The 57,671-nt window shown below is 61.5% G+C and carries 44 protein-coding genes (1 of these 44 running past the window's edge); 29 read left to right on the forward strand and 15 right to left on the reverse strand.

Annotation, left to right across the window (positions count from 1 at the left end):
- Positions 1 to 118: 118 nt before the first annotated feature.
- Complete coding sequence (tcuA, locus tag HU750_RS02440) at positions 119 to 1,573, forward strand: FAD-dependent tricarballylate dehydrogenase TcuA (RefSeq protein ID WP_186676322.1); 1,455 nt, start codon at positions 119 to 121, stop codon at positions 1,571 to 1,573.
- On the forward strand, positions 1,554 to 2,735 hold the full coding sequence (tcuB, locus tag HU750_RS02445; protein WP_099453888.1) for a tricarballylate utilization 4Fe-4S protein TcuB: 1,182 nt from the start codon (positions 1,554 to 1,556) through the stop codon (positions 2,733 to 2,735). The genes tcuA and tcuB overlap by 20 nt, the downstream gene beginning before the upstream one ends.
- A 60-nt stretch (positions 2,736 to 2,795) precedes the next feature.
- On the opposite strand, the gene HU750_RS02450 is transcribed toward tcuB, so the two are convergent.
- A complete protein-coding gene (locus HU750_RS02450) occupies positions 2,796 to 3,689 on the reverse strand; it encodes a LysR family transcriptional regulator (protein WP_085273766.1) in 894 nt (297 codons plus the stop codon).
- 147 nt (positions 3,690 to 3,836) lie between these two features.
- Here HU750_RS02450 and HU750_RS02455 point away from each other — a divergent pair, with 147 nt between their 5' ends.
- The 4 genes from HU750_RS02455 (at position 3,837) to HU750_RS02470 (ending at position 9,031) form a co-directional block, all read left to right on the forward strand.
- Positions 3,837 to 4,916 (forward strand): 4-oxalomesaconate tautomerase, encoded by a 1,080-nt coding sequence (locus tag HU750_RS02455; RefSeq protein WP_186676329.1) that lies wholly within the window; start codon positions 3,837 to 3,839, stop codon positions 4,914 to 4,916.
- A gap of 62 nt (positions 4,917 to 4,978) precedes the next feature.
- Positions 4,979 to 6,292: a dicarboxylate/amino acid:cation symporter gene (locus HU750_RS02460; RefSeq protein ID WP_186676332.1), complete on the forward strand. Its 1,314-nt coding sequence runs from the start codon at positions 4,979 to 4,981 to the stop codon at positions 6,290 to 6,292.
- A gap of 122 nt (positions 6,293 to 6,414) precedes the next feature.
- The gene (locus HU750_RS02465) at positions 6,415 to 7,719 is read left to right on the forward strand and encodes a CitMHS family transporter (RefSeq protein ID WP_027596501.1); all 1,305 of its coding nucleotides are present in this window, start codon (positions 6,415 to 6,417) and stop codon (positions 7,717 to 7,719) included.
- A 58-nt stretch (positions 7,720 to 7,777) separates the two neighbouring features.
- Positions 7,778 to 9,031 carry an OprD family porin gene (locus HU750_RS02470; RefSeq protein WP_099453891.1) on the forward strand — a complete coding sequence of 418 codons (1,254 nt, stop codon included), beginning with the start codon at positions 7,778 to 7,780 and terminating at the stop codon, positions 9,029 to 9,031.
- A gap of 124 nt (positions 9,032 to 9,155) precedes the next feature.
- On the opposite strand, the gene HU750_RS02475 is transcribed toward HU750_RS02470, so the two are convergent.
- The 4 genes from HU750_RS02475 to HU750_RS02490 all read right to left on the reverse strand — a co-directional run bounded on the left by HU750_RS02475 (position 9,156) and on the right by HU750_RS02490 (position 14,762).
- On the reverse strand, positions 9,156 to 11,354 hold the full coding sequence (locus HU750_RS02475; protein WP_186676334.1) for a xanthine dehydrogenase family protein molybdopterin-binding subunit: 2,199 nt from the start codon (positions 11,352 to 11,354) through the stop codon (positions 9,156 to 9,158).
- Positions 11,351 to 12,352 carry an FAD binding domain-containing protein gene (locus tag HU750_RS02480; RefSeq protein WP_186676337.1) on the reverse strand — a complete coding sequence of 334 codons (1,002 nt, stop codon included), beginning with the start codon at positions 12,350 to 12,352 and terminating at the stop codon, positions 11,351 to 11,353. The genes HU750_RS02475 and HU750_RS02480 overlap by 4 nt, the downstream gene beginning before the upstream one ends.
- Positions 12,349 to 12,876, reverse strand: coding sequence for a (2Fe-2S)-binding protein (locus HU750_RS02485; protein ID WP_186676341.1), 528 nt, complete (start codon positions 12,874 to 12,876; stop codon positions 12,349 to 12,351). Before HU750_RS02485 ends, HU750_RS02480 begins: the two co-directional genes overlap by 4 nt.
- A gap of 98 nt (positions 12,877 to 12,974) precedes the next feature.
- Positions 12,975 to 14,762, reverse strand: a complete 1,788-nt coding sequence (locus tag HU750_RS02490) for a thiamine pyrophosphate-requiring protein (RefSeq protein WP_186676343.1) — start codon at positions 14,760 to 14,762, stop codon at positions 12,975 to 12,977.
- Positions 14,763 to 14,919: 157 nt separating this feature from the next.
- Between HU750_RS02490 and HU750_RS02495 the strand changes: the two genes are divergently transcribed.
- Positions 14,920 to 15,435, forward strand: a complete 516-nt coding sequence (locus HU750_RS02495; RefSeq protein WP_186676345.1) for a cupin — start codon at positions 14,920 to 14,922, stop codon at positions 15,433 to 15,435.
- A gap of 546 nt (positions 15,436 to 15,981) precedes the next feature.
- Here HU750_RS02495 and HU750_RS27295 read toward each other — a convergent pair.
- Positions 15,982 to 16,116 carry a hypothetical protein gene (locus HU750_RS27295; RefSeq protein ID WP_273029039.1) on the reverse strand — a complete coding sequence of 45 codons (135 nt, stop codon included), beginning with the start codon at positions 16,114 to 16,116 and terminating at the stop codon, positions 15,982 to 15,984.
- A 175-nt stretch (positions 16,117 to 16,291) separates the two neighbouring features.
- Here HU750_RS27295 and HU750_RS02500 point away from each other — a divergent pair, with 175 nt between their 5' ends.
- The 11 genes from HU750_RS02500 (at position 16,292) to HU750_RS02550 (ending at position 30,967) form a co-directional block, all read left to right on the forward strand.
- Positions 16,292 to 16,861 (forward strand): acyl carrier protein, encoded by a 570-nt coding sequence (locus tag HU750_RS02500; RefSeq protein WP_186676347.1) that lies wholly within the window; start codon positions 16,292 to 16,294, stop codon positions 16,859 to 16,861.
- Positions 16,862 to 16,872: 11 nt separating this feature from the next.
- Positions 16,873 to 18,147 (forward strand): beta-ketoacyl-[acyl-carrier-protein] synthase family protein, encoded by a 1,275-nt coding sequence (locus tag HU750_RS02505; RefSeq protein WP_186676349.1) that lies wholly within the window; start codon positions 16,873 to 16,875, stop codon positions 18,145 to 18,147.
- 157 nt (positions 18,148 to 18,304) lie between these two features.
- Positions 18,305 to 19,231 (forward strand): beta-ketoacyl-[acyl-carrier-protein] synthase family protein, encoded by a 927-nt coding sequence (locus HU750_RS02510; RefSeq protein WP_186676938.1) that lies wholly within the window; start codon positions 18,305 to 18,307, stop codon positions 19,229 to 19,231.
- Complete coding sequence (locus tag HU750_RS02515; RefSeq protein WP_186676351.1) at positions 19,228 to 20,526, forward strand: beta-ketoacyl-[acyl-carrier-protein] synthase family protein; 1,299 nt, start codon at positions 19,228 to 19,230, stop codon at positions 20,524 to 20,526. Before HU750_RS02510 ends, HU750_RS02515 begins: the two co-directional genes overlap by 4 nt.
- Positions 20,523 to 21,728 carry a beta-ketoacyl synthase N-terminal-like domain-containing protein gene (locus HU750_RS02520; RefSeq protein WP_186676353.1) on the forward strand — a complete coding sequence of 402 codons (1,206 nt, stop codon included), beginning with the start codon at positions 20,523 to 20,525 and terminating at the stop codon, positions 21,726 to 21,728. Before HU750_RS02515 ends, HU750_RS02520 begins: the two co-directional genes overlap by 4 nt.
- A gap of 44 nt (positions 21,729 to 21,772) precedes the next feature.
- Positions 21,773 to 24,643 carry an aminotransferase class III-fold pyridoxal phosphate-dependent enzyme gene (locus HU750_RS02525; RefSeq protein ID WP_186676357.1) on the forward strand — a complete coding sequence of 957 codons (2,871 nt, stop codon included), beginning with the start codon at positions 21,773 to 21,775 and terminating at the stop codon, positions 24,641 to 24,643.
- 9 nt (positions 24,644 to 24,652) lie between these two features.
- Entirely contained in the window at positions 24,653 to 25,390 is a 738-nt protein-coding gene (locus tag HU750_RS02530; RefSeq protein WP_186676359.1) for an SDR family NAD(P)-dependent oxidoreductase, read from the forward strand.
- Complete coding sequence (locus HU750_RS02535; RefSeq protein WP_186676361.1) at positions 25,387 to 26,151, forward strand: SDR family NAD(P)-dependent oxidoreductase; 765 nt, start codon at positions 25,387 to 25,389, stop codon at positions 26,149 to 26,151. Before HU750_RS02530 ends, HU750_RS02535 begins: the two co-directional genes overlap by 4 nt.
- Positions 26,152 to 26,153: 2 nt before the next feature.
- Positions 26,154 to 27,437, forward strand: a complete 1,284-nt coding sequence (locus tag HU750_RS02540) for a DUF1302 family protein (protein WP_186676363.1) — start codon at positions 26,154 to 26,156, stop codon at positions 27,435 to 27,437.
- Between the two features lie 50 nt (positions 27,438 to 27,487).
- Complete coding sequence (locus HU750_RS02545) at positions 27,488 to 28,324, forward strand: outer membrane lipoprotein-sorting protein (RefSeq protein WP_186676365.1); 837 nt, start codon at positions 27,488 to 27,490, stop codon at positions 28,322 to 28,324.
- A 33-nt stretch (positions 28,325 to 28,357) separates the two neighbouring features.
- Positions 28,358 to 30,967: an efflux RND transporter permease subunit gene (locus tag HU750_RS02550; protein WP_186676379.1), complete on the forward strand. Its 2,610-nt coding sequence runs from the start codon at positions 28,358 to 28,360 to the stop codon at positions 30,965 to 30,967.
- Between the two features lie 69 nt (positions 30,968 to 31,036).
- On the opposite strand, the gene HU750_RS02555 is transcribed toward HU750_RS02550, so the two are convergent.
- From HU750_RS02555 to HU750_RS02585, 7 genes are all read right to left on the reverse strand, one after another.
- Positions 31,037 to 31,420, reverse strand: a complete 384-nt coding sequence (locus HU750_RS02555; protein ID WP_186676940.1) for a MerR family transcriptional regulator — start codon at positions 31,418 to 31,420, stop codon at positions 31,037 to 31,039.
- A 166-nt stretch (positions 31,421 to 31,586) separates the two neighbouring features.
- Positions 31,587 to 32,165, reverse strand: coding sequence for an NAD(P)H-dependent oxidoreductase (locus tag HU750_RS02560; RefSeq protein ID WP_186676384.1), 579 nt, complete (start codon positions 32,163 to 32,165; stop codon positions 31,587 to 31,589).
- 555 nt (positions 32,166 to 32,720) lie between these two features.
- Positions 32,721 to 35,315: a leucine--tRNA ligase gene (gene leuS / locus HU750_RS02565; RefSeq protein ID WP_186676398.1), complete on the reverse strand. Its 2,595-nt coding sequence runs from the start codon at positions 35,313 to 35,315 to the stop codon at positions 32,721 to 32,723.
- Between the two features lie 130 nt (positions 35,316 to 35,445).
- Positions 35,446 to 36,492 (reverse strand): fatty acid desaturase family protein, encoded by a 1,047-nt coding sequence (locus HU750_RS02570; RefSeq protein ID WP_186676401.1) that lies wholly within the window; start codon positions 36,490 to 36,492, stop codon positions 35,446 to 35,448.
- Positions 36,493 to 36,538: 46 nt separating this feature from the next.
- Positions 36,539 to 37,744 (reverse strand): MFS transporter, encoded by a 1,206-nt coding sequence (locus HU750_RS02575; RefSeq protein ID WP_339550404.1) that lies wholly within the window; start codon positions 37,742 to 37,744, stop codon positions 36,539 to 36,541.
- A complete protein-coding gene (locus HU750_RS02580; protein ID WP_186676403.1) occupies positions 37,741 to 38,796 on the reverse strand; it encodes an ATP-grasp domain-containing protein in 1,056 nt (351 codons plus the stop codon). Before HU750_RS02580 ends, HU750_RS02575 begins: the two co-directional genes overlap by 4 nt.
- 907 nt (positions 38,797 to 39,703) lie before the next feature.
- Positions 39,704 to 40,618, reverse strand: a complete 915-nt coding sequence (locus HU750_RS02585; protein WP_225935653.1) for a LysR family transcriptional regulator — start codon at positions 40,616 to 40,618, stop codon at positions 39,704 to 39,706.
- Between the two features lie 204 nt (positions 40,619 to 40,822).
- Here HU750_RS02585 and HU750_RS02590 point away from each other — a divergent pair, with 204 nt between their 5' ends.
- The 3 genes from HU750_RS02590 (at position 40,823) to HU750_RS02600 (ending at position 45,120) form a co-directional block, all read left to right on the forward strand.
- Positions 40,823 to 41,848 carry a zinc-dependent alcohol dehydrogenase family protein gene (locus tag HU750_RS02590; protein WP_027594744.1) on the forward strand — a complete coding sequence of 342 codons (1,026 nt, stop codon included), beginning with the start codon at positions 40,823 to 40,825 and terminating at the stop codon, positions 41,846 to 41,848.
- A 516-nt stretch (positions 41,849 to 42,364) separates the two neighbouring features.
- Positions 42,365 to 43,747: a hypothetical protein gene (locus HU750_RS02595; protein WP_186676406.1), complete on the forward strand. Its 1,383-nt coding sequence runs from the start codon at positions 42,365 to 42,367 to the stop codon at positions 43,745 to 43,747.
- A complete protein-coding gene (locus HU750_RS02600) occupies positions 43,747 to 45,120 on the forward strand; it encodes a GntR family transcriptional regulator (protein WP_186676410.1) in 1,374 nt (457 codons plus the stop codon). The genes HU750_RS02595 and HU750_RS02600 overlap by 1 nt, the downstream gene beginning before the upstream one ends.
- 7 nt (positions 45,121 to 45,127) lie before the next feature.
- Here the strand turns inward: HU750_RS02600 and HU750_RS02605 are convergent, their stop codons facing one another.
- Together HU750_RS02605 and HU750_RS02610 are read right to left on the reverse strand one after the other, a co-directional pair.
- The gene (locus tag HU750_RS02605; protein WP_186676413.1) at positions 45,128 to 46,429 is read right to left on the reverse strand and encodes an MFS transporter; all 1,302 of its coding nucleotides are present in this window, start codon (positions 46,427 to 46,429) and stop codon (positions 45,128 to 45,130) included.
- A gap of 67 nt (positions 46,430 to 46,496) precedes the next feature.
- A complete protein-coding gene (locus HU750_RS02610; RefSeq protein WP_186676415.1) occupies positions 46,497 to 47,810 on the reverse strand; it encodes an L-fuconate dehydratase in 1,314 nt (437 codons plus the stop codon).
- 101 nt (positions 47,811 to 47,911) lie between these two features.
- On the opposite strand from HU750_RS02610, the gene HU750_RS02615 reads away from it, so the two are divergent.
- The 8 genes from HU750_RS02615 to HU750_RS02650 form a co-directional block, all read left to right on the forward strand.
- On the forward strand, positions 47,912 to 48,859 hold the full coding sequence (locus HU750_RS02615; protein WP_099429552.1) for a LysR family transcriptional regulator: 948 nt from the start codon (positions 47,912 to 47,914) through the stop codon (positions 48,857 to 48,859).
- A 34-nt stretch (positions 48,860 to 48,893) separates the two neighbouring features.
- A complete protein-coding gene (locus tag HU750_RS02620; RefSeq protein WP_027594750.1) occupies positions 48,894 to 49,859 on the forward strand; it encodes a LysR family transcriptional regulator in 966 nt (321 codons plus the stop codon).
- 164 nt (positions 49,860 to 50,023) lie between these two features.
- Positions 50,024 to 51,565 (forward strand): D-arabinonate dehydratase, encoded by a 1,542-nt coding sequence (locus HU750_RS02625; RefSeq protein ID WP_099429550.1) that lies wholly within the window; start codon positions 50,024 to 50,026, stop codon positions 51,563 to 51,565.
- Between the two features lie 35 nt (positions 51,566 to 51,600).
- Complete coding sequence (locus HU750_RS02630; RefSeq protein WP_186676417.1) at positions 51,601 to 53,181, forward strand: aldehyde dehydrogenase (NADP(+)); 1,581 nt, start codon at positions 51,601 to 51,603, stop codon at positions 53,179 to 53,181.
- Between the two features lie 16 nt (positions 53,182 to 53,197).
- The gene (locus tag HU750_RS02635) at positions 53,198 to 54,268 is read left to right on the forward strand and encodes an Ldh family oxidoreductase (protein ID WP_186676418.1); all 1,071 of its coding nucleotides are present in this window, start codon (positions 53,198 to 53,200) and stop codon (positions 54,266 to 54,268) included.
- 26 nt (positions 54,269 to 54,294) lie between these two features.
- Entirely contained in the window at positions 54,295 to 55,512 is a 1,218-nt protein-coding gene (locus HU750_RS02640) for a fumarylacetoacetate hydrolase family protein (protein ID WP_186676419.1), read from the forward strand.
- A 97-nt stretch (positions 55,513 to 55,609) separates the two neighbouring features.
- Positions 55,610 to 56,917 (forward strand): MFS transporter, encoded by a 1,308-nt coding sequence (locus tag HU750_RS02645; RefSeq protein ID WP_225935727.1) that lies wholly within the window; start codon positions 55,610 to 55,612, stop codon positions 56,915 to 56,917.
- Positions 56,918 to 57,010: 93 nt separating this feature from the next.
- Positions 57,011 to 57,671 carry the 5' end (the start) of a VRR-NUC domain-containing protein gene (locus tag HU750_RS02650; RefSeq protein WP_186676421.1) on the forward strand. Its footprint extends 989 nt past the window's final position, so 661 of the gene's 1,650 nt are visible here — the first part of the coding sequence; it begins with the start codon at positions 57,011 to 57,013; its stop codon lies off the right edge, out of view.

Consider the following 57,671-nt stretch of genomic DNA (forward strand, 5'->3'; position numbering starts at 1 on the left):
TTTAGTAAAACTGAATGCCTCCCCTCGGCGATCGCGTTTCGCACCCCCCGGGCACTGATTAAAGTCCGTGGCCACGAAGAGCCCCCGAACATTTGGCTCTTCGCGACCTGGAGGCGAAATGATCGATGTGTTAGTCATCGGAGGGGGCAATGCCGCCCTCTGTGCCGCGCTGATGGCGCGCGAGGCCGGAGCCAGCGTGCTGCTGCTCGAGGCTGCACCCCGCGCCTGGCGGGGTGGCAATTCGCAACATACGCGTAACTTGCGGTGCATGCATGATGCCCCGCAGGACGTGCTGGTGGAGGCGTACCCGGAAGAAGAGTTCTGGCAGGATCTGCTGAAGGTAACCGGTGGCCAGACTGACGAGAAGCTCGCGCGCCTGGTGATTCGCGCGTCCTCTAATTGCCGCGGGTGGATGCGCCGTCATGGCGTGCATTTTCAGCCGTCGTTGTCTGGTGCGCTGCACACCGCACGGACCAATGCCTTTTTCATGGGCGGCGGCAAGGCGCTGGTCAATGCCTACTACCGTAGCGCCGAAAACCTCGGGGTACAGATTCGCTACGACTCACCGGTGGCCGACATCGAACTGCAGGGCGGTCGCTTCGTTGCGGCCCATGTGCCAGCGCGTGAGTCCCACGGGCGACAGCTGCCTGCCGAGCGCATCGAAGCGCGCAGTTGCGTCCTCGCCGCCGGCGGCTTCGAGTCCAATCGCCAATGGTTGCGTGAGGCCTGGGGGCAGAACGAGCGAGGGGAGTGGCCTGCGGACAATTTCCTGATTCGCGGTACGCGTTTCAATGACGGCGTGCTGTTGCGCCGCATGATCGAAAAGGGCGCTGACAATATTGGCGACCCGACACAGGCGCACATGGTGGCGATCGATGCCCGTGCCCCCCTGTACGACGGGGGTATCTGCACCCGTATCGATTGCGTGTCGCTGGGCGTGGTGGTCAACCGCGACGGTGAACGCTTCTACGATGAGGGCGAGGATTTTTGGCCCAAGCGCTATGCCATCTGGGGGCGCTTGGTGGCACATCAGCCGGGGCAGGTTGGTTTTTCGATCATCGACCAGAAAGCGCTCGGTCGGTTCATGCCGCCGGTTTTCCCAGGCACTGCCGCCGACAGCCTGGAGGCGTTGGCCGGCTTGCTGGGTTTGCCCGTGCAGGCCTTCGTTGAAACCGTGCGTGCCTACAACCGTGCCTGCCAGGTGGGAACCTTCGATCACACGCGCCTTGACGACTGCCACACCGTGGGGCTCGAACCGGCTAAAAGCCACTGGGCGCGCCCGCTCGATACCCCGCCTTACTACGGGTACCCCCTGCGTCCTGGCGTGACCTTTACCTACTTGGGGCTGCGCACCGACGAAACCGCCGCGGTTCACTTCGATGGGCGCCCCAGCCCGAACCTTTTCGTCGCCGGCGAGATGATGGCGGGCAACGTGTTGGGCAAGGGTTACACCGCAGGTGTCGGCATGTCCATCGGCACCGCTTTCGGCCGCATCGCCGGGACCAGCGCCGCGGCAGCGGCAGGACACGTCTATCCAGAACAAGAGAATCGCCATGACCGCACAACTGCCTGAACCACGCCAACCGGATGCCGCCCAGCCGGGCCTTGCACTGATCCCGGTACTGAACCTGGAAGAGCAGGAAGTCGATCGGCAAATGCGGATCTGTAACGCCTGCCGATACTGCGAAGGTTTCTGCGCTGTGTTCCCGGCGATGACCCGCAGGCTGGAGTTCGGCAAGGCCGATATCCATTACCTGGCCAACCTTTGCCACAACTGCGGCGCCTGCCTGCACGCCTGCCAGTATGCTCAGCCCCACGAATTTGCCGTGAACGTGCCACAGGCGATGGCCAGAGTGCGCGGGCAGACATACGCCGAGTACGCCTGGCCGGCCCTCTTTGGTCGACTGTATCGGCACAACGGCACCTTTGTCGCCGGTGCCTTGGTAATCGCGTTGTCACTCTTCTTGCTGCTGACGTTGTACGTCAACGGCACGTTGCTGCCGGGGCGGTTGGCGGGGAACTTCTATGCTGTCTTCCCGCACAACACCTTGGCCTTGATGTTCGGCGGTGTCTTTGCCGCGGCAGCGGTGGCGCTGACGGTGGCGATACGGCGTTTCTGGCGCTCGGTCTCGCCTGCCGAGGCCCTGGCGCAACCGGCCAAGGGGGCAGTGTTCGAGGCCTCGAGCGCGGCGTTGACCCTGAAGTACCTGGACGGTGGGCATGGCCAAGGCTGCACTGATGTCGATGATCGATACACGCTCTGGCGCCGTCGTTTCCATCATTTCACCTTCTACGGCTTCCTGTTGTGCTTCGCTGCCACTGTGGTCGCTACCGGGTATCACTACCTATTGGGCCAGCAGGCGCCGTATCCATTGCTGAGTGCACCGGTGCTGCTGGGAACCTTGGGTGGTGTTGGCCTGATCATCGGGCCGGCCGGGCTTCTGATGCTCAACCTTCGCAGGGCACCGGAGCAGGGCGATGTTGCCCAGCGCCCCATGGACCGGGCTTTCATCCTGCTTCTGCTGCTGGTCAGCGCTACTGGCCTTGCCTTGCTGGGCCTGCGTGACACTGCAGCAATGGCAATTGCGCTGGCGATTCACTTGGGTGCGGTGATGGCGCTATTCATCACGCTGCCATACGGCAAGTTCGCCCATGGCCTGTTCCGCAGCGCCGCACTGCTCAAATTTGCAATCGAAAAGCGCCGGCCCAACCCACTGGGTTTGGGGGAGGAATGAGCCATGAACGCAGCCCGTAATTACCCTGCGTCGCGTCAGGCCGCAAGACGCGCATTGCTTTCAACGGTTCGGCCATTTGTCCAACAAGATCGACACAAACTTTTCCGCGGCGGGCGACAGAGACGCCCCTCGGCGATAGACCAATCCCAGTGTGCGGGTTACCTGCGGTTCGATCAGCGGCACGCTGACCAGCGTCGGGTGGTCGGCGCTTGGCATGGCCAGGCTAGGCATGGCCGACACGCCCAGCCCGGCCTCGACCATGCCCAGCGAGGTGGACAGGTGCTGAACCTCATAGAACCACTTCGGCCGCAGGTTGAGCCCGGACAGCGCATGGTCCAGCAGCATCCGGTTGCCGCTCAGGCGGCCTACGCCGATCAGCCGGTAGTCGGCCAGCTCTGTCCAGGTGACGGAGTCACGGTTCGCCAACGGGTGGTCTCTTCTGCAGGCCAGGACGAAATGCTCCTGCACCAGGGAGACGAACTCGATGTCTGGGTGCTGGCCGCTCATCATGTTGATGCCGAAGTCCGCTTCACCCCGCAGCACGGCTTCGAGCCCGTCATTGGCGCTGAGGTCCAGCAGGCGAATACGGATCTTCGGGTACTGCTCGTTGTAGTCGCGGATGACCGACGGCAGAAAATAGAACGCTGCCGTCGGGATACAGGCAAGGGTGACCTGGCCGCTCTGTCGTTCGGCGAGTTCGCGAATGCTCAGGATCGAATCTTCGAAGTCATCCAGCAAGCGCCTGGCCTTGGGCAAAAAGTCCCGCCCGACGCTGGTGAGGCTAACGCGCCGGGTGGTGCGTTCCAGCAATGAGGTGCCTAGTCCTTCCTCGAGCTTCTTTATCCGCCGGCTGAGTGCCGGTTGGGACAGGTGCAAGGCTTCTGCAGCTTCATGGAAACTGCCCAGTTCGGCGATTTTAACGAAAGATCGAATGTCTTGAAGCTCATATTCCATCTGAGTTGACTCCCCAACCTTGGCCGTAAATTGATGTGTGAATCGCAATAATGCCTACGATATTTGCATTGGAATGATTTATACAGAGCTGTCAGTCTTGTGCCCACAACATCAATGATGTCCATTGATCAACAAGAGTGCAAAATCATGCAACGAATTCCCTGCGTGCTCATGCGCGGTGGCACCTCTAAGGGGCCCTTTTTCCATGCATGGGATCTTCCTGCCAATGTGGTCGAACGCGACGAACTGCTGATCAACCTGATGGGTTCCGGGCATGAACTGGAAATCGACGGTATCGGCGGTGGTAGCCCTCAAACCAGCAAGGTCGCGATCGTCAGCCCTTCGCTGCATGCCGACGCCGACGTCGATTACCTCTTCGTCCAGGTCATGGTTGCCCAGCGCCGGGTCGATACTGCGCCCAACTGCGGCAACATGCTGTGCGCCGTTGGCCCGTTCGCTATTGAGCAAGGGCTGGTCAAGCCCCAGGATGGCAAGACCCTGGTACGCATCCGTAACTTGAACACCAACACCTTCGTCAACTCGCTGGTGGAAACACCTGGCGGGATCGTGCGTTATGAAGGCCGTACGGCGATCGACGGGGTACCCGGCACTGCCGCCCCGGTGCACCTGACCTTCCTCGATGCGGTAGGCAGCAAGACTGGTAAGCTGTTCCCGACTGGCCAGGCCCAGGATGTGATCGACGGTGTGCCAGTCACGTGCATCGACATGGCCATGCCGATGATGATCGTCGATGCCAGCCAGTTGGGTGTCACGGGCTCCGAGACCCCGGCGCAGTTGGATGCGGACACGCGCCTGCTACAGCGTCTGGAGGCGTTGCGCCTGAAAGCAGGCAAGGCGATGGGGCTGGGCGATGTCAGCGGCATGGTGATTCCAAAGCCAGTGTTGGTTTCTCCGGCGCGCTATGACGGCACGCTGCAGGTCCGCTACTTCATGCCCCATAACTGCCACCGCGCCCTGGCCATTACCGGTGCCATTGGCCTGGCGACTGCCTGCGTCAGCCCTGGCACGGTGATCTTGGACATGCTTGGGGATCAAGCCCAGCAATTGAAAGAGGTTCGTCTGGAGCACCCGAGCGGCGGTATCGACGTGGCGCTTTCACGCAGCGGTGCCGATGGCAAGACACTTCAGGCCTCCGTGGTGAGAACCGCACGCCGACTCTTTTCAGGCTTCGTCTACGCCCCGACCTTGCGCAGGATGGCAGGGTAGGAAGGGGCGGATCACGTTGGCAACCATCGCATCCGCACAATTTCAACAATGGGTGATGCCTCATGAAACTCGCGAAGTCACTGTATTTCCAGATCCTCTGCGCTGTCCTGCTGGGCGTGGTGGTTGGTCACTTCTGGGCGCAACAGGCCGTTGCGCTGAAGCCATTGGGTGATGCGTTCATCAAGCTGATCAAGATGATGATCGCCCCCGTGGTGTTCTGCACCATCGTCACCGGCATCGCCGGCATGACCGACAAGCGCTCCCTTGGGCGGTTGATGAGCAAGACCTTGCTGCTGTTCCTGGTACTGACGGTGGTCAGCCTGATCATTGGCCTGGGGGCGGTGTACCTGTTCCGTCCGGGTGTTGGCATGAACATCGATCCGGCTACGCTCAGCACTGTAGGCCTCAGCCAGTACACCGCCTCTGCGGCCAAGCTCAGTGTGGTCGATTTCTTCATGCACATCATTCCGGACACCTTCATGGGGGCGTTCAACAAGGGTGAAGTGCTGCCGGTGCTGTTCATCGCTGTACTGAGCGGGTTTGCTCTGTCGTCAATGGGCGAGAAGGGCAAACCGGTACTCGATGTACTGGAGTCGGCCTCTACCATGGTGTTTCGTATCTTCGGCTACCTGATGCGCTTCGCCCCAATCGGCGCCTTCGGTGCACTGGCCTTCACTGTCGGGCAGTACGGCGTGACGTCCCTGGGCGCATTGGCCAAGCTGGTAGGTACACTCTATATCGCCTGCGCATTCTTCGTGCTGGTCGTGCTGGGGGGTATCTGCCGGGCGCACGGCTTCAGCCTGTGGAAGCTGCTGCGGTATTTTCGCGAGGAGTTTCTGGTGGTGCTCGGCACTTCGTCGACCGAGCCCGTTCTGCCGCGCATGTTGGAAAAACTCGAGAAGCTTGGCTGCAAGAAAGGTGTGGTGGGGCTGGTGCTGCCAACCGGCTATTCCTTCAACCTCGACGGTACCGCCATCTACCTGTCACTGGCGGCGGTGTTCATCGCCCAGGCTTGCAACATCGATCTGACGTTGGGCCAAACGTTGACAATGCTGGCGATCATGCTGTTGTCGTCCAAAGGCGCTGCGGGCGTCACCGGCAGTGGCTTCGTGGCGCTGGCCTCGACGTTGACGGTTATTCATGACATCCCGTTGGCAGGGCTTGCCTTGCTGATCGGCATTGATCGCTTCATGTCCGAAGCGCGTGCACTGACCAGCCTGGCCAGCAATGCCGTGGCCACGGTTGTCATTTCACTGTCGGAGAACGACTGTGATCGGGAAACCTTGCTGCGTCGCCTGAACGGCACCCCGGCAGCACCGGACGAAGCGGATACGGCGCAGGCCAGCTGGTCAGCCGAACCTCGCCATCACGGCTAATAGCCGCTTCCACCTCCCATTGTTGACTTAAAATCCCACTCAACATCCCAGTGATGTCGAGTGGGGTAGGGGGCCGTCTGCCCTATAGACGGCCGCACACAATAAAAACAAGAGAAAAGACCATGCTCGCACTTCTGGGCCTGATTATGGTGGTGACCTTCACCTACCTGATCATGAGTAAACGCCTGTCTCCTATCGTTGCCCTGACCGTCGTTCCGATTGTTTTCGCTGTGATTGGCGGCTTTGCGCCTGACCTTGGCAAGATGATGCTCGATGGGCTGAAAATGGTCGCACCGTCTGCGGCGCTGCTATTGTTCGCCATCCTGTTTTTCGGCCTGATGATCGACGCCGGTCTGTTTGATCCGCTGATCCGCAAGATTCTCAAGCGGGTGAATGGCGACCCGATCAAGATCGCCATCGGTACCGCCTTGCTGTCGCTGCTGGTGGCGCTGGACGGTGATGGCACTACGACCTACATGATTACCTGTGCGGCCATGCTGCCGCTGTACAAGCGTATCGGCATGAACCCGATGATCCTGGCTACCGTATCGATGCTGTCGTTGAGCATCATGAGCGGCATGAGCCCATGGGGCGGGCCTGCCACCCGTGCCATTGCGGCGCTGGGCCTGGATGCGACGGAGTACTTCATCCCGATGCTGCCGACCGTCATCGGTGGGGCAGCGTGGGTAGTGTTCACAGCCTACTTGCTTGGCCGCGCCGAGCGCCGACGCATCGGCAACATCGCGCTGGAGTCCGGCGGTGGTAACTGCTACATCAAGGAAATCCTCGGTGATAACCCGCACAAGCGCCCACGGCTGGCCTATGTGAACCTGTTGCTGGTCATCGCTGTCATGACTGCGTTGGTGCTGGGGGTTATGCACGCCGCCATCTTGTTCATGATCGGTTTTGTCGCCGCATTGATGATCAACTACCCGCAACTGGACTTGCAGAAAGAACGCATTCTCGCCCATTCAGGCAACGCCATGACCGTGGTGCTCCTGGTGTTCGCCGCAGGCATCTTCGCCGGTATTTTCTCGGGCACGAAGATGGTGGATGCGCTGGCGCAGACCCTCGTGGACTGGATTCCGGAAGCCTGGAGCCACTGGTTCCCGCTGGTGGTGGCGCTGACCAGCATGCCGCTGACTTTCGTGCTTTCGAACGACGCTTACTATTTTGGCGTTGTGCCGATCCTGGCCAATGCGGCTGCCGCGTATGGTATCGACCCTGTAGAAATTGCCCGCGCCTCGGTGCTGGGCCAGCCTGTACACCTGATGAGCCCGCTGGTGGCTTCGACCCTGCTGCTGGTGGGCATGGTTGATCGAGATATCGGCGACTTCCAGAAGGCAACCGTGAAGTGGGCGGTTTTGACATCGCTGGTCATCACTGCGCTGGCTCTGCTCACGGGTGCCTTGTCCTTCTTCGTCTGATCTAAATAGGGCGCAGCTTGCGCCCACCTCATCCAATAACAACAATAGAGTATCGAACATGTCCCGAGCTGTTTTCCGTGGGGCCACCTGTGGCCTGCTCTGCGGCTGGTTGCCTGTGGCCGGCGCTGCCGGTTTCATCGACGACAGCAAGCTCAAACTGCAGCTGCGCAACGTCTATTTCAACGAAAACTTCCGCGACGAACAGGGCATGAGCGCCCGCGCTGCTGCGACCGCCAAGAGTGAGCGAGTGGAATGGGCGCAGGGCTTCTTGCTCGACTATCAATCAGGGTTTACCCAAGGCCCGCTGGGCCTGGGGGTCGACGCCCTAGGGCTTGTAGGCGTGCGCCTCGACTCGGGGCGCGGCCGCAGCGGTACCGGCCTGCTGCCGGTTCATGACGATGGCCGCGCCGCAAGCGAGTTTGCCAGTGCCGGCGTGACTGCCAAGGCGCGGGTGGGGCAGACCGTGGTCAAGCACGGTACCTTGCTGCCCAAGACACCGGTGCTTGTTTATAACGACGCCCGGCTTCTGCCGCAGACCTACCAGGGCACACAGTTGACCAGTACGGATGTCGATGGCCTGACGCTGACCGCAGGCCACTTGGATCGGTTCAAGCAGCGCGACTCGTCCAACAGCACGGGCCTGTACCTGGATGGTTACGGCGGCGACGAGTCTGGCGATTTCAGCTTTGCGGGTGCTGACTTTGCCATCAGCAAGCAACTGCGTGTGAGCTACTTCCATGGCCAGCTCGAGCACTTCTACCGCCAGGACTATGCGGGGCTGGTGCACGATCTACCCTTGGCCGGCGGAGTGTTCACCACCGACCTGCGCTACTTCAAGAGCCGTGACAGCGGAGCTGCTTATGGCGGCAAGATCGACAACGACATGTTCAGCGGGCAGGTGTCGTATACCCACTCCGGGCACACCGTCGGTGCCGGTTACCAGATGCTAGACGGCGATGCCGGGCTGCCCTACATCAGCGGTGCGACTGTTTACTCGTTCAGCAACGTTGGCATCGGCAAGTTCATCGAGGAGGAAGAGAAAACCTGGATGGCAAGCTATGCCTACAATTTTGCAGCAGCCGGTGTCCCTGGGCTCACGTTCATGGCGCGATACCTGAGCGGGGACAACGGTCGTTCCGCTGAAGCTGAACTCAACGAATGGGAGCGTGACATGGAACTGGCCTACGTTGTGCAGTCAGGGCCCGTCAAAGGGCTGGGTGTAAAACTACGCAACTATGTCTACCGTTCTGATTTTTCCCGCGGGCGCGACAGTAACCGCATCTACCTGACCTACGACATTGCGATTTGGTAATGCGGCACCCTTGCAAGTACAGGTGGTGACCTTTGAGATAGCCAAGCACGGCCAATATGGGATCATTTGCTATCTTGGCGTCGACTCGTAGGCGGTTTGCGCCGTGTGATGTTGGCTGGCTCAATCACAGCACCTTGTCGAGCGTGATGGGAAAGTCCCTTACACGCTTGCCCGTGGCATGGTAGACCGCGTTGGCCACCGCGGCGGCTACCCCGACGATGCCGATTTCGCCGACACCCTTGGACCCCAGCTCGTTGACAATATCGTCGTGCTCTTCAACGAAGATCACGTCGATATTCCCGCTGTCTGCGTTGACCGGGATGTGGTACTCCGCCAGGTTGTGGTTGACGATGCGGCCCAACCGATGGTCAGTCAACGCTGCTTCGTGCAGGGCCATGCCCACCCCCCACACCACGCCTCCCAGAATCTGACTGCGCGCGGTTTTCGGATTGACCACCCGTCCTGCCGCCACCGCGCTCACCACTCGGGTTACTTTGATCATGCCAAGGTCCTCGTCGACGTGGACTTCCACGAAGACCGCCGAATGGGTGGCGGTGGAGAACGGTTGGCGCCTGGCGCCGGGTTCGGCGTCGATCTGCACGGCAAACTCCCCGCCGGGGGCGCTGGCAACGATGTCCGCCAAGGCCAGCCGATGGCTGCCCGCGTGCAGGTAGCCCTCGGCGAAAACGATCTGCTCCCGGGGCGTGCTGGCCACTTGGGGGTACATTTTGCGCGCATGTTCCAGCACTTTGGTGCGCAGTACCTGGCAGGCCTGGCGCACGGCCGAGCCCACCGACGACACCGTGAACGATCCGCCCTGAAGCGGGGCGGTGGGCAGTGAGGAGTCACCCAGCATGAAGGTGACATCCTGCACCCTGACGCCAGCGGCGTCGGCGGCAATCTGAGTCATGACGGTGTAGGTGCCGGTCCCGATGTCGGTGGTGGCACTGCTGACGGTGAGGTGGCCTTGGGCATCGATATGGGCCTTGGCGCTGGCCTTCATCTGCATGGCTTCCCAAACGCCACCGGCCATACCCCAGCCTACTAACTGGCTGCCATTGCGCATGCTGCGCGGTTGGGGGTTGCGGTTACGCCAGCCAAAACGTTCGGCGCCTTGCTGGTAACACGCCAGTAGCTCTTTGCTGGAGTAGGGTTTGCCTTCGTTGGCATTGTTGGCGGCAAAATTACGCTGGCGCAGGTCAACCGGGTCGATCTGCGCCGCACAGGCCAGCTCATCCATGGCGCATTCCAAGGCAATCATCCCGGACGCGGCCCCAGGCGCACGCATGTCCAGCGGGGTGTACACATCGAGCGATGCCAGGCGGTAGCTAAGCGCAATGTTGTCGCACTGGTAGAGCATGCCGCTCCACTCCACCAGGTGCTCGGTGAAGTCCTCAAAGCGGGAGGTCTGGCCAAGCGCATCGTGGGCGATCGCCAGCAAGCGCCCGTTTGCATCTGCACCCAGGCGCAGGCGCTGCTCGGTGCGGGGCCGGTAGCCAAAGGTGAACATCTGCTGGCGCGTTAGCGTGACGCGCACCGAGCGCTGCAGGTGCAACGCTGCCATCACTGCCAGCGGCAACTGGTACTGCGGGCGCAAGCCCGAGCCGAAGGCACCGCCGACGAACGCCGCGCGCACATGGATGTTTGCCTTGGGCAGGCCGAACACCTTGTGCAGGTAGTCCTGGCAGTTCTGGGTGCCTTGGGTCTTGTCGTGGATTTCCAGGGTGCCATCGGCTTTGTACAGTACGGTCGAGGCATGGGGCTCCATCGGGTTGTGGTGCTCGTTGGCCGTCAGGTAGGTGGCATCCACCTGCACCGCGGCCCCGGCAAACTGCCCGGCGAAGTCGCCACGCGGCGCCGGTGTTTGCGCAGGTGCCGCATGTGACTGTTGGCATGCGCCAAGGTCTGTCTGGTGGGCTTCCTCGGCATAGTCGATCCTGATCAGCGAACCTGCATAGCGGGCCAGTTCGAGGGTTTCGGCGACCACTAGCGCCAACGGTTGGCCGCTGTAGAGCACGCGATCATTGAACAAGGGCCGAAACGGCGCCCCCTGCGCAGCATCGGCGTCGCTGTAGTCGTCGTCGTAACTGGAGATGCGCGGACGATGGCCATGGTCGAGCACGGCGATGACCCCGGGCACTCGCATGGCCTGCGAACTGTCGATGTCGAGCACCCGACCGCAGGCGATGGTACTGGATACCACGCTGCCATGAAGCAACCCCGCCTCGGGGTATTCGCCTGCATAGCGTGCCTGCCCGGTGACCTTCGCCACGCCGTCCACGCGGTCCAGGGGCGTGCCAACTACCGGTATGGGTGTGATCATGGTCGTGTTCCCCAGTCCGCGGCGCCGCGCGCCGCATCATTCAATGCCCGCACGATTGCCCGCTGGGCGAGCGATACCTTGAAGCCGTTGTGGCTCAGGGGCTGTGCACCTTGCAGCAACGCTTGCGCGGCGCGGGTGAAGAGCGCTTCGCAAGGCACTTGGCCGGCCAGCATGCGCTCCACAATCGGGTCCCGCCACGGCTTGTGGGCAACGCCGCCCAGCGCTAGGCGAGCCTGCTGGATCAGCTTGCCATCGAAGCTCAAGGCGGCGGCGACCGACACTAGCGCGAACGCGTAAGAGGCGCGGTCGCGTATTTTCAGGTAACGGTAATGGTGGTCGAACGCCGGGGGCGGCAGCTCAATGGCAACCACCAGTTCATCGACTGCCAGGTGATTGTCGCGCTCCGGGGTGCCCTCGGGGAGCCGATGGAACGCCGCAAAGGGTATCTGCCGTTCACCGCCCGGCCCCTGTACATGCACCACGGCTTCGAGCGCTGCCAATGCCACGCACATGTCCGAGGGATGGGTCGCGACACAGGCATCACTGGCGCCGAGAATGGCATGGATGCGGTTCATACCTGTACGCGCAGGGCATCCGCTGCCTGGTTCGCGCTTGTTGCAGGGTGTGCCGGTGTCATAGAAGTAGTAGCAACGGGTACGTTGCAGCAGGTTGCCACCGGTGCTGGCCATGTTCCTCAACTGCGGTGATGCCCCCGCGAGGATGGCATGCGATAACAGCGGGTAGTGCTGTTCGATCGTCGGGTGCCAGGCCAAGTCGGCATTGCTCACCAATGCGCCGATCCGCACGCCGCCGTTTGAGGTGGGGTGGATGCCGTTCAGCCCAAGGCCGGAAATATCGATAAGGCGCTTGGGGCGAACCACGTTTTCCTTCATCAGGTCGACAAGGTTGGTGCCCCCGGCAATGAAGTGCGAGCACGCGTCAGCCAGGCTGACGGCTTCACTGACCGATGCGGGCTTGTGGTAGCTGAAGGGCGTCATGGGTTCGGCCCTCGTTGTGGCTGGGCCTCGACCCTCATCAACGGCAGGGCTTCTTCCACCGCAGCGACGATGTTGCTGTAGGCACCACAGCGGCAAAGGTTGCCGCTCATCTGTTCGCGGATCGCTTCGCGGGTGTCGGCATGCTCTTCATGGGCAAGCCCGACGGCGGAGCAGATCTGGCCTGGCGTGCAATACCCGCATTGAAAAGCATCGTGAGTGATGAATGCGCGCTGCATGGGGTGCAGAACGTCGCCGTTGGCCAGCCCTTCGATGGTTACCAACTCGGCCCCATCGCACATGATGGCCAACGTCAGGCAAGCATTGACACGCTTGCCATCGCGCAGCACGGTGCAGGCCCCGCACTGGCCATGGTCACAGCCCTTCTTGGTGCCGACCAGGTCCAACTGCTCACGCAGCAGGTCGAGCAAGGTGGTCCAGGGGTGCACCTGCAGTGTTCGGGGTTGACCATTGAGGGTCAGGCGGAGGGGGTATTCTTCAGCCCCATTGGGAGAGATCGCGCTCATGGTAGGTCCTCACGGTCAGGGTTCGCGCAGTCCGCTGCGTCTTTGTTGTGCGACCTGGCCGGCTGAGCAAACGTTCAGCCGGTTAGCCGACGTGCCCATCACTTTTTGCCTGGTAGCACCGAGCCGAGCACCTGCTTGGCTGTCTGGACGATGATGCCCGCCTGGTCGGGGTCGCCCTTGAGCAAGGTACTGGCAAACTTCTTCGCTTGCTCCAGCTTGATGTGCGGTGGCAGGGGCGGCACGTTCGGGTCGGTCTTGAACTCGATCAGTACCGGCCGATCCGCAGCCAGCGCGCGCTCCCACGCAGCGGCAACGTCCTCTTCGCGGTCTACGTAGATACCTTGCAGGCCAATGGAAATAGCGAACAAATGGTAGGGCACGTCAGGGATCGACTGCGACGCTTCGAACTTGGGATCCCCCTCCATGACCCGTTGCTCCCACGTCACCTGATTGAGGTCCTCATTGTTGAACACAGCACAAATCCATTGTGGGTTGTCCCACTGTTGCCAGTACTTGGCCACGGTGATCAGTTCGGCGAGGTTGTTCATCTGCATCGCCCCATCGCCCACCAGGGCAACCACAGCCCGTTGCGGGTGGGCGAACTTGGCAGCAATCGCATAAGGCACGGCTGCGCCCATGCAAGCCAGGCCGCCGGACAGCGAGCACTGCATACCCTGGCGAATCTGCAAGTCGCGGGCAAACCAGTTAGCACAGGAGCCGGAATCGCTGGTGATGATGGCGTGGTCGGGCAGGCGAGGGGACAGCTCATGCACTACACGTTGCGGGTTGATCGGGTCAGCCTTGACCAGGGCGCGCTTGGCCACGGTCTTGTCCCACTGCGCACGCCAGGTCTGCACCTTGTCGCGCCAGCGCCGTTCGGTCTTGTATTCAAGTAACGGCAACAGTGCGCGCAGTGTTTCGCTGGCATCGCCGACCAGGTTGACCTCCATCGGGTAGCGCAGGCTGAGCATGTCGGGTTGCAGGTCGATCTGCACGCCTCGTGCCTGGCCTTCCTTGGGCAGAAACTCGGAATAGGGGAAGCCGGAGCCGATCATTAGCAGGGTGTCGCATTCGCTCATCAGCTGATAACTGGGTTCGGTGCCGAGCAAGCCGATCGACCCGGTGACCCACGGCAGATCATCCGGTAGCACAGCCTTGCCCAGCAGCGCTTTGGCCACGCCAGCGCCGAGTTGTTCGGCGACCGCCATTACTTGCTCAGTCGCCTGCAGGGCGCCGGCACCCACCAGTATCGCCACTTTGCGCCCGGCGTTGAGTACAGCGGCGGCGCGCTGCAGGTCTTCGTCGAACGGCAATACCCTCGGCTTGCTGTAGCCGATGCCTGAATGCACCGTACCGTGAGCCCGCGGGGGCTCGTTGTAGGGCAGGTCCTGCAAGTCGTTGGGCAGAATAACAGCGGTGACCCGGCGTTCGCCGACGGCCGTACGCACTGCACGGTCGAGCAGGTGGCGCACCTGCTCTGGCGTAGAGGCCTGCTGGACGAAGGCACCGGCGACATCCTTGAACATGGACAGCAGGTCCAACTCCTGCTGGTAGTGCCCGCCCAGTGCTGCACGGGCCTGTTGACCAACGATGGCCAGCACTGGCTGATGGTCCATGCGTGCATCGTACAGCCCGGTCAGTAAGTGCGAGGCGCCCGGGCCGGAGGTCGCGATGCAAACACCGAGCTCGCCGGTGAACTTGGCATGGGCGCTGGCCATGAAGGCGGCCATTTCCTCATGGCGGGCCTGGATGAATTCAATCTTGCCGTTGGCCCGGCTCAGCGCGCCGAACACGCCATTGATGCCGTCGCCGGGGTACCCGAAGATGCGCCGCACGCCCCATTGATACAAACGCTCCACCAGAAAGTCGCCTACCGTGCCGGTCATTACCTGCTCCCGTTTAGTGATCGATAGGGGTCTGGACTTGGCAGGTGTCGGGAAAGTTTCAACGGTATGCGCACCCGTCTGCCGGCTGGAACTTGGCAACAGCGGGTGGGTTCGAACCTGAACCCATCAACCGATCAGGATGCGCATCGTGACGCTCATGAACACAGCAGATGCCGCCGTACAGGCGTTGTATTTCGAGGACGACGGCGCTACGCCGAACAGCCGTTTCCCCGTGCTGTTCTATCGGCTGACGCTTGATCCGTCGGTGGATAATGCCCGTGCCTTCGAAGCACTGTTTGCGGCTCACCAATGGACCCCGCTGTGGCGCGACGGGATCTTCGATTATCACCACTTTCACCCTAACGCTCATGAGGCGCTGGGCATTGCTTGCGGGCAGGCCCGATTGACGCTTGGCGGAGCCTCTGGGCAAAGCGTCAGCGTAGAGTGCGGCGATGTGCTGGTGCTGCCGGCAGGCACGGGCCATCGGTGCATTGAATGCAGCGATGACTTTCTGGTGGTCGGCGCCTATCCACACGGGCAGGAAGACTACGACATCCAGCAGCCCGACAGCGCCGCCCACCCGCGCGCGCTGGCGTGCATCGCCATGGTGCCGCGCCCTGAGCAAGACCCGGTCAGTGGCATCCGCGGTGCATTGATGACGCATTGGCGTTAAGTGCGCGTGTAACGGGGCTTGCGCTGAAACGCTCTCAGGGTCGCCAGATAGGCGATGAACGAGTCACCCATCGCCATCGGCTATTTCAGTTAACGGCCGGAACCTGAGCCTGATCCACTACCGGCCGGGCCGCTGCTTCCAGTGCCCGAGCCTGTGCCGCTATCACCAGAGCCATTACCGCCGGTTTCCGAGCCACTGTTGGTACCGTCACCTCCGGTGTTGTCCGTCCCATTGTCATCAGTACCGCCATCACCGGTACCCATGCTATCGCCTGGTGTTCCTGAGCCCGTCGCATCCCCTTGGCCGTTCATGTGCCCATTTTCGTGGGATTGTGTGCCCGGGGCGCGCTGATCGTTCAGGTCTGTGGCAGCCAAGGCAAGGGGGGCGCCCAGGCTCAGGCACAACGCGAGCAGTAATGTATGTGGTTTTGCTGGCTTCATGGCGGAACGCCTTTTCTGGTTGTTCACCCTCTATTCGGCCTGCTGATCGCCAGAGGGTGCCCGCAGAGCGACGGAAGGCCCTGCTATAGGCCGGCACTTCAACAATCTACGGCGTTTGGTCCAGTAACTTGGCATAGGCCACCAGGCGTAGGTAGCGGTCTTCGTCGATGGTCAGCGAGGTGTGCTCGAACCGCTCGATCTTGCTGTTTACGATCCCTCTCCAAGCACCATTGAGCGGCATGAATCAAAGGTTTCAGGGCGCGTCGGGATTTCTCACAAAAAGCAATGATGGCACGTTGACTCTCCCCTTAGGGGGAGACTTTAGACTCCCGGCCCTCGATAGATCTGGCCTGAAAACAGCTTTTTTGGCCCGATGACTTTATTCATTCAATGCGGCTTTTGTAGGGAAGCAATCAATGAACAATCCATTGGAATTGGACAGCGTTATCAGCAGTACACAGGAGATTCTTGCGCAGTTGCTGGTGTTGGATAAGAGCGACGTGGCAGAGCACAGCAGTCTCGTTGACGACCTCAGCGCCGACTCGCTGGACATCGTCGACCTGAGCTTCCAGCTGGGCCGTCAGTACGGTTGCACCTTGCCGAAAACCAGCGTGCTGGATCACGCGGTAGCGGTGTTCGGCGACGCCACCCGGTTTGTCGATAAAGGCCGAATCACGCAGGACGGCGTGGCCTTGCTGGAGCAGAGCCTCAGCGCTTATGCGCCGGGCCAGTTGCACGCGGGCATGCAGCCGGGCGATGTCTTTTCGGCCACCACCGTGCGTAACTGGGCGCAGCAATGCCATAACGTTTTCAACTACCTCCCCGAGACCTGCCCTGAGTGTGGCGCGGTTCATGCCCAACTCAATGAACGCAAACACGTGGTGTGTGGCGGTTGCAGTGCTCGCCTGACCCCTCTGGACGGTGACTCGATCTCGCGTCAGTTGGTTGAGCAGTACGCGGCCACCCAGTTGAAGGCTTCGGCGTAGGGGTTGCCTTGATGCAGGTCCGAGAGGTTCTGGTCACCGGCTATGGCCTGGTGGCTCCCACGGCACTGGATGCTGCCTCGCTGTTCACGACGATCAGCGAAAACCGTTCCTGCATTCGCCAGCACCCGGCGTTTGTCGAACTGGGGTTTGCAAACCCGGCGGCCGGATTTATCGATGAGCAACAATGGCAGGTCATCGCGGCGGCCTTTCCGGGCGACCTGCAGACCACCTCCCGCCAGGAATGGCTGGCGCATTACGTGGCCCGTCAGGCGCTGGCCCATGCCGAGTTGGCCGACGGCGCATTTGCCCGAGTCGCCAGCGGTATTTTCGTCGGGGCCAACAAACACTGCGTGAGCGGTGATTTGCGGGACGCCAGCCGTTACATGGACGATCAGGGGCGGGTCGATCTCGACCAGTACTTGGATAACCACACCCTCAGCGGTGGGGCGTTTGCCCGGCGGGTTGATCAGCAAACCCGCCATCTCGCCGAATGGCTGGGTATACGTGACCATATCTCCACACATTCCGATGCCTGTGCCGCCGGCACCATGGCCATCGGTAGCGCCTATCGAGCGATCGCCCGTGGCGAGATCGACCTGGCGTTGTGTGGCGCAGTGGAGTTGATGGCCCATGAGTTGTCCTACTACAGCTTTGATGGGCTGGGTGCACTCTGCCAGCGAACGGACTTTTCCCCACAAGAACAGAGCCGGCCGTTCATGCCGGAGCGCTGCGGTTTTGTGCTGAGTGAAGGGGCGGCGCTGTTGGTGCTGGAATCCCGCGAGCATGCCGAGCGTCGTCAGGCCTGTTCGCTGGGCCGGGTGCTGGGTTACGCGAATCAGTGCGAGGCAGAGAAAATCACCTCCAGCAGCCGCGACGGCAGCAAGTATGCCGCCTGCATGACGGCGGCCCTGGCCGATGCCGAACTGACCAGCGCGGCGGTGGACCATGTGAATGTTCACGGTACGTCGACACAGGCCAATGACCGTTGTGAGGCCCTGGGCCTGGCGCAGGTCTTCGGCGAAACCCTGGAGCAGATGACGTTCACCGCTAACAAATCTGCCGTAGGGCATTCGTTGGCCAGCAGTGGTGCCATTGAGGCGGTGCTGTCGTTGATGAGCATCCAGTTGGGCGTGGCCTTGCCGACCCTCAATTTTCAGCCGGAAAAAACCGAATTTCCGGAGTTGAAATTCCTTTGCGAACCGTTGCAGCAACCGATCAATGTCGTGCTTTCCAACTCCTTCGGGTTTGGTGGCGTGAACAGTTCGTTGGTGCTGGGCAGGGCATGACATGACCGAATCCAATTCAACCGCTGTTTATATCACCGCTGCGTCGGTACTCAACGCCGCCGGTACTGAATGTGCGTCTCGTGACAGTCAACCTCAGGCCGCGCAACCGCTGGATTTCGACCCGGCACGCCTGGCCCATTGTGTCGCAGCGCCCGCCTTGCCGGCGGGTGTGTACGACCGCAAATTGTCCCGCAGCCTCGAGCCTCAGGGCGCGCGCCTGCTGTATTGCGCCGGCCGTCTCGCCGAAGCCTTGCGTGGGCTGGACTTGCCCGACGAGCGGATTGCATTGACCGCTGCCATTCCGGAAGTGGATGGGCCCAGCTCGTGCTGGGATGCAGTGCAGGCCATTGGCGCACAACCGGCAGATCTGTTGGCGCAATTCTTTGCCCACACACCGCCCCTGCATGCGCTGATGATGCTCAACAGCAGCGTCATGGCCCACGTGGCTGAGGCCTTGGGTTGCAAGGGGCCCATGGGCGGGTTTTGCTCCCAGGGCAATGCAGGGCTGGATGCCTTGATGGAGGCCGCCGCCCATCTGAGCGAAGGCCGCGCCGATGCTGCCGTCGTCGTCAGTAGCAGTCCGAACATCACCCCGGCGTTGTACCTGCGTGAAGCTACTCACCCACCTGTGAACCCCAGCCCGTGGGTTTTCGGCGAAGGTGCTGCGGCACTGTTGCTGACGACCCACTCGGGCAGCGGTGCTCAATCTGTGTTGCGTATTGCCGGGTTTGCCCGTGGTTACAGCGCGCAACCCGAGCGTGGACTGGCGGTTGGTCGCGACGTCATTGAGCGTGCTTTGAGGAACGAAAAACTGTGTCTCAGCGATGTCGGGCAAGTCGTCGCCGATGTACAGGATCCGCAGATTGCGGCGTTGTTTGCCCTATCGGGGCACACCCTCGAACACTCCAAGGCGTTGCTAGGTGACTTGGGCGCCAGCGCCTTGCTCAGCGAAATCGCTGTGACCTGGGCACTGGACTGCAGCCGTTACACGCTGTTGCTCGAACATAGCCGAGGCGGGCATTGGGGCGCGGTGCTGCTGGCCAGAACGTCGTCGGACACAGAGACAATGGAGCGTTACCCATGAGCCCCACACGGATCGTGATCACGGGCATGGGCGCCGTCACCGGCTTCGGTTTCGAGTGGCAGTCCATGTGGCAAAGAATGTTGGCCGGCGAACATTGCATTCGGCCATGGCAACCGGAAGGCGTAGAGGCAGGTGCGTTCCCTGTGCGTTACGCAGCGCCCGTGGATATGGGCTTGATGCCGGCACACTTGAAAGACCATCCGGCCTGGGGGTTGTCGCTGGAAAAACGCACCCGCTTTGGTTGGCTCGCGGCCACCCAAGCCATTGCTGACAGTGGCCTGAGCCCCGAACAGCTGCGTGGCGCGGCGGTATTGTCAGCGTCCGGCGCACCTGCTCATCGTTTGCAGGACATGCTGCTCAGCCTGGCGGATGACCCGGCGCAGGCGCCGTCCTGGGCTCAATTGATGGCGCGACAGGCGCAGGTCGATCCTGACAGTTCACTGTGTCAGAGCAACGACCGCCTTGCGCGGGTGATTGCCGATGGCATCGGCAGTGAAGGCCCGGTGATCAATATCAGCAGCGCCTGCGCGGGCGCTTCCCAGGCCATCGGCAATGCATTCCAGATGATCCGTCGCGGCGAGGTCGAGCTGGCCATTGCCGGGGGCGCCGATTCGGTGCTGAGCCTGGACACCATGACCGCGCTGTATCTGCTCGGCGCCGCCAGCAGCGAACAGCGTTGGGGCACCGAACTGTGTCGGCCGTTCGACCGCCATCGCAGTGGCTTGATTGCGGGTGAAGGCGGTGGTTTTGTCGTGCTCGAAACCCTCGAACGGGCGCTGGCCCGAGGGGCAACGCCGTACGCCGAAGTGCTGGGTTTCGGCAGCAGCTTGGATGCCTACAAAATCACCGCACCCGACCCGCAGGGCCGGGGAGCGGTGCTGGCGATGCAGGCGGCCCTGACAGATGCCGGGCTGGAGCCGCAACAGATCGATCTGATCAATGCCCACGGTACGTCGACACCCCTCAACGATGCCGCCGAAACCCTGGCGATCAAAACCCTGTTCGCCGAGCGCGAACATTATCGGCGGTTGCTGGTGACGGCCAACAAGTCCCAGTTCGGCCACTTGATTGCGGCCGCCGGAGCACCGGAGTTCATGCTCACGGCCCTGGCCTGCCGGGATGATCGGGTCACGCCGACCCTGAACCTGCATGATGCCGACGAACAGTGCGACCTCGACTACTGCGCCCATCAAGCGGTCAAGCGCAAGGTCGACGTTGCCTTGAGCAACTCCTTCGGTTTCGGCGGCCTCAACACTTCACTGGCGCTGGGCAAGTACCGGGAGGCGCCGCGATGAAACAGGCGGTCGCGATTGCCGGTGCGGGTTGCGTGTTGCCCAGCGGCTGGGGTGTCGAGTCTTTCTGGGCGGCCGCGAACGAAGGGCGCAGTGCAATTACGGCGCTGAACGCCCGACGGTTCAGCAGCGAACGGGTGGTGGCGTTCGGCCAAATTCAGGACCAGGACCACCAACGCAGCCGACAAGACCTTGCGCAAAACCTTCAGCGTTACTGCACGCCGGCAGTGATCTGGGGTGTCAGCGCGGTACGTCAGGCGTTGGAAGAAGCAGGCCTGGCCAATGAACAGCCGGATGTCCGTTTCGGTTTGTATTGCTGTCAGGGCGGCTACACCCATCCGTCTCTGGAATCCTATGCCGAGTTGTTGCTCGGCTGTCGGCAAGACGGCGTCGCTGACATGGCGGCGTTCGCCAAACGGATCCTGCAAGACCGTGCCCAGGACCCTTTTCTGGTGCTCAAAGGCTTGAGCAACTGCTTGCTGGGTGTTACCAGCCTGGCGCTGAAACTGGTGGGGGAGTGCAACGCCTATATGCAAGGTGTCGCCGGCAACCTGGCAGCCTTGCGTGAGGCTACGGCCGCTTTGCAGGATGGCCGAATTGACGCGGCAATCGTTGTCGGTGCGGGCAGCGAGCTGGATGCCCTGGCGCTGTCCGGGTTGGTCCAGGCGGGGGTGATCAGCGCCAACGGCTCGAACACTCTGCTGCCGTTTGACCTTCGGGGCACCGGCGGCATTGCCGGGGAGGGCGCTGCAGCATTGGTGCTGCGCCGGCGCGAAGACCTGCCAGCCGGTCCTCAGGCGTGCCTCGCCGACATGACGGCCCATGCCACCCTCGGTCGCTTGAGCCTGCCCGACAGCGCAACTGATGTGTTGGTGTGCAGCGGCACCGGCGATGCGCACAAAGACCGCGTGTTGTGCCAGACGCTGGCCCTTGCGCGCGCCTCCCACATCACCAGCGGGTTGGCGATCAACGGCATTCTCAGCGCGGCGCCGAGCCTGGTGGATCTGATACTTGCGCGTTGCGCATTGCAGGCCCAAAGCGTGCCGCCGATCGCCGGTTTGCAGCAGCCAGTGGCGAACCTGCCGTTTATTCGGGGTGCGCCCCATGCCGCGAGCCTTGCGCATTGCCTGGTGCTGAACCGTGACGACAACGGATTCAGCGCCGCCTATCAAGTGCTCTACAGCGCACAGGTCACTCAAGACTGACGCTGACTACCGCCTCTTTTTTATCGTCAAGGGATATGACTGTCATGGATTATCGCGATTTCGTTCGGCCCAAATTCGTCGGCCTGCTCCAGGCACTGGGCCTGGAGTGTGAGTTTCAGCGCGCCCTCGGTAGCCAGTTGTTCTACCGCAACCCCAAGGGCGACATGGTCACGGTCACCGACTTTCTCGGCGGTTACGGTGCGGCACTGTTCGGCCACAACGACCCACAATTCGTCGATCAGCTATGTGCGCTGCTGCGCAGCGACGTGCCATTCAACGCACAAATGTCGATCCGCGGTGCGGCCGGGCAATTGGGGCGAGAGCTCAGCGACGCCTTCAATCGCGAACTGAAGAACACCGAACGTTATATTTCGACTTTCTCCAACAGTGGCGCGGAGGCGGTGGAAATTGCCGTCAAGCACGCGGAGTTCCGTCGCCAGAAGAGCCTGCAAAAGCAGTTCGACGACATCGATTTCACCCTGGCCAGCCTGACCGCCAGCGAACGCGCTTACCGCGAGCTAGATGTGGCCGACCTCGACCTGCCTGCGGGTGTCTTGCCGGCCACCCTGAACAGCGTGACCTTGCGTCAGGTGGTTGAAGCCGTTCGCCAACACAACCTGGCGCAGTTGCACATCGAACCGGTATTCGTCGCCCTGCGCGGCAGCTTCCACGGCAAATTGGTCAATACCGTGCAACTGACCTATGGCCGTCAGTACCGCGCGCCGTTTGCCCGTTTTGGTCTGAACGTCGAGTTCATCGACCCACAGCAGCCTCATCAGTTGCAGGAATTGCCGGCCCGGCACACGCACCATTGGTTGAGCCTGCAATGGGACGGCGAACACCTGAACGTGCTGCAACTGCCGTTCAGTGCGATTACCGCCGTGTTGATGGAACCGATTCAGGGCGAAGGCGGTATCAACGAGTTCGCGGCCGAGTTCTACCTGGGGCTGCGCAGGCTGTGTAACGAGCAACAATGCCCGCTGGTGGTCGATGAAGTGCAGTCGGGTTTTGGTCGCGCCGGGACGTTTCTTGCCAGCAGCCAGTTCAACCTGCAAGGCGACTATTACTGCCTGTCCAAGGCCCTTGGCGGCGGCTTGATGAAGATCGCCGCGACGGTGATCCGCAGCAGCCACTACGAAGGCGAGTTCAGCTACATCCACAGCTCGACCTTCGCCGAGGACGATCCGTCCTGCCATATCGCGCTGTCGGCATTGCGCCGGTTGTTCGCCAATGACGACGCGATGCTCAAAGACGTACGTACCAAGGGCGCCTACCTCAAAGCCTCGCTCAATGAACTGAAGATGGCCTATCCGGATGTGATCGCCGATGTGCGCGGGCGTGGCTTGCTGGTGGGTTTGGAATTGCACGACTTGAGTGTCAGCAGCTCGCTGGTACAGGCGTCGGCCCAGTACAACGATGCCTTGGGTTACTTGATCGCCGGTTACCTGTTGCAATTCGAAGCGTTGCGGGTAGCACCGTCAGGCAGCAATTCCAATGTGATTCGCCTGGAGCCGCCAGCCTGTATCACCTTGAGCGAAATCGACGGGCTGATCGGTGCCCTGCAACGGGTCTGCGACATGCTGCGCCGTGGCGATGCGTTGCCGTTGGCGGCAGGTATCTGCGCGGACTCGATTCCCGCCGTGCCAGTCCGTCAGGACGATTTTCGGGTGGCCGAGCCCGTTGAAAACATCGATGCCAAGGTCGAAGTCGTCGCTCGGGTAGCGTTCATCAACCACCTGATCGATGCCGATATCCTCGGTGACGTCGATCCCTCGCTGGCAGCCCTGAGCCCGGAACAAAAACGCACGTTCATCAACCGCACCAAGCCTGAACGCCGCGCTGTGCCAGTCGGCCCGGTGATCATTCGGTCGCGCCTCGGCATGGCGGTGGAGTTCACCTTGTACCCGCTGTGCTTGGATTCGGATGCCATGGCCGAGTACATCCTCAGCGGTGACCTGGACAGCATCCGCGAAGAAGTCGGCAGACGTGTCACCGATGCCCGCGCCGATGGCTGCAACATCGCCGGCCTCGGGATGTACACCTCGATCGTCACCCACAATTGTCAAGCGCTGAAGATTGCCGACATGGCGTTGACGTCCGGCAATGCCCTGACCATCGGCATGGGGCTCGAAGCCATCGAGCAAGGCTGTGTACAGCAAGGTCTGGCACTGCGCGAGCAAACTGCTGCCGTTGTCGGTGCCGCCGGTAACGTTGCGTCGACCTATGCTTCGGTGCTGTCCGCCACCGTCGATCACCTGATTCTAATTGGCAGCGGTCGTGACGGCTCGGTTCGGCGCCTGGAGAAAACTGCGCAACAGATTTACGCCGACGCGGCCCGTTCGATCCTCAAAGGCACGGCCGAACACGACCGGTTGGCGCAGCGACTGCTGACCCTTGAAGGTTTTCGTGGCTTGTTGCACTCACATGGACAAAAAGCCGACCTCGGTTTGCACATCGCCCGTCTGGTGGATGAGCGCCTTGGCGCGAACGCCTTCATCACAGTCACCAACGATCTCGACGCCCTCAAGGGCGCACGGATCGTCCTGTGCGCTGCCAATGCGCCTCAGCCGTTCCTCGGTGCCGAACATTTCGCCGAGCGCAGCGTGATTTGCGATATCGCCGTGCCGCTGAACGTCCATCAAGGCCTGCCGAGCCAACGCGAAGACGTGCTCTACATGCACGGCGGCATCGTCCAGACGCCGTTCGACGACGGCCTGGCGCCCAACGTGCGGGCCTACCTGAAAAAAGGCCAGCTGTATGCGTGCATGGCCGAGTCGGTGTTGATGGGCTTGTCTGGTATGAGCCAGCACGGTTCCTACGGCGATATCAGCCGTGAGCAAGTTCAGCAGGTCCGCGCACTCGCCGCGACCCACGGCTTCACCCTCGCGCAATTCAAAACTCAAAACTCACTTTAAGGAGCGGTCATGGCTCAGAAAATAGCTGTCGTGACTGGCGGAAGCCGCGGCATTGGCAAGTCCATCGTGCTGGCCCTGGCCGGCGCGGGTTATCAGGTTGCCTTCAGTTATGTCCGTGACGAGGCGTCAGCCGCTGCCTTGCAAGCGCAGGTCGAAGGGCTCGGCCGGGAGTGCCTGGCCGTGCAGTGTGATGTCAAGGATGCGCAGAGCATTCAGGCGTTTTTTGAACGGGTCGAGCAACGTTTCGAGCGTATCGACTTGTTGGTCAACAACGCCGGTGTTACCCGTGACGGTTTGCTCGCCACGCAATCGTTGAGCGACATCACCGAGGTCATCCAGACCAACCTGGTCGGCACGTTGTTGTGCTGTCAGCAGGTGCTGCCCTGCATGATGCGCCAACGCAGCGGGTGCATCGTCAACCTCAGTTCGGTGGCCGCGCAAAAGCCCGGCAAGGGCCAGAGCAACTACGCCGCCGCCAAAGGTGGTGTAGACGCATTGACACGCGCACTGGCGGTGGAGTTGGCGCCGCGCAACATCCGGGTCAACGCGGTGGCGCCCGGCATCGTCAGCACCGACATGAGCGAAGCCCTGGTCGGCGCCCATGAGCAGGAAATCCAGTCGCGGCTGTTGATCAAACGGTTCGCCCGGCCTGAAGAAATTGCCGACGCGGTGCTGTATCTGGCCGAGCGCGGCCTGTACGTCACGGGCGAAGTCTTGTCCGTCAACGGCGGATTGAAAATGCTATGAGCGAGGCACGCACGATTGTGATTACCGGCGCGGCCAATGGTATTGGCCGCGCCGTCGCGGAAAATTTTGCAGCACAGGCCGAGCACCTTTTGATCTTGCTTGATCGGGATCTGGCAACCTTGCAGAGGTGGGTCACCGAGGGCGAATTTGCCGCTCGCATCGAAACCCATCAAGCGAACATCGCCGATCTCGCCAGCCTGCAACTGCTGTTCAAGGGCCTGGCCAACCGGGTCGGCTTTGTCGATGTGCTGGTCAACAGCGCCGGGGTCTGCGACGAGAACGAACCCGAAGACCTCGACAACTGGCACAAGGTAATTTCGATCAACCTCAACGGCACCTTTTACGTCACCTCGTTGTGCCTGCCACTGATGGCGGATGGTGGGCGGATCGTCAACATGTCGTCGATCCTCGGCCGAGCGGGCAAGGTCCGCAACACCGCTTACTGCGCCTCCAAGCACGGCATCATCGGCATGACCAAAGCCTTGGCGCTGGACCTGGCGCCACGACGAATCACCGTCAATGCCATCCTGCCCGCCTGGATCGACACACCGATGCTGCAAGGCGAATTGGCGGCTCAAGCGCGCATCGCCGGGATCACCCCCGAGCAAATCCTGCGCAATGCCAAGAAGAAGTTGCCCCTGCGGCGCTTCATTCAGGGCGACGAAGTGGCGGCCATGGTCCGTTATCTGGCGAGCCCGCAAGCGAGTGGTGTCACGGCGCAAAGCCTGATGATCGACGGCGGTGCCGGGTTGGGAATGTAGCCATGGCTCGACTGGAATTGAACCGCGGCCTTTTGGCCGCGCTGGTCAGCCTCGGCTCGCCAGTGGCGATTGCCGAGTGGTTGCCGGCGCATCATGAAGCGGAGATCGGCGTTGCCACGGCCGTGCGTCTGCACGGTGACGACCAGGTCACGCAAAAGGCCGTGTACCTCAAGTTCAGCCTGGAGGATGCCTGGGACAGCGGCTACTACAAGGCCAAGGGCCGAGCCCGTTACGACTTCCGTTATGACGGCAACAACCCATACAGCGCGCAAGCCCGGGACGATTACCGGGCAACTGCCGATTGGCGGCACCTTTACTGGGGGCTCTACGTTGGTGACGGGGAGCTGACGGTGGGCTGGCAGCAAGTGGTGTGGGGGCGTGCAGATGAATTACGGGTGCTCGATCAGATCAACCCGCTGGATTATCGCGAGGGTGTGATCGGTCTGTTGGAAGACAGCCGCATCGCCGTGCCGATGATTCGCCTAGTGCAGCCGGTCGCCGAGTGGGAGCTGGAAGCGCTGGTGATCACTGATTTTGTGAAAAACCAGGCGCCGGCCGTCGGCAGCGAGTTCGATGCACCGATCTTTGCCACGCCCGATCCGCAGATGTTTGTGGTCGATTCGCGGCCCGGTTATGACGGTCACAGTGGCTTCGGTTACGGCGCCAGTGCCAACGGCCGGATCGGCACGGTGGATGTCAGCTTCGTTGCCCTCAACGCCCGCCAACAGGACCCGGTTTACGCCGTCGAAGGCCAGACCGAAGAGGGCCTGATTCGCCTCGAACGGCAATTCCCCCGCTATTCCATGGGCGGCGCCGGTGTGGCCATCGATGCCGGCCACAGCATCGTGGTACGCAGTGAAGTCGCCTACTTCGACAATTGGCGCGTCACCCATCCTTACCGCGCTTACGGCAGCGACCAGACGGCGATGACCAAGTCGCTGCTGGGCGTCGATTACCTATTGCGGGACTGGCTGATCTCGACGCAGTGGCAACATCAGCGGCTGCTCGACTGGCAGCCCGGTATGGTCCAGGACAAACGCGACGACCTGTTCACCGTGTCTGCCGAAGGCTCGCAGTTCCAGGATCGCCTCAAGACCCGTCTGGTTTTCGGCATGTCGCCGCCAGCGCAGGACGACAGTTTCGTTCAGGGGATCTTCACCTACAAACCGGTGGACTGGCTCAAGTTGGGGCTCGAAGTCGATGTGTTCTTCGGCAAGCCCGACCGCCAGTTCGGTGCGTACGCCAACCGCGACCAGGTGCGCTTGTCCGCCGGTTATCTGTTCTGACCACACCGGTGCGGTGTGCGAACCACTCAAACAATGAAAAGGAAATCGCGATGTTGCCCATCTTCAAGACCCTGACGGTAAGCGCACTGCTGCTGAGCGCCGCTGCCACCCTGGCAGCTGAAACACGCACGGCCGACGACATCATTCGCCAGGCCCGGGACCGCGATGACGGCAAGAGCTTCATGTCCCAGGTGTCCCTGATCCTGATCGACAAGCAAGGTAACAGCCGCATCCGCGAGTTCAGCTACCTGCAAAAGGATTACCCGGACAGCGACAAATTCACCATGTATTTCTCCGCGCCGAGTGATGTGCGTGACGTCGCCTTCCACATCGAAAACCCGCGCGAGTCCCTGGGCCTCGAAGACAGCCAATGGATGTATTTGCCGGTCAGCCGACAGACCCGAAGGATTTCCACCACCGACAAACGCGGGGCGTTCATGGGTAGCGACTACTCCTATGCCGACCTCGACAAGATTCGCGCCGAAGACTATCGCCAAACGCTGGTTGGCGAAGAGCAGTTGCAGGGCCGCGATTGCTACGTGATCGAGCGTGAGCCGGCGACGCCTGCCGTTCTGGCCAAGACCGGCTACAACAAGCTCAAGGTCTGGGTTGATAAGAAGAACTCACTGGTATTACGCCAGGACTTCTTCGATGTAAAAGGCGTGATGTTCAAGCAGATGCGCACCCTGAAGACTGAAACCATCGACCAGATCGACAGCATTACCCTCAGCGAAACCGAGGACTTCATCGCCGGTACGCGCTCTCAGCTGCGCTTCAACCAGTTGCAGTACAACGTCGCGCTGGACGACCGCCTGTTCACGCAGACCGCGATCAAGCGGGGGCTGAAAGCCGGCGACTTGCCGGAATACGCCGTGTCTGCCCGCTAAGCGCCGCTCTCGATTCATCTGGAACCTTCATTCATGGAAAGATACCTGAACTTCGTCGAGCGCTATGCGCGGGCAATTGTGTTCGTGCTGGTGGCGATCACCGCCTACTTCACCTACACCCTCGGCGCGCTGATGTCGGACACCAATCCGTATCTGCTCAAGGACACTCACCCGGCGCGCAAGACGATCATTGATTTGCAGCGTGAGTTCACCGGCACGTATGACTCGGTCATGGTGGCGCTGAGCAACCCGGAGAGTGTCTTCAACACCACGTCGCTGAACGCCCAGTTCGAGCTGTCCCAGGCCATACGCCAGTTGATGCTGGCGAACGATGAGGACCGTGTCGAACTGCAGCGCATCGTCGGCCTCCACAGTGGCGACCCTGATGCCCAGGGTTTGCTGGTGCAGATCCTCGCCGAGGGTTTTTCGCAGAACGATTACGCTGCCGCCAAAGCGCTGCGCGACCATGGGATTGCCCGGCACTGGGACAGCCATGACCTGCAGTTCCTGAGCTTTCTTGCCGAGCGGCTCAACCCGATCCAGGAAATGGCCTCGATGGCTGACTTGGAAAACATCAGCTTGAGTGCCGATGGCGAGTTGTGGATCCACAAGACCCTGCACGCGCTGGATATGGACCCGATCAAGGTTGAAGCGCAGATCATGGGCAATGAGCAGATGGTCGGTGGCGTCGTTTCGGCGGACAAGAAAGTCGCCATGGTCGTCGCCGAACTGGGCACCAAACAGGACGACGCTCAGGCCCAGTTGCGTGCCTATCACCAGGTCCGTGAGATCATCGCGAAGTACCAGGCCGCTCACCCGGAGTTCACCGATGAGGTGTTTATCGCCGGCATGCCGATCTTCATCGCGGCCCAGCAGGAAATCATCGATCACGACCTGGCGATGCTGTTCCCGATCGTGTTCCTGTTGGTGACCTCTCTGCTGGTTTTCTTCTTTCGCAAACCACTTGGCGTGGTGCTGCCGCTGTTCAATATCCTGTTCTGCACCATCTGGACCCTTGGCCTGATGGCGTTGCTGCGTGTGCCGATGGACTTGCTCACCAGTGTCTTGCCGGTGTTCCTGTTCACCATCTGTTGTGCCGACGCGATCCACGTCATGGCCGAGTATTACGAACAGCTCAATTCGGGTAAGTCGTTCCGCGAAGCCAACCGTGAAACCCAGCGCCTGATGGTCACGCCCGTGGTTCTGACAACGGTCACGACTATTGCGACGTTCTTGATTTCCACTACCAACAACATTGTCAGCATCCGCAACTTTGGCGTGTTCATGTCCATCGGCCTGACCGCGGCGCTGATCATCTCGTTGCTACTGATTCCGGCGTGGATTTCGATCTGGGGCAAAGATGCCGTACCGCGCAAAGTGCAACTCAAAGAGTCGCTGATCTCCCACTATCTGGTGGTGTTCTGTGCCTGGCTGATTCGCTGGCGCAAGCCTGTATTGCTGGTGACCCTGCCGTTGTTGGCGATGATGACGGTGTTCACGTTCAAGGTAGATATCGAAGACTCGGGCATTGCCTACTTCAAGAAGGACAGCCCGGTGCGGATGTCCGACGAGTTCATCAACCGGGCCGGAGTCGCGGGTACATCCCCGGGCTGGATCGCTTTCGACACCAAGACTCCGCGTGGCGCGCTGACCACTGAAACCGTGCAGTTCCTCGAGCGTCTGGACCAGTTCATCAAGGCCCAGCCGAACGTGAGTTACACCTATTCGGTGGCGACCTACATCAAGCGCATGAACCTCGTGCTCAACGACATGAACCCTGCTTTCCTGCGGGTGCCGCAGGCAGTGGAGCAGGTGACGGTGGTCGATGATGACGGGAACCCGGAGACCTTCGATGTCGACGGCAACTCGCTCATCGAGCAACACATCATGATGTTCGAGAACGGTGGCGGCACCGACTTGCAGAACGTGCTCAATGCCGATTACTCGAAGGCGGTGACGCTGTTTACCATGACCTCCTCTGTGGCGGGCGATTACCAGGCGATGCTCGATAAACTGGACGCCTGGCTGGTCATCAACAAACCGGCCAACCTGCACGTCACCCATGCCGGTACGCCGTACATATGGACCGGGGTGTTGCAGGAAATCACCCAAGGTCAGGTGCTGAGCTTCTCGCTGGCGTTGCTGGCCGTGACCTTGATGATGATGTTCTGGCTCAAGTCAGTACGCCTGGGTATCCTCGGCATGCTGACGTTGCTCACCACGTCGGTGACGGTGTACGGCAGCATGTACCTGTTGGATATCGAGTTGAACATCGGTACCACACTGGTGACGTTCCTGGTGGTGGGCGTCGTGGATTACGCCGTTCACCTGTTGTCACGGATCAAGATGCTGGTGCACAAGGGCATCGAGATCGACGAGGCCATCCTGGCGGCCATGCAGGGCGTCGGGCGCTCGACGGTGGTCAACGTCGTGATCTTCTCGATGGGCTTTGTCGCGCTGCTGTTCTCCGCCTACAAACCCGTCATTGACTTGGGTGTATTGGTAATACTGGCGCTGTCATCCAGCGGCTTCATGACCATTTTGTTGGTCACGCTGATTTCGCCGTGGTTCTTTGCCTCGATTGTGCCGCAGCCAGCCGTGCAAGAGGGCGAGCAGCCGGGGGGTGAGACGGTGCCAGGGTAAATCGCCGGGGCGCCTGCGTGCTGAAAACGGCGCGGGGCGCCATGGCCGTTCAGGGGCGGCGGTGCGGATTCAGCGGGCTTTTGCCAAGTGTTCGAACTGGCATTGCATCTGAGCATCTTTGAGGCTCAGCTCAAACTCAACCAAGCCGTCATGCACTTGCTGCAAGGCCTGGATCTGCCCCATCAATTCCTGCTTTTTGTTATCGATGGCCTGCATGGCCAGATCCCAGGGCAGCTCCTGGCCGCGATGATCCTGCAGAATGGCCTGCATTTCCTTGAGCTTGAAACCGAGTTGCTGAGCGCATTTGATGAAGGTCAGCAGCTCTACGCTTTGCTGGCTGTAGATGCGGTACTTGCCTTCGCGTTGCGGAGGGGGCAACAGGCCTATTTCTTCGTAATGTCGAATGCTTTTGACGGTGGTGCCCGACAGCTGGGCGGCTTTGCCGATGTACATGAAAATCCCTTTTTTTGACGCATCAGAAGCGAAAAGATGTCGCGCGCTCGTGCAGGCGCGCGACATCTTTGCACAAGCGTCAAGGGGGGGGGAAGCCAAGTTGAACAAGGTGTCACAGCAGGGAGGCTCGGTTGCGCAGCGCAGGGGCACGGCCCGACCGGGCCGATCAGCGGCTGGCGACTGCCTGGACTTGTTTGAGCCAGGCTTCACGCTGTTCCGGCTTGGAGCCCAATACCGGACCGAAGGTCAGGGTTTTCAGGGGTTTTATGCCGCAGAACTCTAGGGTGGTCTTGCGCATTTGGTGCAGGCCCGGCATGCGATACACCCACCGGTAGTACCACGGCGGCGTGTCCATGGTCACCAGAAGGTGAGCCGTGCGGCCCTTGAGCAGCTTATCCGGGAAGGGCGAGCCCTTGCGGTACTTGAAGGCAAAACCTGGCAGAAACACGCGGTCGAAAAACCCCTTGAGCAACGCCGGAATGCCGCCCCACCAGATCGGGTACACCAATGTCAGGTGTTCGGCCCAGGTAATGTCGTTCTGTGCGTCGATCAAATCGGGCTCAAGCAACTGGATCTGGTTATAGCCATCGTGCAAGACTGGATCGAAATCCAGGGTGTCCAGGCGCAGCAGGCGCACCTCATGGCCTGCTTGCGTGGCGGCCTCGACATAACGTTCGGACACAGCGCCGCAAAAGCTGTCGTTCGAAGGGTGGCCGAGGATTACGAGCATGCGTTTGCTCTTCATGACGAACTCCACATAATGAAGTGCCAAGGGTAAAGTCTGCCCCTAACGGTAGAGTCAAGCCTTGCCGGTTAGCGGTAGAGGCAAACAGTCCAGCAGCGCTCGGGTGTAACCCGGCAAACCGTCGAATCAGCGGGCGCAGATCACCACACTAACGGGTGGCGATCGCGCAGCGGGAAAGCCCAGAAGTCAGCCGTTGCCGGGTGCTGGGTGACTTGTTTGGAGTTTCCCTAAAGAATGTCAGGGTCGCCAAAAAAAATTTGGAAATCCATATAAATCAAAAGGTTATGAATGGGGAGTTGGTTTTGTATCCCCAGATGTACGCTTTTTTACAGCTGCTACGAGTGGATTACAGTGGACGCACCGAAGGGGGGGGGCCGCTGTCAAACGTGCAATCCCTCACCCAGTCGCGCAGCCTATGCTTTGGGCTCACCCCAGTCGCTACGCGTCGCAGCAGTCAGTGGGTGGGATGCACACGTTTTCCACTGAGGCCTGAACCAGAAAGCCGACATTTCCTGAGAAAGCCGGCTTTCTGGTTTCAGGGGACAACCTGAATGGTCAGACGATGAAGTTCACCAATCGGTTAGGCACTACGATCATCCTTCCTGCGCTTTCCAGATATTTGCTCAACACAGGATCGGACAGCGCCTGGTCACGGATTGTGTCATGGTCGGCATCGGCCTGGACCAGAATCTCCCCCCGTAGCTTGCCATTGACCTGTACCATCAACTTCACTTCGTCCTGCCTTAAGGCGTCGCTGTCCGGGGTCGGCCAGGCACTGTCGTAGATCGCGCCGGGGAATCCTAATGCCTCCCAGAGAACCTGGGAGATATGTGGCGTCACAGGTTGCAGCACCTGCAAGAGAATGGCCATGGTTTCCCGGCAGACCTGGTGACCAACGCTGCGGGCACTCTCCAGTACCTTGAGCATCTTCATTGCACCCGATACGACGGTATTGTATTGCAGACGCTCATAATCGTTATTGATTTGCTTCAACAAGTCATGGGTCATGAAGCGCACACGGCTGGCTTCTGTGGCGTCTGCCGCCTGGCCGTCACTTTCGCTCCAGCGTGCCTGCTCATCAACGGCAAAGCTCCAGAGACGGCGCAGGAAGCGATAAGCCCCTTCGACACCGGTGTCGCTCCAGATCGTGCTTTGATCAGGGGGGCCGGCGAAGATGGTGAACAACCGGGCGGTGTCCGCACCAAACCGGTCGATGATGTCCTTGGGCTCGACCACGTTGTTCTTCGACTTGGACATCTTCTCCACGCCACCCAGGGTGACAGGCAAGCCATCTTCGATCGCTGTCGCGCTGACCGGACGGCCTTTTTCATCGTATTGAACCGATACTTCGCAGGGGTAGAACCATCGTCGGCTACCGTCCTGCGCCTTGCGGTAATAACTTTCCCGCAGCAGCATGCCCTGAGTGAACAGATTCTTGAATGGTTCACTGAAGTCCACCAATCCCTCGTCGCGCATCGCCCTTGTCCAGAACCTGGCGTAGAGTAAGTGCAGCACCGCATGCTCGATGCCGCCGATGTACTGGTCGATGGGCATCCAGTATCGGTTGCCAGGCCCTACCATCGAAGTGTGGCAGTCGGGATCGCAGTAGCGCATGAAATACCAGCTCGAGTCGACGAAGGTGTCCATTGTGTCCGTTTCCCGTTGCGCGGGTGCTGCACAACGAGGGCACGCGACGAGGCGGAACGATTCACGCCGCAGCAACGGATTGCCGCTTCCGTCGGGAATGCAATCGGTCGGCAATATTACCGGCAGGTCTGCGTAAGGTACTGGTACATCGCCACAGTATTCGCAATGAATGATCGGAATCGGAGTTCCCCAGTATCGTTGCCGGGAGATTCCCCAGTCACGCAGGCGCCACGTGGTGGCTTGCTCGCCACGCCCACGCTCGGCCAGGGCGTCAACGATTGCCAGGGCAGCTTGCTCCACCGTGAGACCATCATAGACGCCAGAGTTGATCAGGCGACCTTCCTGGCTGCCGTAGCGATCCGACCAGGCTGCAGGGTCATAAGGAGCCCCGTCGAGCGCGATGACGGGGTGTACGGGCAAGCCATACTGACGGGCAAAATCGAAATCGCGCTCATCATGGGCCGGCACCCCCATCAAGGCGCCTTCCCCATACTCACCAACCACATAATTGGTGATCCACACGGCGACCGGTTCGCCGGTCAATGGATGCTCGACGTGCAAGCCGCTCGGGATACCGAGCTTCGCCTGCGCGCCGGCGGCGGGGCTGGTCTGTGCCGCCTGTCGACACGCCTGCACCTGCGGCTCGAGCCCTGGATCGAGCGCCGTGGCACGCTTGGCCAGCGGATGATCAGGTGAAACGGCACAAAACGTCACACCCATCAGCGTATCGACGCGCGTCGTGAACACCCACAGCTTGCCTGCGTCGATCAACTGCCCGTTTGCGTCTTCGACAGTGTGGACAAAGGCCAGGCGGACTCCACTGGCCTTGCCAATCCAGTTGCGCTGCATGCTGCGGACCATGTCCGGCCAACCCTCCAGGGTATCGATGGCCGACAGCAGTTCCTCTCCATACTGCGTGATGCGCAGGTAGTAGCCGGGAATCTCGCGTTTCTCGACGAGCGCTCCGGATCGCCAACCCCGGCCATCCACCACTTGCTCGTTGGCCAGCACGGTTTGGTCGACGGGGTCCCAGTTGACGATCTGGGTCTTCTTGTAGGCCACGCCCTTTTCCAGCAACTTCAAGAAAAACCACTGGTTCCATTTGTAGTATTCGGGATCGCAGGTGGCGATTTCTCGTGACCAGTCGAAAGCCAGTCCTAGCGGCTGCATCTGCGACTTCATGTCGGCGATGTTCATCCGTGTCCACTGAGCGGGTGATACGCCCGACTGCATCGCGGCGTTTTCTGCCGGTAGGCCGAACGCATCCCATCCCATCGGCATCAGGACGTTGTAGCCCTTCATCCGCATGTGACGGGCCAACATGTCATTGATCGTGTAGTTGCGCACATGCCCCATGTGCAACTTTCCGGAAGGGTAGGGCAGCATGGAACAGGCATAGAACTTTGGCCGGCTTTCGTCCTGGACAGCCTTGAATACTTCATCGCGAAGCCATTTGGCCTGAGCCGTGCTTTCAACCCAGGCAGGATCATACTGCTGTCGCATAGGGGGTCCTCGATATTGTTGGAGCTGGACGACGATAAATCGCCCGGCTCATATGTTCTTGTAAGATATCGCTCGGCCTGTTGAACATCGCTTGCCGCAAGTGTAAGCGCTTACGGTAATCTGGCAGGGATTAGGTTTGAAAAGTTTTTTCCTTTTTGCGCCCTCCCGCCAACCAGCCACGGGGCCACACGCTGAAAGCCCGAGGCGGCTTGTATTTGGCTTTAAGCGACCGTAACAGACTGCCGTGAGTAATCAAGCAGAAATCGGGTTGGAAGTGCTGCATATACTGTGGGATCTTATCCCACGGAACTGTAGGAAAAATATGATGGGCGCCATGGTAGTTGAAGTTCATCAGGCACACTCGCTCGAAAAAGAGTGGCACTTTCACGTTTCTCGCAAACAGCGAATCATTGATGGGCGTCTGGTAGTGGGCAAAACTGTCCAGCACAGTGAGAATGAATGCTCTGAGTAAGTAGAGGATCACCAATATCCACCAGTTGGCGCCATACAGAAAAGCACTGCAAGCTAACAGCAGCAAGGTGCACGCGCCTTCGGTGCGCAGTGCGCTCAATTTTTTATTGCGCAGGGTGATGGACAGCGCGCAATGGTCCGACGGCACCACTGTCGAGCCGTAGATGAGGCTCGTCAGCGGGTAGATAAAACGGGGCGGCAGGAAGCAGACGATTGCGGTCAGCACGAAGTCGTGCCAGTAAGCACCAAACAATTTGCGATAGTAATAATTGACGACCTTGCGCGTCGATCGGCGCGGGGCGATATAGATCTCGTCGCAATCATGCTCGGTACGATTGACGCGGTGATGCCGCAGATGATCGAAGCGTTGCAAGTCATAGGCGATGCCCATGAACACCGCCATCACCTGGCCCATACGCCGGTTCCTCCGGGGGGCAGGGTGCAGCAATCCGTGTATCGCCTCATGCACCATGACGCCGGTGGTCGAAGAGAACAACAGGGTGGGTAGCAGGGTCAGCGTGAACCAGGGGTTTGTAGAGATCAACAGGGGAGCGATGAGAAACTGGTAGCCGTTGACCAGTACAAGAAATGCAAAGATCAAGTTGTTGGTCGTGACATCGATATCGTCGAAGTCGCGGGTTTTGACCAGGGTCGGATTGCCACGATACAAACGCTCGTACAGGTCCTGCGTCAGTGTTTCGCTCATGCTGAATGCACCTCTTCCTTTTGATGTCTGAAACGAGCCTCCTGGCTCAACTTCTTCGTGGTGATGAAACCTGTGGAGCCTTGGCTTCCCGGCCCCACAACCAGCAGACGCCTCCGAGCAGCAGACCCAGCAGTCCGTAGAGGCTCCAGCTCAGCGTGAACCCAGCGCTGGAGTTCAACGAGGCGCCCAATCCCACCGAGACCATTCTGGCGAGCGCGAGCAGGATGGGAATTAGCGAAAAGAGGCTGGCCTGGGTTTGCAATGATGTCTTTTGGGAAATCAACGCGGTGATATGGGTGATGCCGAGAATCTCACCCATCGTCCAGAAGAAAACGAACGTCAGAATCAACGCGGTATGCTCGAAAAACGCGTAGGCGCCAAATCCGATACCGTAGAAGATTCCTGCCGCGGCCAGGTTGGCGAGCGTGCTGAATCGGGAGGTTAACGCGATCAGAGGCTGCGTGATCAGGATGACCAGCAACGCGTTGACGATCCCCACGGCAGCGAAGATGCTCGCGGCACGGTCAACGGCTATTACATCGAGCCACAACGGTAGCTGATACTCACGCTGCGCATCCAACACCGACAAAGCGAAAAACATTGCGCCGGCGACGATCACGATCCTCGGTATGTCGACCATGTTGCGCAAGATTCTGCGTCGTGCCTGTGGCGTATGAACCTGTCGCTCAGGCAGCACCAGGAAAAGACTCGCAAGGAAACACGCAATGCTGACGCCGGCGGCGAATACCATCAGGTAATGACTATGCAGGCCGAGCAGATACCCACCGATGACAAACAGCAGCGCGGCGCCCAAGTTGCTGGCCAGGTGAAGGTAGCCGAAGGATGCAATGCGGTTGCCATCGTCCGCCGCCAGCGAGGTCAGCATGCTGAACACTGGCGTGATCACGCCTGCGCATAGCATGAACATCAGCACCATGGCAATGGACGTGGTCGGCGTGTTGAACACCATCGCGAGCAGCAGAAAGACCGACGAGCACAATGATGTGCCCAGTAACAGTGAGCGAAAGGAGCAGCGACTGGCCAAGGCCCCACCCAACAAGTTGCCCGTCAAGTAGAACGCCGATACCAGCGTTATCACCAGCGCCACTGCCGAGCCATCGAGATGGTAGTGACGGTTGAAAAACAGCGCTGCGAATGGCCCCAACGCGTTCGCCATGACGAAAAGCAGACGAAGCAGGATGATGTTGCGCATCGCCGTCGTCAGCCCCGCGTCCTTGAAGAGCTTGTTCACTTGAGGATCACCTCGGTGTCACGAACGCGCGCAGTGCTCGCTGCACGGCATTCGTGCGCCGTATCTGCCTGGGTGATGATGAACGCAGCTCGATCAAGAAAGGCATCCGGCGGCAGCTTCAAGGTGCGGCCGGAGGCGGCCTCGACGACCAATTGCGACCTGACGCCTGCGGGCAGTGCGGGCAGTGCGGCATGCACCTTGACCAATACCCCCGCGTGGGGCGGGTAGATGAAGTCGATGGCGGCCACCCGGTGGCGCGTCGGTCGCAGGTCCAGCGGTACATCCCGGAAACTGTCCACCAGCAGCTTGAACAGATCCAGGCCGCTGGCCAGCTCTACCAGCTTCAGGATCTGATCACCACCGGCCCGGGTCGCAAGTTCAATGACCTTCGCACCATCCTTGCCCAGGCGGATTTCCGTATGGGTGATTCCCCACTGCACAGCCAGCGCCTGATGGGCGGCAACCACCAAGGCCGCAACCGCCGGCGGCAGATCCTGCCCACCCGGCTCGAAAGAGACCAGGTGACCAACCTCCTCGAAGTAAGGTGCCGGACCGAGACGTTTCTGCGTCACGGCAACAATATTGACGCGACCTTGGGCCACCACACTTTCGACACTGATTTCCGGGCCATCGACATAGGCTTCCACCAATGTCTCGTCCATGATCGCGCTGCTGGTACGTACCTGTTTTTCGCTAGCGTGCCTGGCCGCGATAGCCGCGAGCAGTGCCTGCTCGGTGTCCGCCAGCACCACGCCGATGCTGCCTGCCAGTTTTCTTGGCTTGATGACCACCGGGAAACCGATTGCCCGTGCGGCCGCGACAATCTCCGCATCCGTCAGGGCGAGCAATGAGGCGGGAGAAGACACGCCGTGCCGGGCGAACGCTTCGCGCATCAGGCGTTTGTCCCGGCTCACCCGGGCGGTATCCAGCGTATGCTCGACATGCCTGACGCTCAAGTCGGTCAGCCCTGAGTTCTGCGCAAGTTGCCAGGAGGGATTACCAATTTCGACCGTCCTGGCAGTATTGATGTATTGGTTCTTCAAATTAGACATAAACCTTCCATTTGCTTGGTTCAAGCTCGATAAAAGTTGTCTTTGCGAATACGTCGAGCGCTGCCTCGGGTATCCTTATGGGGGCGCAGTGAAGAAACTGACCTGAGTTTCAGTCGTTGACCACAGTTGTAGTAGCTCAGTAGCCGGTGCTCAGTGCGATTAAATATGGCCAAAACCAAATTTTGATGTCAAGCATTTATTTCGGACAAGTAAATCGAGCTGTCAATAGTCGCGTCAAAGGCAACTATCCTTGAATTATCTAATCCTGGGGCGGTGCTGGCGGCTTCAGCGCCTAAGCGTCTCGCCTCGAACCGAAATCCGATTCATAGTTTCGCTCATTGGAGGCGGTGATCGATCTGTTTAAAGGTGGCGACTGAGTTGTAGGAAAAATCGTCGGAGTGCATTGGGTTTCGTTACAAAATGTTCCTCGAGTATCCTTTTGCACCGCACCCTTGTATCGCTAATCTTCAAGATGTCAAAAGTAGAGGATTCATTATTCCGAGTAGCCATGAAAACAACTTCCGTCAGCCTCTGCGTATAGCGCAGTAATAGGTGTCATTGGCGTGTACCATAGTCGGAGATGACAAGTCTTGCGGTTGCCGTTATTGACTTTCCAACTTCAATCTGGAGCGGCCACCTACGCCGCAATGTTGTCCGGGCATGTCGCTGGGCATGATTTGTACTGTGTCCCGTGACACCGTCAGGGCACTGGCTGACGATATGGGGGGGGTGGCGAAAGCATGGGCAGAGATGGACATCAGTCCAACCAAGAAGGTCCCACTCCATGCGCTGTGGTAGGGCGTGGTGCTGTGTCACGGCCGTTCGCTGTGTTCGCTGTCTCTGCTTATCGCGTCGGCGAGTGCCATGGCAGTTGTCCGGCCGGACTGTTGCCTTCATGGCGTTCTGATCAAAGACTGTCCGGGTCGCCAAAGAACATCTGAATCCGCGACCGCAGCCAGCGCTCCGCCGGATCATTATCCTGCGCCCCCCGCCACGCCATGTGCAGTTCGAAACTGCGCACCTCGATCGGCAGGTCCTCAGCCCGCAACCCCCCGGCAGCCGTCAACGCATCCGCCGTGTAATCCGGCACCGTGGCAACGATGTCGGTACCCGCCAGCAAACTCCCCAGCCCATTGAACTGCGGCACCGCGAGCACCACATGGCGCTTGCGGCCTATCTCGTCCAGGGCTTCGTCGATGAAACCGGACAGGTCACCGGCAAACGACACCAGGGCGTGCGGCCGGGCGCAGAAGTCGTCCAGGGTGATGCTGCCGGGCACACTGTCGGCGCGCAGCAGTTTCGGCTTGCTGCGGCGCAGCACCTTGCGCTTGGCATTGGCTGGCAGCTCGCTGGTGTAGCTCACGCCCACCGAGATTTCCCCCGAGGCCAGCAGCGTTGGCATCAGCAAGTAGTTGACCCGGCGTACCACCAGCACAATACCCGGTGCTTCGGCACGGATGCGTTTAAGCAGTTGCGGCAGCAAGGCGAATTCGGCGTCGTCCGACAGGCCGATGCGGAACACCGCGTTGCTGGTGGCGGGGTCGAACTCGGCCGCGCGGCTGACAGCGGTAGAGATCGAGTCCAGCGCCGGGGAGAGCAGGGCGAAGATTTCATGTGCCCGCGCCGAGGGCTCCATACTGCGGCCGGTGCGCACGAACAGGGGGTCGTCGAACAGGTTGCGCAGGCGCGACAGGGCCGCGCTGATGGCCGGCTGGCCGAGGAACAGTTTCTCGGCAGCACGGGTCACGCTACGCTCGTGCATCAGCGTTTCGAACACGATCAGCAGGTTGAGGTCTACACGACGCAGGTCGTTTCGATTCATCGGTGCGCTTCGCCTAAAGTGGGGCAGGGGTGAATCTTAAGGCCAAAGGCTGTTACCCTGCACCGATTTCCGGGGGCCAATTCAGATGAATGTCAGGTGCCCAATCGATGACAAGCATGTCGACTATTAATGACCACTGATGGTCTAACGGCCAAAGCCCGGATAAAGTCCGTGGTAATAGAGGTTCACAAGGCGAGGTATGCGATGTCCCGCATGATCCGTTTCCACAAGTTCGGTGCAGCCGATGTGCTCCGTTGCGAAGAGCAGGCCGAACCGTCGCCCGCCGCCGACGAGGTGCAGGTCCGCGTCGAGGCGATCGGCGTCAGCTGGTATGACGTGCTCTGGCGTCAGAACCTGGCACCGTCCCAAGCCCGCCTGCCGGCGGGAATCGGCCATGAGATGGCGGGTGTGGTGACGGCTGTCGGTGAAGGGGTCGAGGATATTGCGGTCGGTGACCGGGTCGCCAGCTTTCCGGCCACCAGCGCCAATGATCACCCGGTCTATGGCGACGTGATCGTGTTGCCGCGTACAGCCATCACCCGCTACCCGGCTATCCTCACGCCGATCGAAGCCAGCGTGCATTACACGCCGCTGTTGATTGCCTACTTCGCGTATGTCGACCTGGCCCGCGCCAAGGCAGGGCAAACCGCGTTGGTGACCGATGCCAGCCACTGCGCCGGGCCTGCGTTCGTGCAGCTGGGCAAGGCGCTGGGGTTGAAGGTGTTTGCGGCCACCAAGGAGCCTGAACAGCGCGACTACCTGTTGGGCCTGGGGGCGGACAAGGTAATTGTCACCGAAGAGCAGGACCTGCTGCTGCAGGTTGGCAAATACACCGACGGGCGTGGCGTGGACATGGTTCTCGATGGCATGGGTGGGCCGCAGATGTCGCTGCTTGGCGATGTGCTCGCGCCTCGTGGCAGCCTGGTGCTGTACGGCCTGCAAGGCGGCAACCAGACACCGTTCCCGGCCTGTGCGGCGTTTCAGAAGAACATCCAGTTCTATGTGCACTGTATCGGCAACTTTACCGGCAAGCCGGAGCTGGGTATCAGCCAGGACCAGGTCGCGCTGCAGCGGGCGCTGCGGGATATCAACCAGTTCACCGCCGATCAGTTGCTGACCCCGCAGATCATCAAGGTGTATCCGTTCGATCAGGTGGTCGAGGCGCATCGGTACATGGATGAATGCCCGTGTGGCGGGCGGGTGGTACTGGACATGGCACAGCCTTCCTGAAGGGGGCGTTGAAGACCACAAGAACCCGGGCAACGTCCCGGGTTTTTTGTGCGTGGGCGGGTGCAATGCCCAAATGCTATATCCATAAAAAATCAGACGCATCCTACAATTAAAAAGTACGGAGACTACATATTTTAAGTGTTTGCTTTTAATTGTCGTAATATCTTGGAAGGAAATTCAAGTTGAATACTTGCGGCCCCCGGAGCATTGTGTATTCCCATGCTTGCTGAATGGTTTTTTTACGCTGATCTGTATCTTCTATTCGATATCCAACGCTCGATAATGGCCCAGTGATAGTTGGCGCAAGGAGCGTGGAATGAGCATGGCTATGCCCGAGTTAGGGCAGCGTATGGCAGCAGCCGGTCATCGGTGCGGCGCATTTTTTTCGATGGCTTGGCGACAGAGCAGTTCACGTCATTATTTCCCGTAGTTTGTAGGAAATTTCTTCAGGAAGGACGCATTGCACTGTTTGCAGTTGCCGGTGTGATGGATACATGAAGTTGATGAGGTGATTACGTGGGCGCTATACACGATCAGGCGATGCACTATATCTACCAGCAAGTGCTCGAGCGCTTGTTGAGCCATATGTCCCAGGCGCAACGTGCCTCCTTGCAGTTGCTGATTCAGCGATTGCTGGTGGCTGCCGGTGGGCCCGAATACATTGGCACGTTCCGTTTGCTGGTGCTGCAAGGGGCTGATCGGCGCAGTGCCCACCTGTTGGCCACCTTGCGTGCCGCCCAGTTGAGTATCGCCTTGCGTGCACCTGTGACGTTTCAGTTGCGGGTACTGGTGGTCAACCTGCCTGCTGCCGGCAGTACCGTGCTGGAAAACCATGAACGCAGCTTCAATGCCTTGTTCATGCAGGATGACCCGCGGGTGCAACTGCAGATGACCGAAGGCTGCGAAGTCGTGCCTTTCAGCCGTCGGCAGTCGGCTGCACCGGAGCGCTGGGCACTGGCGCGCAATGCCATGCTGATGTTCGGCCACGGGGTCGATGCCAGGCCCGAAGCCCTGCTGGGCAGCCGGCTGCACCTGGAGCTGGCGGGCGCAGTGGGCCTTGCGCTGCAGGCGCAGCCGCGGGCCGATGTGCTGATTACTGCCGTACCTGCACGCCAGCGCCGCCGCTACCTGGCCTGGGCGCGGCGGAGCCTGCGCCTTGCAGGGGAGCGTGGCCCCCACGTCGTGCACCAGTGCCTGTCGGCATTGGCCAATGGGCTGGGCAGGTTACATGGGGTTGCCGGCTCACCCCTGGAGCGCGCAGACGCTTCAAGCAGCATGGCAACCGAGGAGGCGCCCTTACGTGTAATCGCCATCGACGACCTGCTGCCACACCTGCTTGAGGACGAGCAGTTCGATCACATGCTGGGCTGCTGCTTCGATGCGGCCCAGGACGCTTGGCCCTTGGCGGCCTTTGTCGATTCGCGGGCCGTGGCGCAACTGCACGATTTGCGCGCGCGCAGCCTCGAGCCGCTGGTCCATCGGCCGGCACTACGCTTGGCAAGCCCCAGCAGCGACGGCGGGCAGCGCGAGCCAACCTCCGCGCACCTGGGCAAACCCTATGGCATCAGCCAGACCCAACTGGTGTGCCTGCTGTTCAGCCCTTTCGCCCGGCAGGGAAAAGGCCTTGAGCGTTTTTTAAGATGCCGTCATCCCGACATGTTGGTGGCGTTGCCCTACCTGCACCGGGCCTTGCAGGGTAAGCCGTGCCCCGAGGCGGTGAAGGACTGGCTGGTGAACACCAGCGGCCTGGCGCTGGTACCGTTGCGGGCGATCTATGAGGGGGGCCTGCAACCGTCGTCGAGGCGCTTGATGGCCAACCTGGCTCGCCGCGATGTGCACCTGAAGTGGCTGCCGCGCCCGCCCGCTGCAGGAAGGCCCGCCTTTGAGGGCTTGCCCTGATGGGCCGATCGGTACCGGGCGACTACGCCTATCGGAAGGTGTACCGCTACCTTGAAGCGCTGATCGATGAGGCACAAGGCCGTGAGCCATGGCGCTTGCCGTCGTTACGCACGCTTTCGCGGCGCTTGCGCGTATCGCTGGCCACTGTGCAGAGCGCCTACAGCTTGCTGGAGGATGAGGGCCGTGTGCATTGCGTGCCGCGGTCCGGTTACTTCGTGCGCGCCCACGCTGGCGGCTCGCCGGTGCAAGCGGTGGCTGGGCCATGGCATGTGCCGGCTCACTCGATGCTGGAGCGGTCGCTGTTTACCCATGAGCGGCGCCTGGCACGTCAGCGTGCGCGTGGCACCGCCCCGGTGGAAGAGGTCGGCGGTGCTCGTCTGCGCAATGCGTTGGCCGAGCGCTATACCCGTTCCTCCACCCATTACTGGCGTGCCGAGGAGGTGCACCTTGCCCCTGACGTGCAGGCATTGGTGGAAGTGCTGCTGGCGGCGTTGGCCTTGCGTGGCGCCACCGTGCTGGTGCAATCGCCGTGCTCCTGGCCGGTGCTGCGCGCCTTGCAGCGCTGCGGCATGCGTGTGCTGGAGGTACCGTTGAGCAACAGCGGCACGGCGGATTTGCAGGCGTTGGCACGGCTGCTCAGTGCCGAGCCGGTGGGTATGCTGATCATGCCATCGTGCCTCAGCCTGCCCCAGGGCAGGCTGATGTCGCAGCATGACCAGCAGCAGATTGGCCAACTGCTTGGCGACCACCCGGTGTGGTTGCTGGAAAGCGACCTGGACAGCGAGCTGTGTTACAGCGGGCCACCGAATGCGCGCCTGCGCGACTGGGTCGACCCGCGCTGGCTGTTGGTGATGGGGTCGTTCGAGGCCGCAGTGGGGGGCGAAGCGCCTTATGCCTATGTGATGGGGCGTCATGCCGGCTTGGCCGAGGCGTTCGCCCAGCGTGCGTTTCAGCTGGCGCCGTTGCGGCTGCAGGCACTTGCTCACCTGCTTGGCAAAGGTGAAATCGAGACCCAGCTGGCGCGGCTGCGGGCAGAACTGCAACGGCGCATGGCGTGCTTTAGCCGGCAACTCAAGCTTGAGCTGGGCGAACACGTGACGTTCGACATGCCCGAGGGCGGCTGGACCCTGTGGTTGCGCTCCCGCTGGCCGCTGCGACTGGGTGACGTGGTAGCGGCGTTGTCAGGTACCGACCTGCGCGTGGTCCCAGGCGGGCAGCACAGCGCGGAGGTACGTCATCAGCAATACCTGGCACTGACCTGGGTGGGCGAGGATCCTGATGCATTGCAGCATGCTCTGGAAAAGCTGGCTCAAGCGCTGGAGCTGCGCTGCGGCCGGCCAATAGGGCAGCGCGGCTCGCAGCACTTGAGATGAGGGCGAGCTACTGCTCCTGCCCCTGACGCAAACGGGTGCTGATCAGTGCCGCCACCACCAGCATCGAAGCAATGATCCACAAGCCGTTGCGGGTGCTGCCGGTGGCCTGTTCGATCAGGCCCATCACCGACGGCCCTACAAACCCACCAAACAGGCCGCAGGTAGTGACAAAGGCCAGGCCCGCCGCCAGTGCGTTACCGCTCAGGCGGCTGGATGGGAAGACGAAGATGATCGACTGCACCACGAACAGCATCAAGGCGGTCAACGAAAAGCCAATCAAGCCAATGAAGGAGTTGGACAGCGAAGCAAGCAGCAACCCGGCCGACATGGTCAGCAGGCCAAAGAACAGTAGGGTACGGCAACGGCTGGGCGAGGTCGCCAGGCGTGGGAATGTAGCGGCGCCGATGGCGGCGGCGATCCAGGGTACCGAGGTCAGCAACCCGACCTGGAAGGGCGACAGCGCGGCATAGGTGCCGATGATGCCTGGCAAGAAGAAGATCACGGTGTAGATGGTGATCTGGTGCACAAAATACACCGCAATCGCCAACCAGATCTGCTTGTCGCGAAACATTTGCCCCAGCTTGCTCTGTTGCGGCGCTGCAGCCCGTTCGGCACTCAGGCGACGCTCGATGTCCTGGGCATCGGCAGCGGACAGCCAAGGTGCCGACGCGGGGCCATCGGGCAGCTTCTTCCACACCACATAGGCCAGCGCCACTGCAGGCAGGCCTTCAAGCACGAACAGCCATTGCCAGCCGTGCCAGCCCAGCACGCCGTCCATTTCCAGCAGCGCGCCGCCCAGCGGCCCACTGAGGATGTTCGCCAGGCACACACCCAGCAGGAAGTAGCCGGTGGCGCGCGCACGCTGTTCGCGGTCGAACCAGTACGTCAGGTACAGCATGACGCCGGGGAACAGGCCGGCCTCGGCCACCCCGAGCAGCAGGCGCATGATGTAGAACGAGGTTTCCCCCTGGACGAACGCCATGCCCGCTGACAGCAGGCCCCAGGTGATCATGATGCGGGTGATCCAAAAGCGTGCGCCCACCCGGTGCATGATCAGGTTGCTGGGCACTTCGGCCAGGGCATAGGTGAGGAAAAACAGGCCGGCACCCAGGCCGTAGGCCGCCGCCGACAGGCCCAGGTCGATGCCCATGCTGGCCTTGGCCAAGGCGATGTTGGTGCGGTCGAGGAAGCTCATCACGTAGACGACGATAAGCAGTGGCATCAATTTGCGCAGCAACAGGCCGTTCAGGCGCTGTTCGGTAGCGACGGCAGGCGCGGTGGCCGCTGTCGTGCCGGTGAGGATTGTCATTGTTTTTTTCCCCGTGATAAGTGCTGGTGGTGTGCCGCGCTTGCGGCGGCACACCCAGGTCGGTAGGTCAGGAACGGTTGATGTCGAGCCACGCCGCGCCGTTGGGGTACTGGTAGCGTTCCAGGGTGTCAGCGTGCATTTCAATGCTGTAACCCGGGCGCTGTGGCGGCATGTAGCGGCCGCGACGGATCACCACCGGGTCGAGGAAGTGTTCGTGCAGGTGGTCGACGTATTCCAGCACCCGGTTGTGCAGCGATGCCGAAACGGCGATGTAGTCGAACAAGGCGATGTTCTGCACATATTCGCACAGCCCGACCCCGCCACCATGCGGGCAGACCGGCACATCGTACTTGGCCGCCATCAACAGCACGATCAGCACCTCGTTCAAGCCACCCAGGCGGGCCGCGTCCAGCTGGCAGAAGTCCAGTGCGCCGGCCTGGAACATCTGCTTGAACATCACCCGGTTGTGGCAGTGCTCGCCGGTGGCCACGCCGATGGGCGCGATGCGCTGGCGGATGGCTGCGTGGCCGAGGATGTCGTCGGGGCTGGTGGGTTCTTCGATCCACAAGGGTTCGAAGGCGGCCAGGCGGCGCATGTTGGCCACCGATTCATCGACGCTCCAGACCTGGTTGGCGTCCATCATCAGGGTGCGTTCCCAGCCGATTTCGTCCCGCAGGATGCTGGCGCGGCGAATGTCTTCTTCCAGGTCGGCGCCGATTTTCTGCTTGATGTGGGTCCAGCCGTCGGCGACCGCTTCGCGGGCCAAGTGGCGCATTTTTTCTTCGCTGTAGCCGAGCCAGCCGGGGGCGGTGGTGTAGCCGGGGTAGCCTTCGCGCAGCATTTGCGCTTCGCGCTGGGCCTTGCCTGGCACCTGACGGCGGAGCAGGGTGATGGCTTCCTCGGGGGTCAGCACGTCGGTGACGTAGCTGAAGTCCAGGCAGCGCACCAGTTGCTCTGGGGTCATGTCGGCCAGCAGCTTCCACACCGGTTTGCCTTCGTGCTTGGCCCACAGGTCCCACACGGCGTTGATGATGGCGGCGGTGGCCAGGTGGATCACGCCTTTCTCGGGGCCAAGCCAGCGCAACTGGCTGTCACCCACCGTGAAACGGTGCCAAAACGCGCCCATGTCGGCGGTGATTTCTTCCAGGGTCAGGCCGACGATCATCGGTGCCAGCGATTGCACCGCCGCCGCGCAAATTTCGTTGCCGCGGCCAATGGTGAAGGTCAGGCCATGGCCTTCGAGGGCGTCGGCGTCGGTGTGCAGCACGACGTAGACAGCCGAGTAGTCAGGGGCGCTGTTCATGGCGTCGGAGCCGTCCAGCGACAGCGAAGTCGGGAAGCGGATGTCACGGACGCTCAGGTGGGTAATGCGTATGCTCATGGCGGACTCTTGTTCTGGTCAGGCAGTGGGAGACTCGACTGTAGGTTGTCGAGCGATACAGGCATAATCGCCAATTCCTAAGTAGGGATATCGGAATTGATATGTCTCAAATGCCCGCAGACAGCCCAGCGCTGCCGCAAAACCTTGGCACATTGAAGATCTCCAGCCGCCAGATCACCTTGCTCAACGCCCTGGGCGAGTTCGGCAACCTGCGCCGTGCCGCCACGGCGATGCACACCACGCAACCGGCAGCCAGCCTGCTGCTGCAGCAACTGGAAGAACGCCTGGGCGTGCGCCTGTTCGAGCGCCTGCCGCGTGGCATGCAGCCAACGCTGTATGGCGAGGTAATGATCCGCTACGCGCAGAACGCGCTGCACGAGTTCGAACATGCCCAGGCACAGATCGCCGAATTGGCGCGCGGTGCCTTGGGCCTGGTGCGGGTGGGCAGTGTGATGGGGCCGGTGCCCGGTTTGCTGACCAAGGCGGTGCTGGCCTACAAGCGCGATCACCCCAAGGTGCGTATCTCGCTCGAAGTCGGCACCAGCGATACCTTGTTGCCGGCGCTGCTGCGCGGTGATTTCGACATGGTGGTCGGGCGCCTGCCCGACCAGAGCGACAGCCAGGACCTGAACATCGAACTGTTCGAGGGCGGTGAGCAAATGCGCGTCATCGCCCGCGCCGGCCACCCCTTGGCCGACGCCAAGGCGTTGCAACTGGCCGACCTGGTGGCCCTGACCTGGATCCTGCACCCCATCGGCAGCCCCATGCGCCGCCGGGTCGAAAGTGCCTTGCAGGCGGGCGGCATGGTGCAGTCGCTGGACATTGTCGAAACCGCCTCGATCCTGGCCACCACCGCGATGTTGGAGGCGTCCGAGATGATTGCGGTGGTGCCCAACGATGTGGCCGAGCATTATGCGCGCTACGGCATGGTCGCCATCCTGCCGGTAGAGCTGCCGATCTCGATGGCCAACCTGGGCTTGCTGACCCTGCGCTCGCGGCCCAACTCTGTGGCCTTGGACAGGTTGCTGCAGTACCTGCGCACGCAATAGCCCTGCCTTTACACCTTTTCGAGGTTGCCCTCTGATGCCGTCGGACATTACCCACTCCAGCTTTTGCAACTGGGTCCGCTACAAGCACCTGGTGCTGATCGACACCCTGGCACGCACCCGCAACATGCACGCCACCGCCACGCGGATGAACCTCAGCCAGCCGGCGCTGAGCAAAATGCTGCGTGACCTGGAGGAGCAGTTTGGCTTCGCCTTGTTCGAGCGCCTGCCACGCAGCATGCCGCCCACCGAGCTTGGCGAGTATGTGGTGCGCTACGCCCAAGGGGTGCTGGGCGACTCGCAGCAGTTTGTCGACCAGGTCAACCGGCTGCGCAAGGGCGGGCACGGGTTCATCCGGGTGGGTGGCATTTTTGCGGCCACCCCCGTGGTGCTGCCTCAAGCCATTGCCGCCATCAAGGCACGCAGCCCGTTGCTCTCGATCGAAGTGGTCGAGCACTCCAGTGACCACCTGTTGGCCATGCTGGAGCAGAACAAACTCGACATCATGATCGGCCGCTTCACGGAAGAACGCTTCAGTCAGCTGTTCGACTATCAGCCCCTGGAGCCTGAGCCCTTCAGCCTGGTGGTCAACAGCCGCCACCCCCTCAATGCGCTGGCCAGCACCCCGGTGGAGGCACTGGGTGAGTGGCCCTGGGTGCTTTACCCCGTGGGCACGCCAATTCGCAATCGCCTGGAGCAGGCCTTCAGGGTGGCCGGAATTGCCACACCGGCGGACAGCGTCGAGACCATCTCGATGCCGATGTTCCTGCAGTTGCTGCAATCGGGCCCGATGATCGCGATGCTGCCCAGGTCGATGGTCGCCGCACAGCTGAGCAGCGGCCAGTTCAAGGAACTGCAGAGCCCCTTGCACCTGCCCGCGCTGGAGTACGGCATCGTTACCCGCAAGGACGAGCCGCTGACCCCGTCGGCCCACGCGTTCGTCGAGATTCTGCTCGACTTCGCGCAGCAACGACGTACCGCGCAGGGCACAACAAGCGATTGATAAATCGCCACCGATAGATGGTATTGATAACCCTGGGTTATCGCGTGATCGGATCATCTCATTGGGAATGTTGCGCAAGGCTTCTTACAGTGGTTGCAGATTCGCCCGGTATCGAACGGGCGACGCCATAACAAGAAGTCAGCCGCACCGCCTTGAGAGGTCTCATGCAACTGATTGCCCGCTCTGGTGACCTTGCCGTCATCCGCCTCAACCCGCTGGACAACGTTCTCATCGCCCGCCAGGCCTTGCCTGAAGGTTTGCACCTCGACGCAGAAGGGATCATCGTCCGCCAGGCGATCCCCTCAGGCCATAAAGTCGCCACTCAGCGCGTGGAGCAGGGCCAGCCCCTGCGCCGCTACGGCCAGATCATCGGTTTTGCTTCACAGGCCATCGACGCCGGCGACCATGTTCACGTGCACAACGTGCAGATGGGTGATTTTGCCCGCGACTATGCTTTTGGCGTCGATGCCCGCAGCACGCCGGTCGCTGAGGCGGTGTTCCAGGGCATTGTGCGTGCCGATGGCCGGGTAGCCACCCGCAACTACATTGGCATTCTCACCTCGGTGAACTGTTCGGCGACCGTGGCCCGGGCCGTGGCCGACCATTTCCGCCGTGACATCCACCCCGAAGCGCTGGCCGACTACCCGAATATCGACGGTGTAGTGGCCTTGACCCACGGTGCCGGCTGCGCAGTAGACCCTTCCGGTGAAGCCTTGGGCCTGTTGCGTCGGACCTTGGCTGGCTATGCCGTACACCCCAATTTCGCGGCCGTGCTGATCATCGGCCTGGGTTGTGAAACCAACCAGATCGAAAGCCTGCTGGAGACCCAAGGGCTTACCACCAGCACGCAACTACGCGCCTTCACCATCCAAGGCATTGGCGGCACCTCGAAGACGATCGCTGCTGGCATTGAGCAGGTCAAGGCGCTGTTGGCCCAGGCCAACCAGGTAGAACGCGAGCCGGTCAGCGCCCGCCACTTGATCGTTGGCCTGCAGTGCGGCGGCTCCGATGGCTACTCGGGGATCACCGCCAACCCCGCGTTGGGCAATGCCGTCGACCGCCTGGTGGCGGCCGGTGGCACCGCGATTCTGTCTGAAACACCGGAAATTTATGGCGCCGAGCACCTGCTGACCCGTCGCGCCGTAAGCCGCGAAGTCGGCGAGAAGCTGGTGGCACGCATCCACTGGTGGGAAGACTACTGCCAGCGCATGAACGCTGAACTGAACAACAACCCGTCGGCCGGCAACAAGGCGGGCGGCCTGACCACCATCCTCGAGAAGTCGCTGGGTGCGGTGGCCAAGGCCGGCTCCAGCAACCTGGTCGACGTCTACCAGTACGCCGAAGCGGTACGCGCCCATGGGCTGGTGTTCATGGACACGCCGGGCTACGACCCGGTCTCGGCCACCGGCCAAGTCGCAGGCGGCGCCAACCTGATTGCCTTCACCACCGGCCGCGGTTCGGCCTACGGCTGCGCCCCGGCGCCGTCGATCAAGCTGGCGACCAACAACCGGGTGTTCGAGCACCAGGAAGAGGACATGGACGTCAACTGCGGTGGCATCGCTGATGGCTCCACCAGCATCGAAGAGCGTGGCGCGTACATCTTCGAACAGATGCTGCGCATCGCCTCCGGCGCGCGCAGCAAAAGCGAACAGCACGGCTATGGGCAGAACGAGTTCGTACCCTGGCAGATCGGCGCCGTGACCTGATCGACAGCCCACTCCCGAATTTGAGGCAACCTTTTATGCACGTTAGCGGACACAACTTCATTGCCGGCCAGCGCAGCGCGCTGGGCCAAACCCTGGTCTACAGCGTGGACGCCCACACCGGCGAGCGCCTGCCCGGCGGTTTCTATCAGGCCACCTTGGCCGAAGTCGACAACGCCGTGGGCGCGGCCTCGGCGGCTTTCCCGCTGTTTCGTAACCTGCCAGCGGTGCGCCGCGCCGAGTTCCTGGAGGCCATTGCCGACGAACTCGACGCCCTCGGCGAAGACTTCATTGCCTTGACCTGCCAGGAAACGGCCTTGCCTACTGCGCGAATCCTGGGCGAGCGGGGGCGTACCAGCGGGCAGATGCGCCTGTTCGCCCAGGTGCTGCGCCGTGGCGACTTCTATGGCGCCCGCATCGACCAGGCCCTACCTGAGCGCACGCCGTTGCCCCGCCCAGACTTGCGCCAGTACCGCATCGGTGTGGGCCCGGTGGCGGTGTTCGGCGCCAGCAATTTCCCGCTGGCGTTCTCCACAGCGGGTGGCGATACCGCAGCAGCCCTGGCGGCCGGTTGCCCGGTCGTCTTCAAGGCCCACAGCGGCCATATGGCCACTGCCGAACGCGTAGCTGAAGCGTTGATTCGTGCCGCTGAACGGACGGGCATGCCAGCCGGTGTGTTCAACATGATCTTCGGCGGCGGGGTTGGCGAGGCCTTGGTCAAGCACCCCGGCATCCAGGCAGTCGGGTTTACCGGGTCGCTCAAGGGCGGGCGTGCGCTGTGCGACATGGCGGCGGCACGGCCGCAGCCGATTCCGGTGTTCGCCGAAATGTCGAGCATCAACCCGGTGCTGGTGCTGCCCCAGGCCTTGGCCTCGCGCGGTGCGCAACTGGCCAAGGACCTCACCGCGTCGGTGGTGCAGGGCTGTGGCCAGTTCTGCACCAACCCGGGCTTGGTCCTGGGCATTCGCTCCCCAGCGTTCAGTGCCTTTGTCGAGCAGTTGGCCGGGCACATGGCAGAGCAAGCGCCGCAGACCATGCTCAACGCTGGCACCCTGGGCAGCTATGGCAAGGGCTTGCAGGCCTTGATTGCCCACCCTGGGGTCAAGCGGTTGAGTGGCCAGGTGCAACACGGTAACCAGGCTCAACCGCACCTGTTCGAGGCTGATGTCAGCCTGCTGCTGGAGCAGGACGAGCTGCTTCAGGAAGAAGTGTTCGGCCCGTGCACAGTGGTGGTTCAGGTTGCCGATGAAGCCGAGCTGACGCGCGCGGTGGCAGCCTTGCGCGGCCAACTGACCGCCACGTTGCTGGCGGACGATGCCGACCTGGCGGCCTACGGCTACTTGCTGGGTGCGTTGGAAGTGAAGGTGGGTCGCGTGCTGCTCAATGGCTACCCCACCGGGGTCGAGGTGTGCGATGCCATGGTCCACGGCGGCCCATACCCGGCCACTTCGGACGCCCGCGGCACCTCGGTCGGCACCCTGGCCATCGACCGCTTCCTGCGCCCGGTGTGCTACCAGAACGTGCCTGACGCCTTGCTGCCCGCCGCCCTGCAGAACGCCAACCCGTTGGGCATCCAGCGCCTGGTGGACGGCAAGCCCAGCACCGCAGCCCTGAACTGACCGTGGAGTGACAGGCATGACGCAAACCAAACGGTATGACGTGCAGGCGCTAACCCGGTTCGTCGAGCAACTGTTTGAAAAAGCCGGTGCCGATGCCGAGGTCGCCCAAGTGGTGACCCAGGTATTGCTCGAAGGCGAACTGCTAGGCCATCGCACCCACGGCCTCAACCTGGTCAGCCGCTATATCGGCGGCATGCTCAGCGGGCAGGTCAAGGCGCAGGCCCAGGCGCTGGAGCAGGTGTCGGACAGCGGCATTTCCAGTCTTTTCGACGGCCATTACGTACTTGGCCCGTACTGTGTCAGCCGGGCCCTCGACTGCGCGGCCAAAGGTGCCAGCGCACAGGGCATCGGCATTGCCGTGGTGCGCCGGGCCGCGCACATCGGCTGCCTGGCGGCTTACCTCAAGCCTTATACCGACCGTGGCCTGGTGGCCATGGTGTATTCCTCGGACCCGTCCGTGGGGCTGGTCTGTGCCCATGGCGGGGTCGACCCGGTGTTCACGCCCAACCCGATTGCCGCCGGCATACCGACCCAGGGTGAGCCGATCCTGCTGGACGTGAGCATGTCTACGGTGACCCTCGGCCTGGTCGGGCAGTGCCGTGATACCGGCAGCCGGCTGCCGCACCCGGTGCTGATGAGCAACGATGGCCACCTGAGCGATGACCCGCGTGACTTCTTCACCACGCCCCAGGGCAGCATTCTGCCACTGGGTGGTCAGGCCTTTGGCCACAAGGGCTTTGCCCTGGCAATCCTGGTCGAGGCACTGACCTCGGCATTGGCCGGCCATGGCCGCAAGGACGCCCCGGACCAGTGGGGCGCGTCGGCCACCGCGGTGGTCATCGACCCGCGCTTTTTCGGCGGCTTGCAAGCGTTTACCGACGAAACCAGCTTCCTCGGCCGGTTGATCGTGGCCAGCCGACCGGTAGACCCCGAGCGCCCGGTGCGCCTGCCTGGGCAAGCCGGCCTGGCGTTGCGCCGGCAAGCCTTGACGCAGGGCCTGAGCCTGTCGCAGCCAGTGCTCGACGACCTCGACCGGCTGGCCGAGCAGTTGCAGCTGGCGACCCGTTCGCAGGCGCTTTCCCAATGAATGACAATGACAACAAGGGTGCACCCATGACAGACCAATCGAATGCCAACCAGCCACTGCCGCTAAGCCACGACCTTGCCGTGTTCGACACCGGCAGCTGGGTGGGGCGCGTCTGGCTGCCGGATCAAGGCCCCGCCGTGGTGCTTGTCAAGGCCGGCGCCGTGCACGATATCAGCGCCCATGTGGCGACGGTTTCGGCCCTGCTGGAAGTGGCCGACCCGGTGGCCTACCTACGTGCGTTGCCTTTGCCCGACGCGTTGATCGAGTTGCCGGCGCTGCTGGCCAACAGCGACCCTGGCCAGCGTGACGCGCGCTTGCCTTGGCTGTTGGCACCGATCGACCTGCAAGCGGTGAAGGCCGCCGGTGTCACCTTCGCCGCCAGCTTGCTGGAGCGAGTGGTGGAGGAGCAAGCCAAGGGCGACCCGGCCAAGGCCGATGCCATCCGCGATACGCTGGCCAGCCGCATCGGTGCGGACCTCTCCCAGATCATCCCGGGCTCTGCCCAGGCCGAAGCGCTGCGCAAGGTCCTGGTGGAGCAGGGCCTGTGGTCGCAATACCTGGAGGTGGGCATCGGCCCGGATGCCGAAGTCTTCACCAAGGCGCAGCCACTGTCGGCGGTCGGGCATGGTGCCGACATCGGTATCCACCCCAAGTCGAGCTGGAACAACCCGGAGCCGGAAGTGGTACTGGCGGTGTCGAGCGACGGCAGCATCAAGGGCGCCATGCTCGGCAACGATGTCAACCTGCGCGACTTCGAGGGGCGCAGTGCCTTGCTGCTGTCCAAGGCCAAGGACAACAACGCCTCCACCTCGCTGGGGCCATTGCTGCGCCTGTTCGACGAGAGCTTCAGCCTGGACGATGTGCGTAACGCCGAAGTGGACCTGCGTGTCGAGGGCCAGGACGGCTTCATCCTGTCCGGCCGCAGCTCCATGCGCCAGATCAGCCGCGACCCCCAGGACCTGGTGCAGCAGACCCTCAACGAAAACCACCAGTATCCCGACGGTCTGGTGCTGTTTCTCGGTACCCTGTTCGCGCCCAAGCAGGACCGCGACCAGCCAGGCAACGGTTTTACCCACAAGCCCGGCGACCTGGTCGCCATCAGCAACGCGCAATTGGGCACCCTGTGCAACCGTGTCACCACCAGCGACCTCGCGCCGCAGTGGGGCTTCGGCCTGCGTGCGCTGATCGACAGCCTGAGCCGGCGCGGCCTGCTCGAGGCGGCGGTAACTGCGCGTCAACCTTGAGGGTTGCCGCACCAAGGATGAACGCAACAGGACCGACGGATCGCCAAGGCGCTGAAGGCGCCGCAACAATAATAATAAAGGCCACCCAATGAACCCTATGAAGAAGTATCAGCGCCTCACCGTTGTCTTCCTGCTGTTGATTGGCATCGTCAACTACCTGGACCGTAGCGCGCTGTCGATCGCCAACACCTCGATCCAGAAAGACATGATGATCAGCCCCTCGCAGATGGGCATTCTGTTGTCGGCCTTCTCCATTGCTTATGCCTTTGCCCAGTTGCCAATGGGTATGATCATCGACCGCCTGGGCAGCAAGATCGCCCTCGGCGCCTCGTTGCTGGCCTGGTCGGTGGCCCAGGCCACCTTTGGCATGGTCAGCAGCTTTGCCGGTTTCATGGGCTTGCGCGTGTTGCTGGGGATTGGCGAGGCGCCGATGTTCCCTTCGGCGGCCAAGGCCTTGTCGGAATGGTTCGATGCTAACGAACGCGGCACCCCGACCGGTATCGTCTGGTCCTCGACCTGTCTTGGCCCATGCCTGGCGCCACCCTTGCTGACGCTGTTCATGGTCAATTTCGGCTGGCGCGGCATGTTCATCATCACCGGGTTGATCGGTGTGGTGCTGGCGGTGTGCTGGTTGAGCTTCTACAAGAGCAAGGCGCAGTACCTGGCCGAGCTCGCTGCGCAAGGTAAACCGTTGCCTACCGAGTCCAAGCAGCCGCTGCCTGCGGCCAATCCACAGGCGCCGAAGGTGTCGTACTTTGCGGGTTGGCTCGACTTGTTCAAGCACCGCAGCACCTGGGGGGCGGTACTGGGCTTCATGGGCGTGATCTACATGCTCTGGCTGCACCTGACCTGGCTCCCCGGCTACTTTGAACGTGAGCACGGCCTGGACCTGTACAAGACTGCTTGGGTGGTTTCGCTGGCCTATGGCTTCGGTGCGGCGGGCACGATCGTCGCCGGGCGCTTCTGTGACTTGCTGGTCAAACGCGGCATGAGCATCCTTGGCAGCCGCAAATTCAGCGTGATCACCGGCCTGGTGCTGGCGGCGCTGTTCACCTTGCCGCTGTCCTTCGTCAGTGGCCTGACCGGCTGTGTGGTACTGCTGTGCCTGGCGCTGTTCAGCATCAACATGGCCAGTGCCACCGCGTGGATGATCGTCAACACCATCGTCGACAGCCCGCGGGTGGCGTCGTTTGGCTCGATCCAGAACTTCGGCGGCTACATTGCGGGCTCCGTGGCACCGATCGTCACCGGCTTCAGCATCCAGTACTCGGGTTCGTTCAACACGGCATTCATGATCAGCGCGATCGTGGCACTGTGCTCGGCGGTGGCTTACTTCCTGCTGCTGAAGGCACCGATCGGCAGTGCCAAGGCCGAGGCGGGGCCGATGGTTGGGGTGACCCAGTAACAGCCCTACTGCGCCACTGGACCTACGGCACTTGTCAGGTGTGGGTATCTGTATGTATAACCAGTACCCACATTCACTGCCCGACTTTGCCCCGTGATCGCCCATTCTGTCGACGACCCGTTCTATTACCTGCATAACTTCCGCCAGGTGCTGCTATGGGTCGAGCAGCGCTATGAAGACCTGCTCGATGACCAGGAGCTGGCGTTCATCCAGGCGTTTGCGCAATTGGACGCGCCGGCGCAGGCCTTGATGGTGCGTATGGTCATGCGCAAGGGCGAGCTGTTTCGCAGTGACAAGCTGACCTATGCCGAGATCGGCGACACCGCGCTGGCCTTGCAGCCGTTGCAGGCGTTGGGTTGGGTTCGGGAGCCTGCGCATCTGGAGCTGGAGCAGCTGTTCAGCTTGCTGCGCAAGGACGAACTGGCTTCGTGCTTCGCCGCCCAATTGAGCCGGCCGCGCGCCGCCAAGCACGACTTGCTCGCACAGCTTCAACCCCTGGGGCTAACGGCCAGGCCATTGCAGGCGTGGTTCCCCGGCAGTGACGTGCGCATTTTCCAGTGGTGCCTGCAGCCGCTGTGTGACCGCATGCGCCTGTTGTTCTTCGGCAACCTTTACCAGGACTGGTCGGACTTCGTGCTCGCCGACCTGGGCTTGCTGCGCTACGAGCACGTGCCTTTCAGCACCGATTCGCGCGCCTTGCGCCATCGCGCCGAGGTCGATCTGGCCATGGCCTTGCACCAGTGCGCCGAGCGCC

The sequence above is a fragment of the Pseudomonas sp. SWRI50 genome (assembly GCF_014269095.1).
Classification (GTDB): domain Bacteria; phylum Pseudomonadota; class Gammaproteobacteria; order Pseudomonadales; family Pseudomonadaceae; genus Aquipseudomonas; species Aquipseudomonas kermanshahensis.

Excerpts from the sequence above, each read along its gene's own strand:
- HU750_RS02515 (WP_186676351.1), top strand. The coding sequence starts at position 19,228 with ATGAGCCCCACACGGATCGTGATCACGGGCATGGGCGCCGTCACCGGC.
- HU750_RS02450 (WP_085273766.1), bottom strand. The coding sequence starts at position 3,689 with ATGGAATATGAGCTTCAAGACATTCGATCTTTCGTTAAAATCGCCGAA.
- HU750_RS02560 (WP_186676384.1), bottom strand. The coding sequence starts at position 32,165 with ATGAAGAGCAAACGCATGCTCGTAATCCTCGGCCACCCTTCGAACGAC.
- HU750_RS02480 (WP_186676337.1), bottom strand. The coding sequence starts at position 12,352 with ATGACGCCCTTCAGCTACCACAAGCCCGCATCGGTCAGTGAAGCCGTC.
- HU750_RS02555 (WP_186676940.1), bottom strand. The coding sequence starts at position 31,420 with ATGTACATCGGCAAAGCCGCCCAGCTGTCGGGCACCACCGTCAAAAGC.
- HU750_RS27295 (WP_273029039.1), bottom strand. The coding sequence starts at position 16,116 with ATGCCGCTCAATGGTGCTTGGAGAGGGATCGTAAACAGCAAGATCGAG.
- HU750_RS02570 (WP_186676401.1), bottom strand. The coding sequence starts at position 36,492 with ATGAGCGAAACACTGACGCAGGACCTGTACGAGCGTTTGTATCGTGGC.
- HU750_RS02615 (WP_099429552.1), top strand. The coding sequence starts at position 47,912 with ATGTCTCAAATGCCCGCAGACAGCCCAGCGCTGCCGCAAAACCTTGGC.
- HU750_RS02620 (WP_027594750.1), top strand. The coding sequence starts at position 48,894 with ATGCCGTCGGACATTACCCACTCCAGCTTTTGCAACTGGGTCCGCTAC.
- HU750_RS02580 (WP_186676403.1), bottom strand. The coding sequence starts at position 38,796 with ATGTCTAATTTGAAGAACCAATACATCAATACTGCCAGGACGGTCGAA.
- tcuA (WP_186676322.1), top strand. The coding sequence starts at position 119 with ATGATCGATGTGTTAGTCATCGGAGGGGGCAATGCCGCCCTCTGTGCC.
- HU750_RS02640 (WP_186676419.1), top strand. The coding sequence starts at position 54,295 with ATGACAGACCAATCGAATGCCAACCAGCCACTGCCGCTAAGCCACGAC.
- HU750_RS02625 (WP_099429550.1), top strand. The coding sequence starts at position 50,024 with ATGCAACTGATTGCCCGCTCTGGTGACCTTGCCGTCATCCGCCTCAAC.
- HU750_RS02540 (WP_186676363.1), top strand. The coding sequence starts at position 26,154 with ATGGCTCGACTGGAATTGAACCGCGGCCTTTTGGCCGCGCTGGTCAGC.
- HU750_RS02530 (WP_186676359.1), top strand. The coding sequence starts at position 24,653 with ATGGCTCAGAAAATAGCTGTCGTGACTGGCGGAAGCCGCGGCATTGGC.
- HU750_RS02600 (WP_186676410.1), top strand. The coding sequence starts at position 43,747 with ATGGGCCGATCGGTACCGGGCGACTACGCCTATCGGAAGGTGTACCGC.
- HU750_RS02535 (WP_186676361.1), top strand. The coding sequence starts at position 25,387 with ATGAGCGAGGCACGCACGATTGTGATTACCGGCGCGGCCAATGGTATT.
- HU750_RS02610 (WP_186676415.1), bottom strand. The coding sequence starts at position 47,810 with ATGAGCATACGCATTACCCACCTGAGCGTCCGTGACATCCGCTTCCCG.
- HU750_RS02525 (WP_186676357.1), top strand. The coding sequence starts at position 21,773 with ATGGATTATCGCGATTTCGTTCGGCCCAAATTCGTCGGCCTGCTCCAG.
- HU750_RS02465 (WP_027596501.1), top strand. The coding sequence starts at position 6,415 with ATGCTCGCACTTCTGGGCCTGATTATGGTGGTGACCTTCACCTACCTG.
- HU750_RS02590 (WP_027594744.1), top strand. The coding sequence starts at position 40,823 with ATGTCCCGCATGATCCGTTTCCACAAGTTCGGTGCAGCCGATGTGCTC.
- leuS (WP_186676398.1), bottom strand. The coding sequence starts at position 35,315 with ATGCGACAGCAGTATGATCCTGCCTGGGTTGAAAGCACGGCTCAGGCC.
- HU750_RS02475 (WP_186676334.1), bottom strand. The coding sequence starts at position 11,354 with ATGATCACACCCATACCGGTAGTTGGCACGCCCCTGGACCGCGTGGAC.
- HU750_RS02505 (WP_186676349.1), top strand. The coding sequence starts at position 16,873 with ATGCAGGTCCGAGAGGTTCTGGTCACCGGCTATGGCCTGGTGGCTCCC.
- HU750_RS02490 (WP_186676343.1), bottom strand. The coding sequence starts at position 14,762 with ATGACCGGCACGGTAGGCGACTTTCTGGTGGAGCGTTTGTATCAATGG.
- HU750_RS02470 (WP_099453891.1), top strand. The coding sequence starts at position 7,778 with ATGTCCCGAGCTGTTTTCCGTGGGGCCACCTGTGGCCTGCTCTGCGGC.
- HU750_RS02605 (WP_186676413.1), bottom strand. The coding sequence starts at position 46,429 with ATGACAATCCTCACCGGCACGACAGCGGCCACCGCGCCTGCCGTCGCT.
- HU750_RS02545 (WP_186676365.1), top strand. The coding sequence starts at position 27,488 with ATGTTGCCCATCTTCAAGACCCTGACGGTAAGCGCACTGCTGCTGAGC.
- HU750_RS02460 (WP_186676332.1), top strand. The coding sequence starts at position 4,979 with ATGAAACTCGCGAAGTCACTGTATTTCCAGATCCTCTGCGCTGTCCTG.
- HU750_RS02635 (WP_186676418.1), top strand. The coding sequence starts at position 53,198 with ATGACGCAAACCAAACGGTATGACGTGCAGGCGCTAACCCGGTTCGTC.
- HU750_RS02585 (WP_225935653.1), bottom strand. The coding sequence starts at position 40,618 with ATGAATCGAAACGACCTGCGTCGTGTAGACCTCAACCTGCTGATCGTG.
- HU750_RS02645 (WP_225935727.1), top strand. The coding sequence starts at position 55,610 with ATGAAGAAGTATCAGCGCCTCACCGTTGTCTTCCTGCTGTTGATTGGC.
- HU750_RS02455 (WP_186676329.1), top strand. The coding sequence starts at position 3,837 with ATGCAACGAATTCCCTGCGTGCTCATGCGCGGTGGCACCTCTAAGGGG.
- HU750_RS02495 (WP_186676345.1), top strand. The coding sequence starts at position 14,920 with ATGAACACAGCAGATGCCGCCGTACAGGCGTTGTATTTCGAGGACGAC.
- HU750_RS02550 (WP_186676379.1), top strand. The coding sequence starts at position 28,358 with ATGGAAAGATACCTGAACTTCGTCGAGCGCTATGCGCGGGCAATTGTG.
- HU750_RS02630 (WP_186676417.1), top strand. The coding sequence starts at position 51,601 with ATGCACGTTAGCGGACACAACTTCATTGCCGGCCAGCGCAGCGCGCTG.
- tcuB (WP_099453888.1), top strand. The coding sequence starts at position 1,554 with ATGACCGCACAACTGCCTGAACCACGCCAACCGGATGCCGCCCAGCCG.
- HU750_RS02485 (WP_186676341.1), bottom strand. The coding sequence starts at position 12,876 with ATGAGCGCGATCTCTCCCAATGGGGCTGAAGAATACCCCCTCCGCCTG.
- HU750_RS02500 (WP_186676347.1), top strand. The coding sequence starts at position 16,292 with ATGAACAATCCATTGGAATTGGACAGCGTTATCAGCAGTACACAGGAG.
- HU750_RS02520 (WP_186676353.1), top strand. The coding sequence starts at position 20,523 with ATGAAACAGGCGGTCGCGATTGCCGGTGCGGGTTGCGTGTTGCCCAGC.